Below are 54400 nucleotides of genomic sequence, written 5' to 3'. Positions count from 1 at the left end.
GTGCGGGCCGGGATGTCGTAGAGCATCACCGGCAGCCCGGTGGCGTCCGCGACGGTGGTGAAGTGCGCGAGCAGCCCGGGCTGGGTGGGGCGGTTGTAGTACGGCGTGACGACGAGGAGGGCGTGCGCGCCGGTCGCCGCGGCCTGCTTCGCGAGGTGCACGGTATGCGCGGTGTCGTTCGTGCCGATGCCGGCCACCACGCGACCCCGGTCCCCGACCACCTCGAGGGCGGCCCGCAGGACCTGGTCCTGCTCGTCGTCGGAGGTCGTGGCGGACTCGCCGGTGGTCCCGCTGACGACGACGCCGTCGTGTCCCGTGTCGAAGAGGTGCGAGATCACCTTCTGCAGGCCGGCGAGGTCGAGGCTGCCGTCGTCGTGCATCGGGGTGACCACCGCGGTCAACGCGCGTCCGAACGGCGACGCGGTGCGCGCGGTCCAAGCGGTCATGGCGGCCAATCTATCGCCCGTGAGGGTCCCGGCCCGGCCCGGGCGGCGCGTGGCGGCCACGAGGCGGACCCCAGAGACGTGAATGTCGAAGCGCTACCCGCTCGGGGGTCCGGGTAGCGCTTCGACACCACCTACATCGGGCGATCGCAGGATCCGTTACAGCCGTTTCGGCCCCCGGCGTGTGACGTGAGTCACATCCCGGGCTCGGAGGGTGCGCCGGTGTAGCGTGCGGCCCGTGCGGCAGTACCTCGACCTCCTCGACCGGGTCCTCACGACGGGCGTGGAGAAGTCCGACCGCACCGGCACCGGCACCCTCAGCGTCTTCGGTCATCAGATGCGGTTCGATCTCGCCGAGGGCTTCCCGGCCCTCACGACCAAGAAGCTGCACCTGCGCTCGATCACCGGCGAGCTGCTGTGGTTCCTGCGCGGCGACACCAACGTGCGCTGGCTCCAGGATCGGGGCATCTCGATCTGGGACGAGTGGGCCGACGCCGAAGGCGACCTGGGGCCGGTCTACGGGTACCAGTGGCGGTCGTGGCCGACGCCGAGCGGCGAGCACATCGACCAGATCGCCCGCGTGGTGTCGTCGATCCGCACCAACCCCGACTCGCGTCGCCACATCGTCTCGGCCTGGAACGTCGCCGACGTCGACTCGATGGCGCTGCCCCCCTGTCACGCGCTGTTCCAGTTCTACGTCGCGCCGCCCAAGCGGTCCGGGGACCCGGCCCGGCTGTCGTGTCAGCTCTACCAGCGGTCGGCGGACGTGTTCCTCGGCGTCCCGTTCAACATCGCCTCCTACGCGCTGCTGACGATGATGGTGGCGCAGGTGTGCGACCTGGCTCCCGGCGAGTTCGTCCACACCCTCGGCGACGCGCACCTCTACCTCAACCACCTCGACCAGGCCCGGCTCCAGCTCACCCGCGACCCCCGGCCGCTGCCGCAGATGCGGATCGCTCGGCGGACGGCGCTGGACGAGTTCGAGCTGGAGGACTTCGAGCTGGTGGGCTACGACGCATACCCGTCCATCAAGGCCCCGATCGCGGTCTAGGTCTTTCGCCGATGACCCAGGTCACGCTGATCGCCGCCGTCGCCCGGAACGGTGTCATCGGCAACGGGCCGCAGATCCCCTGGCGCCTGCCCGAGGACTTCGCGTACTTCAAGCGGACCACGATGGGCCACGTCCTCGTCATGGGCCGGCTGACCTTCGAGTCGATCGGGCGGCCGCTGCCGGGGCGACGGACGATCGTGGTCACCCGGAACCGGTACTGGCAACACCCCGACGTGGAGGTGGCGCACTCGTTCGCCGAGGCGCTCGCGCTGGCCGGCCCGGCGGACGAGGTCTTCGTCTGCGGCGGCGGCCAGATCTACGCCGAGGCCATGCCCTGGGCGCACCGGATGCTCATCACCGAGGTGTTCCTCGAGCCCGAGGGGGACGTGGAGTTCCCGCCGATCCCCTTCGACACGTTCGTCGAGACCGCTCGGGACACGCGCGAGCAGCTTGCGTGGGTCACCTACGAGCGTCAGCGCCCCGACTGAGGACGAGCCCGGAGGGTTGGTGCCCCGATGCGGGCCACAACCCTCCGATCCGAGGTTCAGCGGTCGTGACCCAGCAGGTCCGCGAGCGTGTCCACGACCAGCTGGTGGTCCTCGAGCTGCGGCAGGCCCGAGACGGCGACGGTCCCGACGCACCCGGTGCCCCGCAACAGGATCGGGAACGCCCCGCCGTGGGCCGCGAACGACGCGGGGTCGAGCCGGGCGCTCTCGTCGAACGACTTGCCGTCGACCCGGAACTGCTCACCGACCCGCAGAGACGAGTGGCCGTAACGGTCGACCACGGCGCACTTGCGGGCCAGCCACGCCTCGTTGTCGGCGGAGGAACCGGGCAGCGCGGCGAAGAACAGCAGTCGGCCGTTGCGTCGGACCGAGATCGCGATCGGCAGGCCTCCCTCGCTGGCCTTGTCCCGCAGGGCCGATCCCAGCGCCCAGGCCGTGTCGTCGTCGAACCGGTCGAACACCAGCCGTGACTCCTGGGCCTCGAGCTCGTCGAGCAGGTCGCGGCCGGTCATGCTTCGGCGCTCGTTCCTGCGTGGATCCCGGCGGGGGTCGGTGGGCGGGAGGTCATCGCTGGATTCTGCACCACCGCGTCACGACGTGGTCCGGGTCGTGACGGCGGACCGCGGCAACGGTTGGGCCGTCCATCGCTCGAGGCGTTCGAGGAGCATCAGCGCGGGGAAGGCGAGCAACGGGGACAGGATCCCCAGGTACAGCAGCATCGAACGGTTCTCTTCGGTGGAGGTGGCCCCGAGCCGTGGGATGCCCTACCCACGTCGGCGCCGCCCTACACGTCGGTGCTGGTGCCGGCCCTCGACAAACGGGTGCACCGACCACGGCTGGAGCTCACAGGTGACCCACAGCAGCGTGCCAGGACCCGTTGAGTGGGCCGACAGAGTTTGGGGACGCCGAAGTCAACAGGGGGGACGTGTCAGTACAGGGAGAGCGGGTCCTCGCACGGGTGGTGACGGCGCAGGCCGCCGCCGCCGCGTCGGTCCCGTGGCTGGAGGCGGCCAGGAGCGACCGGGTCGTCGACCGGGCGGAGCTGGCGGCGAGCGTCGCGCGTTGGTCGGCTTACGGCGTCGTCGGCCAGCGGGTGGGGCTGTTGACGACGGATCCGGTGGCCTTCGGCACCCTGTTCGTCAGCCTGATCAGCGCGGGAGCGACCGTCGTGCCGCTCGACCCGAACGCGCCGGCCGAGGCCGTGCACGCGATGGTGGCTACCAGTGGCTGCGCGCTCGCGGTGACGACGCTCGACCACCCGCCCGTCGGCGCCCTGCCGGTCCTTCACGTCGACCCGGTCTCATGGGCTCCGGAGGGGGTGCCGGCACACCGGCCACGCCCGAGCGAGACCACGAGCGAGACCACGAGCGAGACCACGACTGAGACCGCGACAACAACGGCGACCGAGGGCGGCTGCGTACTGTTCAGCTCCGGCTCGACCGGACCCCGCAAGGCCATCCGTCTCGGCGAGGCCCAGCTGCTCCACGTCGCGCGGGCCGTGGCCCGCGCGTACGAGCTGGGTCCGGCCGACCGCGGCTTCAACTCCCTGCCCCTGACCCACGTCAACGGCGAGGTCGTCGGCCTCCTCGCCCCGCTCGTCTCGGGCGGCACCGTGGTCCTCGACGACCGCTTCCACCGCACCGGCTTCTGGGATGTCGCCGCGCAGCGGGCGGCCACCTGGATCAACGCCGTGCCGTCGATCATCGCGATCCTCGCCCAGGAGCCCCCCGGGCCGGCCGCCCCGAGCGCCCCCTCGTCGGTCCGGTTCGTCCGCTCGGCCTCGGCGCCGCTCTCGGAGGCGGTGCTGGCCCGGTTCGAGGAGCGCTACGGCGTGCCGGTCATCGAGTCCTACGGCATGACCGAGGCGGGCAGCCAGATCACCGCCAACCCCCTTGCCGACCGTCGGCCCGGCACGGTCGGGATACCGGTCGACGTCGAGCTCCGGGTCGTCGGCGACGGCGAGGCGCCGCTGCCGTTCGGTGAGGTCGGCCGGGTCGAGATCCGGGGGGCCGGCGTGATCCGGCACTACGAGGACGGCGTCGGGGCCGAGCGCTTCCGCGCCGACGGGTGGCTCGACACCGGCGACCTCGGCGCCGTCGACGACGAGGGGTTCCTCACCCTGGCCGGGCGGGAGGGCGACGTCATCAACCGCGGCGGGGAGAAGATCTTCCCGCGTGAGGTGGAGGACCTCCTGCTCGCCCACCGGGCGGTGGCGGACGCCGTCGTGGTCGGGCGCGACGACGAGGTCCTCGGCCAGGTTCCCGTCGCCTACGTCGTACCGGGTCCCAACGCGCCTGACGACCTCGAGGAGCAGCTGACGGTGCGGTGCCTGGCGGCTCTTCCCCGCGCCCACCGCCCGGTCGCCTACGTGGTCCTGGACGCGGTGCCCGTCGGCCCGACGGGGAAGCCCGTTCGCCGCCTGGTCGCCGACCTCGACCGCGACTCGCTGACCGCCGGAGGGGGGCGCCGATGAGCGCGAGCGCCGCCGCGCCCGAACCGGACACGCTCGGGCCGCCACACCCCGTGGCGGAGTCGCGCGGACGTCGGCACCTCTACGAGGTCGACATCGTCCGGCTGCTCACCTTCGTCTGCGTGGTCGGGGTGCACGCCGTCAGCGGGTCGATGGACCCCGAGAACGTCGCGAGCGGCGCATTCGTCTCCCTCCTGCACTTCACCCGCGGCACGTTCTTCCTGCTGAGCGCCTTCGTCCTGACCTACGCCCTCGGGTCGAAACCCGTTGAAGTGCGCCGGTTCTGGCCGCGCCGGTTCCTCTACGTCGGTGTCCCCTACGTGATCTGGACGGTCATCTACTGGTGGATCGCGCTGGGCCGGCTCCCCGGTGTCGACGACCTGGGCCAGCTCGGCCACGAGCTGCTCACCGGTACCGGCAACTACCACCTCTACTTCCTGCTCGTCTCCCTGCAGCTCTACCTCCTGTTCCCCCTGCTGGTATGGCTGGTGCGCCGCACGCGAGGCCACCACCGGGCGCTGTTCCTGGTCAGCGGGTCGCTCGAGCTGGTACTGCTGGCGCTGACCCACTATGCGGCGTGGCCGGGGGCCTGGGCGACGGTGCAGGCCAACGCCCTGGTGCTCGCCCCGACCTACCAGTTCTACTTCGTCGCCGGCGCGCTCGCGGCGGTCCATCACCTCCGCTTCCATGCCTGGGTCGTCGGTCACTCTCGCGTCGTCGTCGGGGCGCTCGTCGTCACCGCGGCCCTCCACGTCGGCGTCTACCTCGTCCAGCTGCCGAGCAGCGGCTCGGTGGCGCGGGCCTACGACCCTCTGCAGCCCTCGGTCGTGCCGTGGACGGTGGCGGTGACCCTGGGCCTCTACGCCGTCGGCATCCTCTACGCCCGTTCGCGTCGGCCGGGAACCCGGCTCGCCACGTTCGTCGACCAGGCGACCGTCGCCTCGTTCGGCGTGTTCCTCGTCCACCCCCTCTTCCTCAACACCCTGTTGGGCCGCTGGCTCAGCTGGGGCTACTCGTCCCTCGACCCGACGCTCTCCGGAGCGCTCGCATGGGCCGGGACCCTCGTGCTGTCGTACGCCTTCGCGGCGGTCGTCATCCGCACCCCGCTGGCCCTCCCGCTGGCCGGGCGGAAGCGACTGCGGGCCCGACCCACCCGGAGCGTGACCCATCACTAGCGTCCAGGACACCCGGACCACCACGACCACCCGCCGTCCCGGACTGCGCCGACGCGTCCGCGGGAAGGTCATGGTCCTGCTCTGCATCTTCTACGCCCTGGCCTACATCGACCGCAGCAACATCTCCACGGCGGCGCCGTTCATCCACATCGACCTGCAGCTGTCCGACGCCCAGATGGGGTTGGTGTTCTCGGCCTTCGCCCTCCCGTACGCGTTCCTCCAGATGCCCGGGGGATGGCTCGGCGACCGCTTCGGCGCGCGACGCACCCTCGCGTGGCTGGGCGGTGTCTGGGCGGCGGCCACGGTGGCGACCGGTGCGGCCGGAGGGCTGGGGACCCTGCTCACGTCCCGCCTGGCACTCGGCGCCGGGGAGAGCGCGGCGTTCCCGACCGCGACGACGGCGATGTCGCGGTGGCTCCCGGCCCAGCTGCGCGGGACGGGCCAAGGCCTGGTCCACGCCGCCTCCCGGCTCGGCAGCGCGGCGGCACCCCTGCTCGTCGGGGCGATCATCGCCGCCACGTCGTGGCGGGTCAGCTTCTACGTCGTCGGGGGACTCTCCCTGATCTGGGCGATCGTGTGGCTCGCCTACTTCCGCGACCGGCCTAAGGACCACGTGGCGGTCACCTCGGTCGAGCTCGAGGAGCTGGACCGGGGCGACGCGGCGACCGACCGGCGCACCGCCACCCCGTGGCGCACCGTCGTCCCCGCCCTGCTCCCGGTCGCCGTCGTCGACTTCTGCTACGGCTGGTTGCTGTGGGTCTACATCACCTGGCTGCCCACGGTGTTCCAGAGCTCGTTCGGACTGGACGTCGGCGCCTACGCCCTCTACACGAGTCTGGTCCTGGCGGCCGGGGCGCTCGGCGACCTGGTCGGTGGTTGGCTCGCCGACTTCCTCATGCGCCGGTGCCGAAGCCGGCGGACGGCTCGGCTGCTCCCCCTCGTCGTCGGTCTCGGCGGCTCGCTCGTCGCGCTGGTGCCCGCACTGCTGGTCCACGAGCTCGTCACCGTCACCGTCAGCCTCGCTGTCGCCTACTTCCTCCTGGAGCTGACCAACTCGACCCTGTGGGCACTGCCGATGGACATGGTGCCGGAGCACGCCGGCGCGGCGAGCGGCTTCATGAACACCGGCTTCGGGCTGGCGGGGACGCTGAGCCCGTTGGTGTTCGGCGTGCTGCTCGGAGCCACCGGCGGCAACTGGCGGGTGCCGCTGGCCGTGTCGCTCGTCCTCCTGGGCGTCGGCATCGCCGTCTCGTTCCTCATCAAGCCGCACCGACGCGCACCGGTGGGCGACCACGCCTCAGCGGCGTAGGAGCAGGGCTCGGCTCACACCGACGGGGTCGACGTATGCGGCGGCCCGGCCCTTCGTCCGCGGGGCAGTGGTCGAGGCGGCCCGCACCACGACGCCGGTGGCGTCGAGGTTGTCCGACGCCCCCACCGGCCACACGTGGCCCATGCCGGTGACGAGGTAGGAGACGACCCCGACCCCGGCCTCACCCGGCGACCACGTCGACACCTCGACGGGGCCCCGGCCGAGGCTCCCCGGCCGCCGTTCGACCATCGGCGCTCCCCCGCGGGCCGCGCCGACCCAGGCCGCGACCGTGGCGGGGACCGGGATGTACGCGGGCATGAGCGGGCCGCGGGCGGCCCGGCCCCCTAGCGGCTGGACCTTGTCGGCCGTCCCGTGCACGAGGAACGTCCGCACCGGCGCGGAGGGCCGCGGTGACCCCGCGCCGTCCATCAGTGAGCCGTCGACCGATACCAGCGCCGCGACGGCCTCAGGGTGCGCGCAGGCCACGGACATGGCCATGCCGGCGCCGTTGGAGAACCCCGTCACGACGACCCGGCTCGGGTCGGCGACGCGGGCCGCCACGAGCTCGTCGACCAGCGCGAGGGTGAACGCGTCGTCCTGCGGGCCGGTGGCCCCGAGCCGACCGTCGTTGAAGGCCGGACCGTCGCTCTCCGGCATCGCCAGCACCACTCCGGCGTTGCGGGTCGCCGGGACCAGCCCGGTCTGGGCGGCGAACACCCGCGCGGTCTGGAACAGCCCGTGGAAGGCGACGACGAGGGGCGCGGGCTGGTCGGAGGGTGGCACCGACAGCAGGTAGGAGCGCTGACGGCCGGCCACGCGGACGGTGCACTCGGCGGTGCCGACGACGTGGGTGTGGTGGCGGCCCACGGCGCAGCTCGGGGTGGCCGACGCCGCCTGTGGGAGCAGGATGGCGGCGACGGCCGCGAGCAGGAGGACTCCTACCGCGAGCCTGACCGTGCGTGGCCGCAGCCTGCGAGTCCGTCGCATACCCCTCCCTCCTCGGATCGTCGGTCCCCAGTCTGCCCGCGCGGCAGCGGCTACGTGTCGTAGTCGAGGGTGACCGCCTCGGTGACCGGGTGCGACTGGCAGGCCAGGACGACGCCGGCCTCGATCTCGTCGGGCTCGAGCGCGTAGTTGCGGTCCATCCGCACCTCACCGGAGACGAGGCGAGCACGGCAGGTGCCGCAGACCCCGTTCGTGCACGAGAACGGCGCATCCGGACGGACCCGCAAGGTCGCGTCGAGGATCGACTCGTCGCGCGACGGCATCGGGACCTCGGTGGTCCGGCCGTCCAGGGTGACCGTGACCGTCGCCGCCGGCGGCGCGGAGGCGTCTACGACCGCCCGCGGACGGCGCGCCGCGTCACCCGGCTCGTCGACGTGGAAGATTTCGTGGTGGATGTGGTGCGGGTCCACTCCGCGGTCCCTGAGCAGGGACTCCGCGCCGGTGACCATCCCGAACGGCCCGCACAGGTACCACTCGTCGACGCTGTCCACCGGGACCAGGACGTCGAGGATGCGCGCCAGCCGCTCCGGGTCGAGCCGCCCGTGGAACAGGTCTACGTCCTGCGGCTCGCGGGACAGCACGTGGACGAGGTGGAACCGGCCGGGGTAGCGGTTCTTCAGGTCCTCGAGCTCCTCGAGGAACATCACCGTGCTGGTCCGCCGGTTGCCGAACAGCAGCGTGACCCGCGACGACGGCTCCTCCTCCAGGGCCGTCGCGATGAGCGACAGCACCGGCGTGATCCCCGAACCGGCGGCGATGGCGACGTGGTGCCGCGCTGCGGTCGGTTGCGTCGGGCAGGTGAACGACCCCATCGGGGTCATCACCTCGATCTCGTCGCCGGGTGCTACCGACGAGTTGAGCCACGTCGACATCCGGCCGCCCTCGACCACCGCAGAGGCGACGCGCAGCAGCCCCGTGCCGTTCCGACCGGAGCGCGGCTGACAGATCGAGTACGACTGCCGCACGTCCTCGCCGTCGATCGTCGCGCGCAGGGTGAGGTGCTGCCCGGGCAGGTTCGCGTACTCGTCCCACAGCTCTCGCGGTACCGCGAACGTGAGCGCCACGGCCTCGTCGGTCAGCCGCTCCACCCGGGTGACTCGCAGCGGGTGGAACCGCGGTCGGCGCACCGGCGCGGTGGCAGTCAACAGGGCCATCAGAGCGTCTTGAACTCGTCGAACGTCTCGCGGCACGCCTCACAGCGCCGGAGCGCCTTGCACGCCGTCGACCCGAACCGCGCCAGCTCCACGGTGTCGTCCGACCCGCAGCGGGGACAGGCGACGGTCCGCCGCCCCAGCGCGACGGGGACCGGACCACCGAGAGGGGTATGCGTGGGCGGTGCGATCCCGAACCGGCGCAGCTTCTCCTTGCCGTCGTCCGACATCCAGTCGGTGGTCCAGGCCGGGCTGAGCCGGGTGGTGACCCGCGGTTCCCAGCCGGCGGCGCGACAGACGAACGACACGTGCGCGGTGATCGCCTCCATCGCCGGGCACCCCGAGTAGGTCGGGGTGATGACGACGTCGACGACGCCGGTCGTCTCGTCGGCGGCCACCGATCGCAGGATGCCGAGGTCGGCGATGGTGACGACCGGAACCTCGGGGTCCGGGATGCTCCCGACGGACGCCTCGACCTCGCTCGGCGCGATGCGCGTCGCCGTCACCACGTAGCCCCCGGGTGCGACCGGGCGACGTGCTGCATCTCGGCGAGGAGGTAGCCCATCGGCGCCGAGTGGACACCCTGACGCCCGCCACGCGCGCGCCAGCGCGAGTCGTTCGGGAGGGTGAGGGTGGCGTCGTCGACGACCGCGGCCACGCGCGCCAGGACCGCGTCGTGGAGCGAGGACGGCAGCACGCCGACACCCGCCTCGGCCGCCGCGGCGGACACCGGGTCGTCGTCGAACAGCTCGGCCAGATAAGGGAGTACGGCCTCGAGGGCCGCCTGCATCCGGCGGTGGGACTCCTCGGTGCCGTCGCCCAGCCGCACCACCCACTGGTGGGCGTGGTCCTGGTGGTAAGCGACCTCCTTGGTCGCCTTCTCCGCCACAGCGCGGAAGGTCTCGTCCGAGGAACCGGCCGCTGCCGCATACAGCTCGACCTGGTAGGCCGAGAACCAGAGCAGCCGGGCCATCTCGAACCCGAAGTCCTGACGCTCCTGCTCGACGAGGTGGACGTTGCGCCACTGCCGCTCGTCCCGCAGCATCGCGAAGTCGTCCTCGGAGCGGCCGCTTCCGTCGAGCTCGCCGACGTGGGCGTAGAGGCCCCGGGCCTGTCCGAGCAGGTCGAGGCTGACGTTGGCCAGCGCCATGTCCTCCTCGATCTGAGGGGCGTTGGTGAGCCACTCCCCCAGGCGCTGCGCGTAGACCATTGCGTCGTCGGCGATGCCGAGCACGTAGGCGGCGGCCAACCGGTCGCCGGTCGGCACCGCGTCGTCGACCGCCCGGCCCGGAGACGGCACCGGCTGCTGGGTCATCGTCGGCCCTCGCTCACCCTCCGACCTTACGACCCGCGCTGGCAGCAGAAGGAATCGACCTGGGAGGCTGACCGGATGACCGAGCGGGCCAGCGTGACGGTGGAGGTCGTCGCCGCGGACGTGATGCCCCGGCGCACCGGCGGGCCGAGCCCACCCGACCGTCGCCCGATGGTGAGCGACGCGACCGAGATCGCGGTCACCGGCCGTCGCGGCGCCGACACGCCGTACGCCGCGCTGGACGCCGTGGCCGAGACCGAGGTCGGCGCGGCGATGCTCTGGGTGACCGCCTTCGGTCTGGTGCACTGACCCTGTGGCAGGTGTTCGAGACCGTCTGGCGTCGGGACCCGCACGAGAACCCGCTGGGGAAGGCGTTCGGACGCTTCGGGACGATCGCGACGGCCCTCGGCTACCTCGCCCTGGCGGTCAGTGCGGTGCGTATCGCGGCCGCCGGGCGCGCGGCCCGCGAGGGACGTACCTCGCCGGCGGGCGTCGTGTCGAGCCTCGAGGAGCTGGCCCTGAGGATCGGCGTGGTCGCCGCGGGTCTCGTCCCGGTGGTGCTCGCCGTCCGGTCGGGCTACCGCGGCGTGCGGCGACGCTTCGTCGAGGACCTGCGAGACGGCTCCCCGAGGATCGTCGTCGCGCTCGGGCAGGCCGGGCTGGTCGGCAAGGGGGTGACGTTCGCCATCATCGGCGGGCTGATGATCTGGACCGCGCTCGAAGGCCGGCTCGGGCCGCCCGGCATCCAGACCGTGTTCCGGCTGGTCAACCTGTCGCCGGCGGCGGAATCCTCCTTGTCCTCAAGGCGATCGGGCTCACGGCGCTGAGGCTCAGAGGTACTCGACGTCGTCGGGCACGTCGTAGAACGTGGGGTGGCGGTAGACCTTGTCGGCCGCGGGATCGAAGAAGGAGTCCTTCTCGTCCGGGCTGCTCGCCGTGATCGACGACGCCTCGACGACCCAGATCGACACGCCCTCCTGCCGGCGGGTGTAGACGTCGCGCGCGTTCCGCAGGGCCATCGTCGCGTCCGGGGCGTGCAACGAGCCCACGTGGGTGTGCGAGAGGCCGCGCTTCGCCCGGACGAAGACCTCCCAGAGGGGCCAGGACCGTTCGGTAGGCCTGTCGCTCACGCGGCCGAGCCCTGGGCGGCCGCCTGTGCGGCCTGCCCTGAGTGTTTCCGGGCATACGCGTTCGCCGCCTCGCGCACCCAGGCACCCTCCTCGTGGGCGGCGCGCCGATGCTCGATGCGCTCGGCGTTGCAGGGCCCGTCGCCGCGCAGCACCCGCCAGAACTCGTCCCAGTCGATCGGGCCGTAGTCCCAGTGGCCGCGCTCCTCGTTCCAGTGCAGGTCGGGGTCGGGCAGCGTGAGGCCGAGCTTGTCGGCCTGCAACACCATCATGTCGACGAACTTCTGGCGCAGGTCGTCGTTGCTGAACCGCTTGATGCCCCAGGCCATCGACTGCTCGGTATGCCCTCCGGGGGCCGCGGCCTCGCCGCTGTCGGGCGGCCCGAACATCATCAGCGCCGGCCACCACCACCGGTTCGCGGCGTCCTGGGCCATGGCCTTCTGTGCTTCGGTCCCACGGACGAGGTTCCAGAGGATCTCGAACCCCTGCCGCTGGTGGAACGACTCCTCCTTGCAGACCCGGATCATGGCGCGCGCATACGGGCCGTAGGAGCACCGGCAGAGCGGGACCTGGTTCATGATCGCGGCACCGTCGACCAGCCAGCCGATCGCGCCGCAGTCGGCCCACGTCAGGGTCGGGTAGTTGAAGATCGAGGAGTACTTCTGCTTGCCGCTGTGCAGCATGTCGAGCAGCTCCGCCCGGTCGATGCCGAGGGTCTCGGCGGCCGAGTAGAGGTACATGCCGTGACCGGCCTCGTCCTGCACCTTCGCGATGAGGATCGCCTTGCGCCGCAACGACGGAGCCCGCGTGATCCAGTTGCCCTCCGGCTGCATGCCGATGATCTCGGAGTGCGCGTGCTGGGCGATCTGCCGGATCAGGGTCTTGCGGTACGCCTCGGGCATCTCGTCGCGCGGCTCGACCCGCAGGTCGGCGGCGATGAGCGCGTCGAAGCCGGACGTGCCGTCGCGGGCCTCGGCCGACGAACCCGCGGCGACCGCCTCGTCGAACTCGGGGGTCTCGGACGCGTTGAGGGCTTCGGTCGGGTCCACGACGTCGTTGCCGTACATGCCCCCAGTATCGCTCAGCCGCGCGCCAGTGCTCAGTGTCACTGCTTGGAGTCGATGTACCAGCGGCCGTTGAGCTTCACCAGGTCGATGTCGTTCTGGTAGCCGTCCGGCACATTGGTGATCTGCGTCTTCGACACCGTGGCCTTGTCACCGTTGACCGTGGCGCCGGTCACCGACGCGGTCTTGAGCTGGGCGATCTCGTTGGGGTCGTCGAGGTCGGCGAGGACCTTCTCCAGGCCCTCCTTGCACTGGTCGAAGCCCGCGTTGGTCAGCGGCTGGCCGCCTGTGGACACCCGCGCGCAGGCCGCGGCGGAGTTCTTCTCCCCTAGGGCATGCATGAAGGCCGCCACGGCCTCGGTCGGGCTGGCACTGCCCGCCGCGGCGTCGGGGGTGCTGCTACACCCCGCCACGGCCACGGCCACGACCATGGCGAGGGCGGCGCTGACCGCCAGAGCTCGGAGACGCACAGAGACCATCACAGCACGCCCGACTGAGACCGTGCCCATCAGCTCGGCTGCCAGTCGTGCCGCTCGGATGCCCGCATACCCCCAGCCGAGCCGCCTGACGGCCAGTCGAGCCGGCCGGAGCTGGCTGCTTGGATGACGACGTGAGCCATCCGCACGAAGGTCCGCACGACCACGACCACGACCACGACCACGACCACGACCGTCCCGTCGCCGACGCCAGCGTCCGGGTCGCCACACCGTGGGACGTCGACGCGGTGGGGGCCGTCCAGGCGGCCCTCTGGCGGGAGGCGTTTGCGTCGCTCCTGCCGGCCGAGGCTCTCGACGCCGCGACCGCCGAGGAGTTCGCGCGGGTCTGGCGGCAGTCCCTCGCGACACCGCCGTCCGGCGCATACCGGCTGCTGGTGGCGTGTGCGGGCGAGGAGGTGGTCGGGTTCGCCGCTGTCGGGCCCAGCGCAGACCCCGACGCGACCGACGTCGACGGCGAGTTGCTCGTCGGCGGGGTGACCCCAGCGGCGCGCCGCACCGGCCACGGGTCGCGGTTGCTCAATGCGACGGTCGACACCGCCGGGCTCACCGGGTTCGCCCGGGTCCGGACGTGGCTGCTCGACACGGACGAGGCGACCCGCGGGTTCCTGCAGGCGGCCGGTTTCGCCCCCGACGGAGCTCGTCGTGAGCGCGTGACGGGCCCCGCCGAGCGGGATGTCGCCGGGGAGGTCCGGCTGACCGTGGACGTGCCGCAATGAGGCTGGTTGGGGCCGCCGAGGCCGCTCAGTCGTCGAACAGCTCGCTGAGGAACGACGACCTCTTCTTCGCGTAGGGCGGCTGCTGATCGCCGCGCTGGTCGTAGCGGTTGTCGTACCGGTTGTCGTAGCGGTTGTCATAGCGGTATCCGAGTGCTGGTCGTAGCCCTGCTGGTAACCCCAGTCCTGCGGGCCGGCGTAGGAGCGGTCCTGGGGCGCGGGCGCCGGGGCGGCACCGGCCGGCGCGCCGGGCCAGTCGTTCTCGGCGGCGACCAGCTTCTCCAGCTCGCCGCGGTCGGGGAACACCCCTCCGCAGCCGGTGCACTGGTCGACGAGCACGCGGTTGCGCTCCCCCGCAGCGGCGGTGCCCCCAGTAGCTGCGCAGGTCGCTCGCGCACTTCGGGCAGGTCAGGGAGGCCGTCATACCGGGCCAACAACCCTTCATGCGGGAGGGTTCCGGCCTCTGGGGGCTACCGGGAGCCGACCACGCATGCCTCGCAGACCGCCTCCGGGATCATCCCGGCCCGCTGGAGCAGGCCGAAGATGGCGCAGCCCAGGCAGAAGGCGAAGACGGACTCGAGCACGGCCGCGACGACGAGCAGGCCGACGAGCAGCCAGCCGGCCGTGGTGTCGCCCACGGCCAGGCAGACCGCGGCGGCGAGCGAGAAGGTGAGGCCGAGACCCTGGGCGAACCGCTTCGGGGGACCGGGGACCAGCTTCGGCCGCCCGAGCCGCGGCGCGACGACCTTCGTGGCCAGGAGGCCGAAGGGACTGAACCGTGGTCCGGAGAGCACCCGCAGCAGGAAGCCGGCCGCCAGCAGCCAGAGCAGCCAGCCGGCCTGGAACACGAGTGCGGTGACGGCCGTGAGGACGACCAGACCGGCGACGACGCGGGCGGCCTTCTCGTTGACCGGGTTCGGGAACCCGACGATTCGGCTGCTTATCACTGACATAACCAGAGGTTATCCCGCGGGGTTCAGTCACCGCGCAGGCGTCCCCTCCGTGGACGGTCGGCGAAGTGGTGGCGCCCTCCTGTGTGACCATGCGGGGATGGACGCGGGGGCCGAGGTCGAACGAGACCCGGACGCCCGCGACGATTCGGAGCGGGCGGCGCTGCGCGCGGTCACCCGTCAGGCCCTCTCGGTCGGCATCGCGACCGGCGCGTACGGCGTCAGCTTCGGTGCCGTCTCGGTCGCTGCCGGTCTCTCGGTCTGGCAGACGGTGGCCATGTCCGCGCTGCTGTTCTCCGGTGGGTCCCAGTTCGCCCTCGCCGGCGTACTCGGCGCCGGTGGCAGCGGGGTCGCGGCCGTCGCGACCTCGACCCTGCTCGGGGTCCGCAACGGCCTGTATGCGTTGCAGGTCTCGCGGATCCTCGAGGTACGGGGGCTGCGTCGACTGGTGGCGGCCCAGCTGACCATCGACGAGTCGACGGCGGTGGCGATCGGCCAGCAGGACCCCCGCGCGATGCGTCGCGGGTTCTGGCTGACCGGGGTGATCGTCTACCTCGGTTGGAACCTCTCGACGCTGGCCGGGGCGCTTCTGGGCAACGCCATCGGGGACCCCACGATCTACGGGTTCGACGCGGCCGCGGCGGCGGCGTTCTGTGCGCTGCTCTGGCCGCGGCTTCGGTCCCTGGAGGCCGGTGCGACCGCGGCGCTCGCCGCACTCCTGACCGTGGTGCTGGTGCCGCTGGCGCCCCCCGGGGTGCCCGTCCTCGTCGCTGCCCTCGCGGCGGTGGTCGTCGGCCTCCTCGACCGGCGGGGTCGCGGCGACGAGACCGGTGTCGGCGACGAGACGGGTGTCGGCGACGGCCGCGAGCATCGACCCGGTGAGCACGCCGGCGAGGAGCCGGCATGAGCGCCTGGGTCACCGTCCTCGTCGCCTGCGCACTCGCCTACCTGCTGAAGCTGGCCGGCTACCTCGTTCCGGCGCACTGGCTCTCCGGGCCGCGGATCTCTCGAGTGACCGCTCTCCTGCCGGTCGCCCTGCTGACCGGGCTGGTCGTCGTACAGACCTTCGCGACGCCAGACCACGGACTGACGCTGGACGCCCGGGCGGCCGGCGTGGGCGTGGCCGTCGTGGCCCTGATCCTGCGGGCGCCGTTCATCGTCGTCGTGGTGCTCGCGGCCGGCACTGCCGCACTGCTGCGGCACTTCGGCTGGGGCTGACCCTCTACGTTCAGAGGATGGAACAGCGAATCAGCCTCGTAACGCTGGGAGTCGCGGATCTCGACGCCGCACGGGAGTTCTATGAACGGTTGGGTTGGCGGCCCACCGGTCCGACGGACGAGGTGGTCTTCTTCCAGACCGGCGGGATGGTCGTGGCCCTGTGGGGGCGCCTTGAGCTGGCCGCCGACACCATGGTGGAGGACTCCGGCGGCTGGGGTGGGATCACCCTGGCCCACAACGTGGAGTCCCCCGAGGCCGTCGACGCGCTGCTCGAGGAGGCCGTGGCGGCGGGCGGGGCCGTGCGACGTCCGGGCGCGCCGACGGAGTGGGGAGGCTACGGCGGCGTCTTCTCGGATCCCGACGGCCACTGCTGGGAGGTCGCCCACAACCCGTTCTGGACGGTCACCGACGACGGTCGCACGCTGGTGGACGAGTCCTAGAAGCAAGTGGCGGTGTCCGGCCGTGACCGGGCACCACCACCGCTGTCCCCTGTCAGTAGTCCGCCAGGGGCTACTGACCGTCCCGCCGCTGGATCGTCAGCACTGCCGTCTCCCGAATCTCTGTCCCCGCGCGATGTGAGGTGCGTGCTGTGTCGGAGGGTTGCCACCGGCGCGGATCCGAGTTCCCCGTCCAAGCGTCCGCGAGAGAGAGCGCTGGTGACGGAGCCGGGGGGTGCTGAATGAGTGGTGATGGTGGACCCCGAGAACGACGGTACTCAGCAAATCGCAGGTACATCCCCATTGGCGAACCTTGGGCAAAATGTCGTAACTGTCGGGGCAACAAAACTCCTCATCGTTGACACCATAGGGAATTCGCCAACCAGAACTCCGCCAGCCGGACCACGACGGACCGCCCGGAAGCGCCGCGGCGTGGGGCCTCTGGCCTCGACGGTTTCGGTGCCTCGAGAACGGGCAGAGTACTCGTAGGGTTTGGCCAGGGTTGTCATCGAGTAGTGCGTCGGAGCTCAAGGAGGAGCCATGACCGATCAGACGGGTGCAGAGCAGCAGGGTGCGGCGGGTAGCCGGACCGGCGACGTGGACGTGGCCGACGCGAGTCGTCCGGACGTCACCACGGACGTGCAGAGCGGTGGCGCGACCGACCTCGACGCGGGCGGGCTGGACGCCGCCACCGCTGCGGACGACTCCGCCCTCCGTGGAGGTCAGGATGCCGACGTGCCGCGCGGCGAGCGCGACCACTCCGACCAGCAGCGTGACGCCACCCGCGACACCGACGGCACCCGCGACACCGACGGCACCCGCGACACCGACGCCAGCCGCGACACCGACGCCAGCGCTCGCAGCAAGCTTCGAGGCGGCGACGAGGACCGTCGAGTCTCGGACGAGAACGATCGCGGGTCCGAAGAGGAGGGTCAGGCGTCCGACGAGGAACGCCAGAAGACGGCCGAGGAGTTCGCCCGCGAGCACGACCCGGAGAAGCATGACGTAGCCGCCGGCGAGGAGTTCCGGCAGGAGGGCGACTGGACGGCCGACGACGCCGGCGGTCCGCAGGTCTGGGACTCCGAGGGTCACCTCGTCGAGGGGTCCACCCCGGGCGGGCCCGAGTCCGGCCAGTCCGGGGCCGGCCGGTCCGAGTCAGGCCGGTCCGCATCGGGCCAGTCCGGGGCTCAGGGCGACCAGGCCGCGGGGAGCTCCGACGGCGGACAGCGGACGTCGGCGCTGGATGAGATCCGCGACGGCGGCTACGGGGTCGGCTCGGCCGCGCCGATCGACGACGGAGCCGTCCCGCTCGGGCATCCCGTCAAGGCGTGGGAGGACACCAAGACGTTCGTAGCGCCCGGCCACGAGAAGTACGACGAGGCCGAGCCGCACGTGTGGTTCGCCGACGAGCACGCGGCCCAGCGAGCCGGCTTCCGTCCCGTCGACTGACTCTGGGTTGACTCTGGGTTGACTGTGGGTTGACTCTGTCGGCCGTTCAGGTCGGAAGCGGCAACGCGAGCGCCGACGCACCCTCGGCAAGATCCACGGCTTGGCGAGTGGGTCGCATCGACGTGCCCTCGGTCCGGCTTCCCGGCATACCGAGGTTGCGCGCGTAGCGGGGGAACGAGCCGCCACCGATGAGCAGGCCGATCCGCGAACCGGCCGCGAACCGGTGGGCGACCGGGTCGAGCTCGAGCACGGTCCGCCCGTCTGCGCCGGGAGCCGGTGAGGCACGGAAGGCCTCGGTGACGTTGTGCGACCGGCCGTCGGCAAGCACCTCGCTGACCCTGACCCAGAGGTCGGCGCCGGCGTGGTCGCTGCGGTGGGCCAGGGTCACCCGAGGCACCCCGACCACGTCGAGCGCCTCGCTCAACGCCGGGCCGGCGAACACCAGGACGTCCGACCGCCGCGCGAGGTCGGAGTCCTCGCGGTACCCGGAGTCCGCGGCGAGCAGCCGGCCGCCGAGCGCGGGCGTGGGATCGCTCGGATCGTAGGTGAAGCCGACGGCGCCCGCCGAGGCGGACGGGGCGCGGTCGGTGAGCACGCCCCCGGGCGCCAGGTAGAGCGTGTGGTGAACCGCCGGCGGAGGCCAGTCCGCGGCCGACCGCCACTCGTCGGCACCGGTGAGGAGGTAGGAGACCGGTTCGCCCTCGGCCGTTTCGGTCGGGCCTCCGAGATACCGGTCGACCCACTCGAGGGTCTCGCTGAACACCCGTGAGCCGCCCTTGGTCAGCAGGTTCGCGTGGGTCCACGGGCCGACGGTGAGGGACACCTCCACGCCGCGGTCGCGCAGCCGCCGGTACTGGCCGATGGTCTCGCCGACGAACAGGTCCTGCCACCCGGTGAGGAACCGCACCGGGACCGACACCCGGTCCAGGGCATCCGAGAGGTCGCGCACCTGCCAGTAGGGGTCGTCCCGGTCGGTGCGAGTGGCCCAGTCGCGGAACCACGCGGACCCCGCCCCGAGGAAGCGCTCCTCCCCCTCCGAGACCGGCAGGCCGAGGTATGCGGCGGTGCGGCGACGCCGGATCCGTCGCCCGTCCACGAGCTGGCGGAGCATGGTCGCGTCCTCCTGGATGGCCAGGGTGTCGCACCAGTCCAGACTGTCGTTGAGGGTGAAGGCCCCGGTGCCGTGGACCACGGCGAAGAAGTCGTGGAAGCTGACGAACGACACCGCCGCGACCATCTCCGGCGGCGGCTCCATGAGCATCGACCACAACGTGTAGCTGAGGTAGGAACCGCCCACACCGACGAACCGGCCCTCGAACCAAGGCTGTTCGCGCAGCCACTCGACCGTGTCGGCCCCATCGCGGATCTCGTCCTCACCCGGCACGAAACGGCCCTCGGACCCGAACGTCCCACGGCAGCTCTGCATCACGACGTGGTACCCACGCGACGCGAACAGGCCGAGGAGGACGTGCGGCACGACCCCCGCCCGTTGGTAGGGGCCGCGCATCACGACGGTGCCGAGAGCCGGGCCGTCCGGCGCGTAGTGGTCGGTGAGCAGGTGCACACCGTCGCGCATCCGGACCCGGATGGCCGGCGTCACCGAGTAGCTCCCGCGCTCCGGCGGCAGGTGGAACAGCCGCGTCGAGGTCGCGTCGACGAGACGCTCGGTCCGGCTCCGAGGGCGGGTTCCCACGTCGGTTCGGACAGGTGCCACTGCTCTGCTCACGGTCTCGACCCCTCTCGCCGGGCCGAGTGTGTCACGAGTGCCGGTCAGCGCCCGAGCGGCGGGGGGTTCGTGACGTCAGGGACGTCAGGGTCCAGGTGCACGCGCAGGTCGACCGATGAGTCGTCGGGGCGAACCGTGACCTCGGCGCGGGCCGGTACGAAGCCGTCGGCGTGCACCGCGACGACGTACCGGCCCGGACCGTTGGTGCCGAGCGTGAACGTCCCGTCCTCGCCCGAGAGCCCGGCGAGGTCGGGCATGGGCGCCGGCGATGCGGCGATCATGATGCGGGCGAACGCGACCGGCCCGTCCGGGCCGGTCGCGATCCCCGAGATGACCGGTCGCATACCGGCGTCCACGTGTCCTGCTCTCCACTGAAAGGTTGTGAAAGGCCGTGACCGGCCCGTGGCTCAGGCCTTCCAGGCCACCATGTTCCTCAGGCCTTCCAGGCCACCATGTTGTTGTACACCGGCGTCACGATCCGGGTGCCGGAGTTCGTCGTCGCTCCGCCGTACGCGTGGACCGCGAACGCATACCGCTTGCCGTCGACGATCCGGTAGACGGCACTGCCGCTCTGGCCACCGAAGGTGTCGATGTCGTAGTACACCTTGCGGGCCGCGACCGACGCGATGCGGCGCGCGGCGTACCACTGGGTGCCGTCCGGCTTGTCGCCCGGGTACCCCGAGATGTTGCCGACCGACGCGGTCAGGGTGGCGTCGTTGTAGACCCCGAACCCGAACCAGCCGGTGGTGAGGCCGAGGTCGGTACCGAGGATGATCGCGCCGTAGTCGTGCTCCTCGTCGCCGTTGGTGGCCCAGCCCTGGACGGTCCGCAGGTTGCTGCTCGTGACCGAGCCGTAGGGCAGCGTCGCGCCGTTCCGGCCGGGCATCACCTTGATGGACCGGACGAAGCCGTCACGGCCGGGGACGCCACTGTTCTTGATGTAGACGACGTGACCGGCGGTCATCAGGGTGTGCGGCCCGATGAACCAGCCGGTCCCGATCCACATCGACCCGTCGCGGGCCGTGATGAGCAGTGACGCGTGGGCGCGCCACGGGTAGACGTTGGTGCTCGTGATCTTGACGCGGTCGTCCGGGCCGTGGACGGTCTCGAGGACCGACTTCGGGACCTGGCGGGCGCCCGCCCCGAACGACGCCTCGGCGATGTCCGGGAGGTCGAGAGCGCCGGAGAGCACCTCTTTGGCTGAGCGGGACGCGGCGACCTTCGGCAGGCTGAAGCCCTGCACCTTCTCGACCCCCGAGGCGAGGCCGGCTGCGGCCTTGCCCTTGCCGGGGGCCGCGTCCTGTTGCGCGACCCTCGCGGCCACCTCGGCGGCGCCCTCGGTCCGGTTCGAGACCGGGGCGTCCAGGCCGGTGCCGACGTTGAGACTGGCCATGTGTGTCTCCTGACATGCAGTGCCGTGCCGTGGGTGGAACGGCTGGTACTGCTGGGAGTCCTCAGGTCGTCCAGCAGATACCCAGGGACCGTCAGACTGCGGGTGCGGCCCTAGGCCAGGCCGAGGTAGTGCTCGAGCCCGACGGTCAGGCCGGGGTGGTCGCCGACCCGGCGCACGCCCTCGAGGACGCCGGGCATGAACGAGTCGCGGTCGAAGGAGTCGTGCCGGATGGTCAGCTGCTCCCCCGGGTTGCCGAACAGGACCTCCTGATGGGCGACCAGCCCCCGGAGCCGCACCGAGTGGACCGGGATCCCGTCGACCCGGCCCCCGCGGGACCCGAGCTCGTCGGACTGCGTCGCGTCCGGTACGGGTCCGACGCCGGCGGCCTCACGGGCGGCGGCCAGCAGGCGGGCCGTCCGCGCCGCCGTGCCCGACGGGGCGTCCACCTTGTCGGGATGGTGCAGCTCGATGACCTCGACAGACTCGTAGAACCGGGCCGCCTGGGTGGCGAACCCCATCATGAGGATCGCGCCGAGCGCGAAGTTCGGCGCCACCAGCACGCCCACGCCGGTGCCCGACCTCGACGGCGGCGCGTCGGCGATCTGCGCCTCGACGACGGCCAGTCGGCTCTCGTCCCAGCCGGTGGTCCCGATGACGCAGTGCACTCCCTGCGACACGCAGTGGGCGACGTTGCGGGGTGACGCGTCGGGCACGGAGAACTCCACGACGACGTCGGCTCCCCCGAGGTCCCCGAGGTCGTCGTCGAGGTCGTAGGTACCGACCAAGCGGAGGTCCGCAGCGGCCCCGACCGCTGCACAGACGTGGGAGCCCATCCGGCCCGACGCGCCGATGACCGACACGGCAACAGAGCGTGGCGTCTCGGTCACAGGCGGAGCCTAGCCAACGTCGACGACCGCCGGCCGTGGGGGCGGGCGACCCGGCCACCCCGTTCGCCGACGGCGTAGCACGCCGGCTCCGCGCCCTGCCGACCGCTTGGGGCGGTCGTGCACCGGTGGCAGGCTGGGGTGATGACCACGGCAACGGTGCGAGCCGTCAACGTCGTGCACGAGCTGCGCGACGGGTACTTCCATGGCACGGCGATCGACAAGCGACCGGTGCGCGGGGCGGTCCACGTCGGACCGCTCGGACTGGCCGGCGACGAGCAGGTCGACCGCAGCCACGGCGGACCCGACCGCGCGGTCTACGTGTATGCGGACGAGGACGCCGCCTGGTGGTCCGAGCGGCTGGACCGTCAGATCCCGGCCGGCCTGTTCGGCGAGAACCTGCGTACGGCAGGGCTGCCCGTCACCGCCGCTCGGGTCGGCGAGCAGTGGCGGGTCGGCGAGGACGTCGTCCTCGAGGTCCGCCGCTTCCGCACGCCCTGCGAGAACCTCGCGCTGCGGATGGGGATCGAGGGTTTCCATCTGGAGTTCCTCAAGTCCGGGCGCGTCGGCGCGATGTGCCGCGTCCTGTCCGAGGGCGAGGTGCGGGCCGGCGACCCGGTACGCCGGTTGGTCCGGCCGTCCCACCAGGTGACGATCGGCCGGCTCGCCCGCGGCTCGGCCACGCCGGAGCAGATGCGCGAGCTGCTCGACAGCGGTGTGCCGCTCGCGTCGAGCGTGCGGGCCAAGGCGACCCGGGTCGCGTCCGCCGGCTGATGTCGGCGGTGCCGGTCCCGCCGCTCCCGCCGGTCCGGCCGTCCAGCCGGTCCCGTCGTCTGACGCCGGACCGGCATACGGTGACGTCGTGGACCTGGACGGACTGGACCTCGACAGCGCGGTCGGCGAGCTGTACGGGTTGCACCCGGACGAGTTCCTGCCCGCCCGGAAGGGGCTCGCGGCCAAAGCCAAGGCCGACAAGGAGACCGGGCTGGCCAAGGCCATCGAGTCGATCCGCAAGCCGACCGCGGCGGCGTGGGCGATCAACCAGCTGGTCCGCGCGCGCCCCGACGACATGGAGCGGCTCGTCGAGCTGGCGTCCGGGCTCCACGAGGCTCAGGAGAAGATGGACGGCGCGGCCATGAAGACGCTGGGGCGGGAGCGGACCAAGCTCATCGACGAGCTGGTCCGTGCGACCGCGGAGGTGGCGAAGGCGGGCGGCGGCTCCCTGTCCATGCCGGTGGCGAACCAGGTGCGCGAGACCTTCGTCGCGGCGCTGGCGACGACGGCGGCCGCGGAGGCGGTGGGGTCGGGGCAGCTGACCCGGGCGCTGTCCTACGCGGGGTTCGGCGACGTCGACCTGTCCGAGGCGACGGCGGCGCCCTCACCCGCCCGGCGGCCGGCGCTGCGGGTCATCAAGGGCGAGGGCCAGGGGTTCGGGCGCGGCAGGGGACGGCCGACCGAACCCGAGCCCGAGCCGGAGGAGCCGGCCGAGCCGGACCCGGCGCTGCTCAAGCGGCTGGCCGAGGCCGAGAAGCGTTCGCGCGAGACGATGTCGGCGGCAGCCAAGGCCGGGGACGCGCTGAGCGAGGCGTCCGACGCGCTGGAGACACTGGACGCCCGGATCGCCGAGCTGGACACCGAGCTCAAGGCGGCCCGCGGCGAACGCGACGGCCTGGTCAAGGCCCAGCGCGAGGCGGCCGCGGCCAACAAAGTCGCCGACCGCACCCTGCGCGCCGCGCTGGCCGAGGTCGACCAGATCCGCGCCGCGCTGCCCGACACCGACGACGACTGAGTGGTCGACCGGTTCCGGGTGAAAGCGGCCGGAGTTCCGACCGCTCTCACCCGGAGCCGCGGGCGGACGAGAACCGGAACGGCCCGGCATACCTCGTGGGTATGCCGGGCCGTCACCAGACCTGGAGGCGAACCTCAGACGTTGGCCGGTTCGGCCGCCGGGCTGTCCGAACCCTCCGAGCCGTTGGCGTCGGCCATCACCGCGGCGAGCGAGAGCTTGCCGCGCGGGTCGATCTCCTTGAGCTCGACCTGGACCTTCTGGCCGACCTTGAGGACGTCGTCGACGCTGTCGATCCGCTTGCCACCGACGAGCTTGCGCACCTCGGAGATGTGCAGCAGGCCGTCCTTGCCGGGGGTGAGCGAGATGAACGCACCGAAGGTGGTCGTCTTGACGACGGTCCCGATGAAGCGCTCTCCGACCTCGGGCATCTGCGGGTTCGCGATCGCGTTGATCGCGGCCCGAGCGGCCTCGGCCGACGGACCGTCGACCGCGCCGATGTACACGGTGCCGTCGTCCTCGATGGAGATGTCGGCGCCCGTGTCGTCCTGGATCTGGTTGATCATCTTGCCCTTCGGGCCGATGACCTCGCCGATCTTGTCAACCGGGACCTTCACCGTGATGATCCGCGGGGCGAACTCCGACATCTCGTCCGGGACGTCGATGGCCTCGGCCATGACGTCGAGGATGTGCAGCCGGGCCTCGCGGGCCTGGGTCAGCGCACCGCCGAGGACCGACGCCGGGATGCCGTCGAGCTTCGTGTCCAGCTGGATGGCCGTGACGAAGTTCTTGGTACCCGCGACCTTGAAGTCCATGTCGCCGAAGGCGTCTTCGGCTCCGAGGATGTCGGTGAGCGCCGCGTAGCGGGTCTCACCGTCGACCTCGTCGGAGACCAGGCCCATGGCGATGCCGGCGACCGGGGCGCGCAGCGGCACACCGGCGTTGAGCAGCGACAGGGTCGAGGCGCAGACGGAGCCCATCGAGGTGGAACCGTTGGAGCTCAACGCCTCCGACACCTGACGGATCGCGTAGGGGAAGTCCTCCCGCGTCGGCAGCACCGGCAGGAGAGCCCGCTCCGCGAGCGCCCCGTGGCCGATCTCGCGGCGCTTGGGCGACCCGACGCGACCGGTCTCACCGGTGCTGTAGGGCGGGAAGTTGTAGTTGTGCATGTAGCGCTTGCGCGTCACCGGCGACAACGTGTCGATCTGCTGCTCCATCTTGAGCATGTTCAGCGTGGTAACACCCATGATCTGGGTCTCGCCGCGCTCGAAGATCGCCGAACCGTGCACCCGCGGGAGCACCTCGACCTCGGCCGACAGCGCGCGGATGTCCCGCAGGCCACGGCCGTCGATGCGGACACCGTCGGTGAGGATCCGCTTGCGGATGAGCTTCTTCTGCACCGCACGGTATGCGGCCGACAGCTCCTTCTCGCGGCCCGCGAACTCCTGCTCGAGCGAGCCCTTCATCTGGGCCTTGATCTCGTCGAGGCGGTCCTCGCGTTCCTGCTTGCCGGCGATCTGCAGCGCCTGCTCCAGGTCGCCCGTCACGGCGTGCTCGACGGCGTCGTAGGCGTCGTCGTTGTAGTCGAGGAAGTACGGGAACTCCTCGACCGGCTTCGCGGCGGCGGCGGCCACCTCGTTCTGCGCCTGGCACAGCTGGGCGATGAACTTCTTGCTGGCCTCGAGACCCTCGGCGACGATCTCCTCGGTGGGAGCGCCGACGCCCTGGTTGGTGACCAGGTCCCAGGTGACGTGGGTGGCTTCCGCCTCGACCATCATGATCGCGACGTCCTCCGCACCGTCCTTGTTCGTCACCACGCGACCGGCGACGACCATGTCGAAGACGGAGCGCTCGATGTCGGAGAAGTTCGGGAAGGCGACCCACTGACCCTCGATGAGGGAGACGCGGACACCGCCGACCGGGCCGGAGAACGGCAGGCCGGAGATCTGCGTCGACAGGCTCGCCGCGTTGATCGCGAGCACGTCGTACTGGTGGTCGGGGTTCAGCGCGAAGACGCTGATGACGACCTGGACCTCGTTGCGCAGGCCCTTCTTGAAGGTCGGGCGCAGCGGGCGGTCGATGAGCCGGCAGGTGAGCACGGCCTCGGTCGAGGGGCGACCCTCGCGACGGAAGAACGAGCCGGGGATCTTGCCGATCGCATACATGCGCTCTTCGACGTCCACGGTCAGGGGGAAGAAGTCGAACTGGTCCTTGGGCTGCTTGCCCGCGGCGGTGGTGCTCAGCAGCATCGTGTCGTCATCGAGGTATGCGGTGACGGAACCGGCTGCCTGCTTGGCGAGCCGCCCGGTCTCGAACCGGACGGTGCGGGTGCCGAAGCGGCCGTTGTCGATGACGGCTTCGGCGAAGGTGATCTCTGGACCCTCCATGGGTCCTCCAATCTGTTCTGTGCATCCCGGGGCATCGTCGTTGTGCCCGGGTTCTTACTCATGCGACAGGGCGGCCTCCGCGTAGGTAGCGGTGGCCGCCAGTCACAAGTACGTCACAGGCTTATCGGCGCAGGCCGAGGCGCTTGATCAACGAGCGGTAGCGCTCGATGTCGGTGGCCTCCAGGTAGCGCAGCAGCCGGCGGCGCCGGCCGACCATCAGGAGCAGGCCCCGACGGCTGTGGTGGTCGTGCTTGTGCTGCCGCGAGTGCTCGGTGAGGTCCTTGATGCGCTGCGTGAGCATCGCGATCTGCACCTCAGGAGAACCGGTGTCACCTTCGGTGGTGGCGTACTCGGTCATGATCTGCTTCTTGACGTCCAGGTCCAACGGCATGGGCTACCGATCCTCTTCTGTATCTCGCTGCGCGGTGCACCAGGGCATGTCCACCTGGGCTCTCTGAATCCGCGGCCGTGTCACGGCAACGTCCAGGATATCAGCGGTGTGGTTTGCCGCCCTAATCGCGGACGGGGAAGTACCGCCGCCACTCGTCGCTACGCACTCTCCAGGACACGCCCTGCGCGCACGCTGCGGACACGACGCGCTCCAGGGTACGGGCTGGGCTGCGGTATAGGTCGCCGCTGAGGACTACGACCAACCGCCAGCCGTCCGCGTCCAGGTCCTCACGGCGCTGGACGGCCCATCGCCACTGCGCCGTGTTCTGGGCGTGTTGCCGTCCGTCGTACTCCACGGCGATCCGCCACTGCGGATAGCTCAGGTGGAGCCGGTAGCGCACGCGACCGGTCGACTCGTCGCGGAGCGGGTGGTTGACCACCGGCTCGGGCAGGCCGGCCAGGACGAGGAGCGTCCGCAGGCGTGACTCCATGGGTGAGTCGACACCGGCCCGCACGTATACGGCAGCCCGCCGCACAGTGGTGGTCGGAGTGACTCCGGCCGGCGCGTAAACGCCGTGCAGCAGGCGCTGGTAGGCCGGTCCACGCAGGACGCGCTCGGTCAGTCCCGCGTCGAGACCCCGCCGGAGCGTGAACGGGCGGTGAGCGACATACCGCTACCGTCGCGCGCGCCGCCCTCCCGGGAGCGTCGTCCTCCACAGGCCCCGCGCGCGTTCGTGGCCCAGATGCCGAAACCCGACCCAGGACCGCGACCCCCGGCGTCGGTTCGTGGCCGAGATGCCACTTCCCGACGGGGGCGCCCGTGGCATTGACATGAAACGGTGTTTCAGCAACGTTGGCGGGGTGCGCATCGTCGACGTCCGGACCGTGCTGCTGACCGGCCCGTGCACCCACGACCCCTGGCTGTCGGTCTTCAAGCAGTCCCGCAGCGCCGCGCTCGTCGAGATCGAGACCGACGCCGGGGTGGTCGGGCTCGGCGAGACCTACGCCGGCTACTTCTTCCCCGAGTCGGTGCCGCTCGTCGTGGACTACCTGCGCCCCGTCCTGCTCGCCGTCGACGGCCTGGACCGGGACGACTTCGACCTGCGCGAGGTCGTCGCCCGGATGCGTACCTGCTTCCAGTACTGGGGCCGGGTCGGGCTCGGCGCCGCGGTGCTCGCCGGCATCGAGGGCGCGCTCTGGGACCTGGTCGGCAAGGTGCGCGGCCTCCCGGTCCACCGGCTGCTCGCCGACGAGTCGCCGACCAGCCTTCCCGCGTATGCGACGGGCGGGCCCTCCCCGTGGCCGACGGACGACCTGCTCCGCAAGGTCGAGTTCTACCTCGGGCTGGGGTTCCGCGCGGTCAAGCTGAGCTCCGGGTACCTCGACTCCGCCAGCCGCGACGAGGTGCCCACTACCGGCGTCCAAGCGGCCGTCGATACCGAGGTCGGCAAGGCCACGTTGCTCCGCGACACCTTCGGCGCCGAGGCGGGACTCCTCCTCGACGGGCACATGGGCCATCGCGAAGGGCCGCAACGGTGGGACGTCGAGACGGCGGGCGCCGTCCTGCACGCCCTCGAGCCGTTCGGCCTCACGTTCTTCGAGGAGCCACTGCGCTACGACGACGTCGCCGGCTACGCGGAGCTGACCCGGAGCACCGCGATCCCCGTCGCGGGCGGCGAACAGCTCTCGACGGTCGGCGAGTTCGCCGCTTTCGCGGACCGGGACGCCTTCGCCGTGGCCCAGCCGGACGCCGCGTGGCTCGGCATCGACGGGTTCGTCCACGTGGCAACGCAATTCAGCCGGAACGGGTGCCAGGTCGCCCCGCACGCCTGGTGCGGCGGTGTCGGCGTCATGCAGAACGTGCACGCCGCCTTCGCGTGCCCGAACACGCTGATCGTCGAGATCCCTCCGGCCGCCGGGCCGCTGCACACCGAGCTCTGGGGCGACTCGCTGCGGCTGCAGGACGGCCGGGTACTGCGACCCGACGTCCCCGGGCTCGGCGTCGAGCTGACCGAGGAGACGCGCGCCGCGTACCCCTTCCGCCCCGGGGCCGAGGAGTTCTCCAGCGTCCCCGGCAAGGTGATGAGGAGCTGACGTGCCCGACCACGTCGTCATCGGCCAACCGGGCGCCGACGAGCACCTGCCACGGATCGGCGAAGTGCTGCCCGACGCGACGCTCACCGTGGTCGACGCGGACCAGGGTTGGGTCGCCGACCCGGAGACGACGGTGCTGTTCGCCGACCAGCCACCGGCCAATGCGGCGGACCTCGAGCGGCTCGGGTGGGTGCAGCTCGGGTCGCACGGCTACGCGCAGCTCAGCGGGCTGCCGCTGCCCGCAGACACCGTCGTCACCAACGCCAGCGGCGTCCAGGACCGGCCCATTGCGGAGTGGGTGGTCATGATGCTGCTGGCCCTCGGGCGCCGGTTCCCCGACATGCTCGCGTCGCAGCGCGCGCACCGGTGGGACCGGTCGGTCGTCTACCAGGCCGAGCTACGAGGTATGCAGGTCGGCCTGCTCGGCTACGGGAACATCGGTCGGGAGGTCGCGCGCGTCCTCCAGCCGCTCGGCATGCGGGTCCAGGTGATGACCCGGACCCGCAACCGCGACCGTGGCGAGCGGTTCGACCCGTTCGGCCGTGCACCCGACGCCGTCCTGGAACCCGACCGCTGGTTCACCTTCGAGGACCGCGCCGACTTCTACTCGCGGCTCGACGCCCTGGTCGTGGCTGTCCCCGACAGTGCGGGCACTCGGGGTCTCGTCGACGCCGACGCCCTGGCCCGGATGCCGCAGGGAGCGTTGCTGCTCAACCCCGCTCGGGCGCGCGTCGTCGACGAGGCCGCCCTGCTGGATGCCCTGCGGTCGGGACACCTCGGCGGGGCCGCACTGGACGACCACTACCGTCAGCCGATGCCGCCCGACGACCCCTTCTGGGACGCCCCGAACACCATCGTCAGCGCGCACGTCTCGGGGTCGAACGGCAGCCCCTGGTACCAGCAGCGCATCTGGGACCTGTTTCTCGAGAACGCCCGTCGCCGCGCGGCCGGTCGGCCGATGCTCAACGTCATCGACCGGAAGGACCTCGAGGGATGATGGACCTCCTCGTCCGCGGCGGCCTTCTGGTCGACGGGACCGGCGCACCCCTCCGTACCGCCGACGTCGCCGTCGCCGGTGACCGCATCGTCGCGGTCGGACCCGACCTCGACCACGACGCCCACACGGTCATCGACGCCGACGGACTGGTCGTCACCCCTGGATTCGTCGACATCCACACCCACAGTGATCTCACCCTGCTGTCGTCCCCTCAGGCGCCGAGCGCGCTCACCCAGGGCACGACCACCCAGGTCGTCGGCAACTGCGGCCTCGGCGTCGCCCCACGAACCCCGGACGCCGACCTCGACGAGATCCGGGCCTCCGCCGCATACCTCGACCTCGACCCCGACGTCCGCGTCGACTGGACCACCGTCGCCGGCTACCTCGACGCTGTCCGCGCCGCTCGGCCCGCCCTCAACGTCCTCACCCTGGTGCCGCACGGCCCCCTCCGCGCCTCGGCCGTCGGCTTCGACGCGCGCCCGGCCTCGGGGCCCGAGATCGAGGCGATGGTCGGCTTCCTGGCCGAAGGCCTCCAGGACGGCGCCGTCGGCCTGTCCACCGGGCTCGTCTACGCGCCGGTCTGCTTCGCCGAGGAGGACGAGCTGGTCGCGCTGGGTCGCACCGTCGCCGCGTACGACCGACTGTTCGCCTGGCACGTGCGGGACTACACCGACCACCTGCTGGAGTCGGTCGCCCAGTGCCTGCGGGTCGCGCGGGAGACCGGCTGCCGCACCCAGGTCTCGCACCTCGCCGCGGTTGGCCGGCGCAACTGGGGTCGGGTCGCCGAGGCCCTGGACATGGTCGACGCAGCGCGCGAGGCGGGCCTGGACGTCGGGGTCGACATCTACCCGTACCTCGCCGGTAACGCGCCGCTCGCGCAAGCGGTCCCGGCCGAGCTCCAGGCCGGCGGCGACGAGGCGCTACGGGAGCGGTTGGACGACCCGGCCACGGTCCGCGCGCTCTTCGCCGAGTGGGCCGACCGCGCCGTGGGCTGGGACGAGACGGTGGTCAGCTGGCTGCCGGACCCGGCCGACTCCGGCCTGCTGGGCCGCCACGTCACCGAGATCGCCGCGGACCGGGGCGTGTCCGCCGACGCGGTCGCGCTCGACCTGTTGCGCCGCTACGGCTCCTCGGTCCTCGCGGTCTACTTCGGCCGCGACGCCCACGACCTCGAGCGCGTCCTGCGCCACCCCGCCACCGTCGTCGCCTCCGACGGGCTGGCCCTGGACCCGACCGGTCCCACCGGCCGTGGCACCCCGCACCCGCGGTGCTACGGCTGCTTCCCCCGCTACCTCTCCGAGTACGGCCGGGACGACCTCGCCGACGCGGTACGCCGGTGCACCTCCGCTCCTGCCCGCCGGGTCGGTCTCACCGACCGCGGCACGGTCCAGTCGGGCGCCGTCGCCGACCTCGTGGTCCTCGACCTGGCCACCCTGAAGGACGTGGCCACCTTCGAGAACCCGCACCAGCTGAGCACCGGGATCCGCGACGTGGTCGTGTCGGGTCGCCTCGCGGTGCGGGACGGGCGCCTGACCGGCATACGGGCCGGCCAGGTCGTCGCCCTCTCGAACTAGGCCACGGGGTACGCCTCGCGGAGGTTCACCTGGGAGTACGCGACGTGCCGGGTCAGCGGGTCGGCCTCCATCGCGGCCCGCGTCACCGGGAACCGGTCGTGGGTCTCGTTGCGGTACCGGACGTACGCCTCGGCGAAGTTCACGCCGGCGAGCCGGCCGAACTCGCCGTTGTTGCTCTCCACGGCCTTGCGCGCGAACGGCCCGTCGTAGCCCTGGCTGGCGAAGCAGTCCATCCCCGCGATCTTCCGGCCGACGACCGGCGTGATGTCGATGAGCAGGTCGTTGCGGACCCCGTAGTTGCTCAGCGCGTCGGACGCGATCGACGGCAGACCGGTGAAGAACACCTGCCGGATGTTGACCTCGTCGCGCCCGTCGAGGTTCTTCAGGTAGGTGGCGGCGCGGTCGATCGCCGCGAGCGCGGTCATCGTCGCGATGGTGTGGGACGACTGCGACATCACGGCGTTCGCGGGGTAGTCGGCGATGACGACGTCCGGCGCGTGCAGGGCGATCTGTTCCGCGACCTCCCCGACGACGTCCTCGTGGACGGTGCTCATCGTGTCGTCGTGGTCCAGCAGGACGAGGTCGCGGATGCCGATGATCTCGGCCGCCCGCTCGAGCTCACGGCGCTTGTTGCCGGCGATCTCGGCCAGGCCGGACGCGACGACCTGCTCGTCGGGGTGCTCCTTGCGCCACTCCTCGGCGTAGGCGTTCGGGTGGATCCGGCCGCCGTGGGTGAGGATCACGGCGACGATCTCGTCGCCGGCGTCGGCGTGCCGGGCCAGCGCCCCGCCGCAGTTGGTGATCGTGTCGGCCGGATGGGCGTAGATCGTCATCAGCTTCATCGAGCGGTCCTCACGGGTCGGTCCGGTCAGTTCATGAAACAGCGTTCCACATTTGTTGACCGACCGACAGGGCCGACCTAGCATGGCGCCGTGCCGCCGAGCCGCATCCCGTTCCCGACCGCGCGGGAGCACCCGCTGGACCCGCCCGCCGTCCAGACCGAGCTGCGGGAGAGCTGCCCGGTGGTCTCGGTCGAGCTGCACGACGGTCAGCCCGCGTGGCTGGTGACGCGGTACGACGACATCCGCACCGTGCTCTCCGACGACCGGTTCAGCTCGGCGGGGCTGTGGCGGTTCGCCGGGTCGGCGAACCGGGCGGCGGCCGAGCGCGCCGAGACGTCGTTCACGGTCATGGACCCGCCGGACCACACCCACTATCGCCGGCTGTTCACCCGGTACTTCACGATCCGTAGGGTCGAGACGCTGCGGCCGCGGATCCAGCAGATCATCGACGCGACCATCGACGCCCTGCTGGCCAGGCCCGGTGACGCCGACCTCGTGCGCGACCTCGCCCTCCCAGTCGCCTCGCAGACCATGTGCTCCCTCGTCGGTGTGCCCTACGCGGACCACGACTGGTACGAGGCCCGAGCCGAGGTCCGCAGCCGCATGGACGGCGACCCGGCCGAGTCGGAGCAGGCGTTCCAGGACCTGCTCGCATACATGTCCGGGCTCGTCGACACCGCGCACGGCGGGACCGGCGACGACGTCATCAGCGCCTCGGTGCGCGACCTGCTCGAACCCGGCCTCATCGAGCAGACCGACCTGGTCGCCGCGCTGCGGCTGCTCCTCACCGCCGGCCACGAGACGACGGCGACGATGATCGCGACGGGCACCTACGTCCTGCTCACGCACCCCGACCAGCTCGCCGAGATCCGCCGCGACCCGACCCTGCTGCCCGGGGCGATCGAGGAGCTGCTGCGCTACATCAGCATGCTGTTCATCCTCGTGCGGACCGCCAAGGAGGACACCGAGGTCGCGGGCCAGCCGGTATGCGCCGGTGAGGGGCTCATCGTCGGGCCGGCCCTGGCCAACAAGGACCCGCGAGCGTTCCCGGACCCGGACCGGTTCGACATCCACCGCGACAACCGGCACCACGTGGCGTTCGGGTTCGGGCCGCACCAGTGCCTGGGCCAGCCGGTGGCCCGGCTGGAGCTGGGGATCGTCCTCGAGACCCTGCTGCGGCGCATACCGACCCTGCGGCTGGCCGTGGACCCGGACGAGGTGCCGTTCAAGCGGACCAACCTCGTCGGCGTCGCCTCGCTGCCGGTCACCTGGTGAACCCGTGAGCAGACGATGAGCACCGTGGAGATCGACGCCGACCGCTGCGTGGGCGGCGGGCAGTGCGTCCTGGCGGCGCCGGACCTGTTCGACCAGGACGAGACGGACGGCACCGTGATCCTGCTGCGCCAGCCGGAGGCGGGCGAGGACGCCGACGCCGTCCAGGCGGAGCGGGTCTGTCCCGCGCGGGCCATCCACGTCGTCCCGTGAAGCCGCCCGGCCGGGTGCTCGTCGTCGGTGCCGGGGTGGCCGGGTTCACCGTGGCTGACGAGCTGCGGCACGCCGGGTTCCAGGGCTCGGTCACGTTGGTAGGCGCGGAGACCCACCTGCCCTACGACCGGCCGCCGCTGTCGAAGCAGGTCCTGCTCGGCACGTGGTCGCACGAGCGCGCGGCCCTGACCACCGCGCAGCAGCTCGACGAGCTCGATCTGGACCTGCGGCTCGGCGGGACCGCGCGCACCCTCGACATCCCGCGCCGGACGGTCATCCTCGAGGACGGCACCGAGCTCGTTGCCGACGAGATCGTCGTCGCCACCGGCAGCCACGCCATCGTGCCGTCCTGGACCACCCTCGGGGCGCGGGTCGTCGCGCTGCGCACCCTCGGCGACGCGCAGCACCTCGGGACCCTGCTGCGGACCAGCCACCGGCTCGCCGTGGTCGGGACCGGGTTCCTCGGGCTGGAGGTGGCCGCTGCCGCCCGAGTCGTCGGCGTCGGCGACGTGGTCGTCTCCGGGCCGCTCGAACCCATGGTCGCCGCCGTCGGCGAGACGGTGAGCGGGCGGATCCGCGAGCTGCACGAGGAGCACGGCGTCGCGCTCGACGTCGGCGCCCAGGTCGTGGGGGTGGCGGGGGACGAGACCGGCGCGACGGTCCGGTTCGCCGACCGGTCCGCGCGGGCCGACGCCGCCGTGGTGGCACTGGGTGCCCGCCCCAACGTCGCCTGGCTCGCCGGCAGCGGGCTGACCATCGTCCCGGGCGTCGTCGTGGACGCCCGGGGCCGCGCCGCCCCGGGCATTCACGCGGTCGGCGAGGTCTGCGCGTGGCCGGATCGGGAGGGTCGGTGCCGCCGGGTGGACCATCGCCAGACGGCGGGTGAGCAGGCCCGGACCGTCGCCGCCGACCTCCTCGGCGATGCGGATCCCCTGGCGATGGTGCCCTACTGGTGGTCCGACCAGTACGACGTCCGGGTCCAGGCGTACGGCGTGACGGGGAGCGGCCGGGAGGAGCGGTGGCTCACGGGCGACCGCAACGCCCCGACGTTCGCGCTCGCGCAACGCGACGGTGACCTCGTGGGCGGGGTGGTCGGGTGGAACGCCGCGCGGGCGACCCGTGAGGGTCGCGCCCTTGTCGCCACACCGACGCCCTGGCCGCACGAGGCCGCCTGACGGCCCCTCAGTCGAGGAGCTGGACCTGACCGGACGCCGCCGACCGTTCGGCGGCGTCGATGACCCGGCTGACCGCGGCGAGGTCCGCCATGGTCGTCCCGCCCAAGCCTCGCGCCAGGGTCTCCAGCTCGAGCTGCACCGGGCTCGGACCGTAGCCGACCGGCGTCCCCTCCCCCACGAGCGCCAGCGCCGGCGCCGCGAGGTCCACGAGGACCTGGCCCTCGCTGCCCATCAGCCGGTACCGGTGCAGCATCCCGCCGACGCCCGGCTGGCCTCGCGAGACGAGCAGCGTGACGACGACCCCGGGGTGCCAGCGGACCGCGAGGGTCCACGTCTCGGTCTCGGGATCCCCGGTCGCGGTGCGCACGGCGTGGACGTCCCCCGAGGGTGGCCCGAGCACGGCGGCCACGGCGTCCAGCGCGAGAACGCCGACGTGCCGCAGGTCGCCCTCGGCCGTCGGTCCGTCCCCGAACGGCACCAACAGCTCGCCGTGCAGCGCGTGCGGCAGGCCGAGCTCCCCGGTGCGAACGCTGGCGGTCAGCGAGGCGACGCCGGGGTGGAAGCGCGCGTGGTATGCGGCGACGAGCCGTGCGGCGCGCGGGTCCTGACCCAGCGCGGCCAGCCGTGCGGTGCCGAGGAGCGCGGCCTTGTCGAGGAGCACAGGGACGGTGGGGTGCGCGTCGAGCAGCACGTCCAGCGCGTTCGGGTCGAGGCACGCCACCACGGCGTCGGCCCTGACGAGCGCCCCGACGAGGTCAGCCACCACGGGCACGGCCAGCGAGGCGGCCAGTTCTCCGGCCCGGCCGTACCCGTCCGCCCCGACCGGTCCCGGCCACACGCCGGCCACGTCGAGGAGCTCGCTCGCGGCAATCGCGGGCGCGAACATGTCACGTTGGTGGTGCCGTCCCGCAGCCTCGCCCCCCGCGCCGGCCAACAGGACCCGGGTCGTCATCGCACTACCGCCACGCTCTGGCCGCTGCGGGCGGAGCGCTCGACCGCCTCGGCCACGGCGGTCGCGTGCACCGCGTCCTCAGGACCCGGGTCGACCGGAGCGGTCCCGGCGACGGCGGCGGCGAACACGCGGAGCTGGCGCCGGAACGGGTCCGTCCCCGGCACCGCTCGCGGACCCGACCCGCCCGTCGTGTAGGCCACCAGCCCCTCGCCGCCGTTGGACCGGACCAGGGTCCCGCGGTCCCCGTGGACGACGATCTCGAACAGCGACGTCGTCCGTGGCCGCTCCCCGCGGCTGATCTCGCACACCGCGGTGGCCCCGGACTCCGCAACCAGCGTGCTGCAAAGGTAGTCGTCGATGGCGAGGGCGGCCGACGTCAGCGGCTGCCCCACCGCATACACCGAGGCGATCGGCGAACCGAGCCACCACCGGGCGAGGTCGTAGAGGTGAACGCCGTTGTGGAACGCGTGCCCGCCCGACCGCGCCGGGTCGAGCACCCAGGCCGACCACCCGCCCCAGATCCAGCCCCCGATGATGGCGATCCGCACCGAGCGCACGGTGCCCAGCCGACCAGACGAGACGACGTCGTGGACCGCTCGCGCGTAGTCGGTGTGCCGATGGGTGTGCCCGACGAGCAGCACCCGGTCCGCCACCTGGAAAGCGTCGGCGACCGACCGCGCGTCCGCCGCCGACAGAGCCATCGGTTTCTCCAGCAGCAGGTGCTTCCCCGCGTTCGCCGCCGCACGGGCCAGCGTCGCGTGGGTGTCGTTGGGCGTGCAGACCACCAGGGCGTCGACGCCGTCGTCGGCGAGCAGGTCGGCGACGTCCGGCACCGCGCGAGCGCCCCACGCCCTCGCGAACCGGTCGGCGGCTCCGCCGTCTCTGTCCGTGACCGCCACGATCTCGACGTCCGGGACACCGGCTGCGGCCGCCGCATGAGCCCCCGCGATGAACCCGGTCCCGACGAGGGCGACCCGCACGCGACAGTCCTCCTCGGACGCTCTGACCTGCTCCTCGGCTATTGTGGAACACCATTCCAGGTTGGTGCGAGCCGACGCAAGCACCGGACGCGTGACGAGAGGCGCCCATGCCCGACGAGCAGCGGGGCAAAAGCAACTACCACACCCACGCGCTGGCCCGCGGGCTGCTGGTCCTCGAGACCGTGGCCGGCCGGCGCGACCCCGCCACGCTCACCGAGATCCACGAGACGAGCGGGCTGCCCAAGAGCACCATCGTGCGGCTGCTCAGTGCGCTCGTGGAGGAGGACTACCTCGTGCGGGTGGACGAGCGCCCGTCCTACCGTCTCGGGCACAAGGTCATGGCGCTGGCCAACTCGTTCATGGAGACCCTGAGCGTCCCCGAGCTGGCCCGTCAGCACCTGGTCTCGTTGGCTGCCGAGACCCGGCAGACCGCCAACCTCGCCGTCCTCGACGGCACACACGTCCTCCACGTCGCGGTCGAGCACCCCGCGCGACCGTTGCGCCTCGACGCCAGCGTGGGTGACCGGGCCGTGCCGTACGCCACCGGCCTCGGGAAGGTTCTGCTCGCCGGCCTGTCGGTCGACGAGGTCGGCGCCCACCTGCCGCCGATCCCCTGGATCCCGGCCACCCAGACGACCATCACCAACCCGCAGCAGCTCGAGCCCGTCATCGCCGGGGTCCGCCGGCAGGGGTATGCGTACGACGACGAGGAGTGGGACGAGGGGCTGCGCTGCATGGCCGTCCCGGTGGCGGCGAACGGCACCACGCTCGCCGCGCTGAGCATCTCCGGGGCGGCCGGCGAGTTCTCCGACGACGTGCGCCCGCGGTTCCTCGAGCTGCTGCAGACCACCGCCGACTCGCTCGCCCACGACGCGACGATCGTCGCTGCGCTGACCTCCGCCCCGCGGCCGCGCGGCTGACGCCGGGACGAACCACCGAGGCCAACCCGCAACATGGAACGTCTTGCCATGTCGGGCCCGACGCTCCTACGATGACTCCACCGCGGGCCGGTCGCCCCCACTGTCGTGGTGTCCGACGCCCCTGTCCTTTGTCGTCCCTCACCGTGGGCGCGACGGGCGATGGTTCGCGTCCTCTCACCCCGTCTCGACCACGAAGGAGCCGACGATGACTCGAGGCACACGGACGGCGACGGGAGCGCTCAGCGTTGCCGTGGCCGGGGTCCTGGCGCTCGCGGCCTGTTCACCCCCGCCGGCCGCCGACGGCAGCGGGAGCGCCACCGCCACGGGCGGCGGTAGCACCACCAACGCGCTGACCATCTGGCTGCAGCAGAAGCCTGACACCGGCAGCCCACTGCTCGGCGGCACCGCCGGCAACGGGCAGATCATCACGCCGGTGCTCGACCAGCTCGTCAACATCGCCGCCGACGGCACCCTGGAGCCCCGCACCGCGGCGAAGTGGGAGCTCTCCTCCGACGCCAAGACCCTCACGCTGACCCTGGCCGACCAGAAATGGTCGGACGGCAAGCCCTTCACCGCCGACGACGTCCTGTTCACCCTGAACCTCTACGTGAACCCCGCCGTCAAGTCGCCGATCGCCACCGTCCTCAAGCCGATCGCCGGCTACGAGGAGGTCCAGTCGGGCGCGGCCAAGGAGATGTCCGGCGTCAAGAAGGTCGACGACAAGACCGTCCAGATCAGCCTGAAGACCCCCGACGTCGGGTTCATGTACACCCTCTTCGGCGCGACCATCTACATCCTCCAGAAGGACACGATCGGCAAGGAGGACCCCGCGACGGTCGCCTCCTCCCCGATCTGGGTGACGCCCGGCAAGGTGCCCGGCCTCGGCCCCTTCACGCTGACCGCATACTCCGCCGGACAGCGCGCGGAGTTCACCCGCAACCCGAACTTCCGCAAGCCGGTGAAGTTCGAGAAGCTCAACGAGGTTCTGGTCACCCAGGACGTCGCGACTCAGCAGATGTCTTCGGGCGAGATGGACCTCACCCTCGTCGCCGCGACCGACGTCAAGACCGTGCAGGGAATGCAGGGCGTCAAGACGGTCAGCAACGAGGTCCCGGGCTTCGACCGCTACACGATCAACCAGCGCAAGCCGTACCTCAAGAACCCCAAGGTCCGGCAGGGCATCCTCACCGCCATCGACCGCGCGGGCATCATCTCGTCGATCTACGCCGGTGCCGCCAAGCCGATCAACACCTCGTTCACCTCGCCGAAGGTGACCAGGGACGGCTTCAACGCGTATGCCTACGACCCGACCAAGGCCAAGCAGCTGCTGACCGAGGGAGGCTGGGACTTCAACCAGGAGTTCGTCATCCGCGAGGTCAACAACAACGCGCAACGCGCCGCCGTCGACCAGGTGGTCCTCAAGAACCTCCAGGACATCGGCGTCAAGGCGACGATCAAGCCGGTCGACCAGGCCCAGCTGACCGACATGCTGACCAAGGGCGACTACGACGCCCTGCTCTACGGCGGCGGCATCTACGTCGCCGACCCGGAGACCAACATCCCGATGATCACCTGCGCCAACGCCTACCCCAAGGGTGCGAACCTGCCGAACTACTGCAACCCCCAGGTGGACTCGTTGCTCGCGCAGGCGTCGACCACCATCGACGAGGCGAAGCGCAACCAGATCCTCACCGAGGCCGGCAAGCTCGAGAACGCCGACGTCTCCCACCTGTGGATCGCGCAGCCGACGCGGGTCTACGCCTTCAGCCCGAAGATCACCGGCGGCATCCGTGGTGGCGACGGCATGGCCGCCGCGCTGATGTCCGTACAGGACTGGACGGTGAAGTGACGAGAATGTCCTGACCCGCCAACGCCCGTCCCGGTCGGCTCCGTCCCTGCGCCGCCCGGGACGGGCACGGTATGCCGCGAGGAGGCCCAGACCGCATGCTGCGTTACGTCGTGACCCGGTTCATCACGATGCTGCTGGTGCTGTTCGTGGTCTCGGCGGCCCTGTTCTCGCTCAGCCATGCGGCTCCGGGCGGTCCGCTGGCCTCGCTGGTCCCACCGGACATGGTCGGCGACTCCGGTCCGCTCATCGAGGCCAAGACCAAGGAGTTCGGGCTCGACCAGCCGCTGCCGGTCCAGTACCTGCGGTGGGTGAGCCACATCGCCGTCGGCGACCTCGGGACGTCGTTCCAGTTCAACCGGTCGGTCGCGTCACTGATGCTCGAACGCATCGCCCCGACGCTCGAGCTGATGGGCCTCGGTCTGGTCATCGGCACCCTGCTGGCGCTGTTCCTGGGGGTGGTCCAGGCGTCGCGCAAGGGCTCGGTGGTCGACTACGGCATCGGCACCGTCTCATTGGTCCTCATGTCCACGCCGGCGTTCTTCCTCGGGATGGTCGCGATCTACATCCTGTCGGCCCGGTTCGGCCTCCTCCCCTCGTCGCAGATGAGCTCGCCGGGTGACGGGAGCACCGCCGACCTGCTGCGCCACCTTGTCCTGCCGGTGAGCGTGCTCGCCATCGTCCACTGCGCGGTGATGACCCGGTACGTGCGGGTCGGCCTGCTCGAGGAGCTGTCCAGCGACTACGTCCGGACGGCACTGGCCCAGGGCGCGACGCGGCGGCAGGCCCGGCGCAAGGGACTGCGCAACACGCTCGGACCGCTGGTCACCGTCGTCATGATCTCGGTACCGGCGCTGCTCGGCGGGGCCGTCGTGCTGGAGGCGGTGTTCTCCTGGCCAGGAATGGGTTCGCTGGTCCTGGCCGCCATCGAGTTCCGGGACTACCCGATCATCCTGGCCTTCGGCATGATCGTCGCCCTGCTCGTGGTGCTGAGCAACTTCGCCGCCGACATCCTGGTCTCGGTGCTCGACCCGAGGGTGAGGCTGCAGTGAGCGAACCCGCGTTCTCCGGCGCGGACAGCGCCGACATCGCGGCCCGCGCCGCCCGGGCCGAGGTCTCGGCCGACAGCACGGCCGAACGGTCTACCGCCGCGGGCGAGACGATGCGCACGCCGCGCAGCCCGTCCCAGCTGGCGCTGCGCCGGTTCTGGTCCAACCTCGGCGCACGGGTCTCCGTCGTCGCCCTCGTCCTGATCATCCTGGCCGTCGTCGTGGGCCCGTACCTCCTCGGCATCGACCCGGACGCCCAGAACCTCACCGCCAGCCGGCAGCCGCCGGGGAACGGACACGCCCTCGGCACCGACCTGCTCGGCCGCGACGTGCTGGCCCGGCTGCTCTCGGGTGGTCGGGTATCGATCCTCGTCGGCCTCGCGACGGCGGCATCGGCCCTGGCCCTCGGGACCGTCGTCGGGGTCGTCGCCGGCAGCGCCGGAGGTCGCGTCGACTCCGCGCTGATGCGGATCACCGACATCTTCATGGCCGTGCCGTCGCTGCTCGTCGTCATCGTCTGCGGAGGCATCCTCGGCCCGTCGATCGCGCTGCTCGTCGGGCTGATCGCGGCGTTCGCGTGGCCCACCTCGGCCCGGATCGCCCGCTCGGTCGTGCTCAGCGTGCGCGAGCTGGACTTCGTCAAGGCCGCTACGGCGGCCGGGACGCGCAGACCCACGATCATGCGCCGCCACCTGCTGCCCGCAGTGATCCCGCAGGTCACCGTCAGCGGCGCCCTGCTCGTCGCGACCGCCATCCTCTCCGAGGCGGCGCTGTCCTTCCTCGGCCTCGGCGTCGTCCCGCCGCAGGCGTCCTGGGGCAACATGCTCCAGAGCGCGCAGTCGTTCACCGTCATCTCGTCGATGCCCTGGCTGTGGCTCCCCCCGGGCCTCGCGATCATCCTCACCTCGGTCTCGGTCATCTTCATCGGGGACGGGATGCGCGACGCCCTCGACCCGAAGGCCAGCCGATGAGCCTGCTCGAGGTCCGCGACCTCAGCGTCGAGTTCGACACCCTCGACGGGCCGGTGCACGCCGTCCGTGATCTGTCGTTCTCGCTCGACGCGGGCGAGTCGCTGGGGATCGTCGGCGAGTCCGGCTCCGGCAAGACCGTCTCGGTGCTCACCCTGATGCGGTTGCTGCCCAGCAACGCTCGCGTCACCAGCGGACAGGTCCTCCTCGACGGCACCGACATCCTGCGGCTGTCGGAGAAGCAGATGAGGGCGGTTCGCGGCAAGCGGGTCAGCATGGTCTTCCAGGACCCGATGACCGCCCTCAACCCCGTGGAGCGGATCAGCAAGCAGGTCGGCAACACCGTCGAGTACCACGACCACAAGGCCACCCGGCAGCAGGTCCGGCGCCGGGTCGTCGAGACACTCGAGTCGGTCGGGGTTCCCGACGCCGAGCGCCGCGCCGACCAGTACCCCCACCAGTGGTCCGGCGGGATGCGCCAGCGCGCGGTCATCGCCATGGCCCTCATCAACGAGCCAGAGCTCATCGTCGCCGACGAGCCGACGACCGCTCTCGACGCGACGGTGCAGGCGCAGGTCCTCGACGTCCTGCGGCAGGCGCGGGCCGACCGCGGCTGCTCGCTCGTGCTCATCTCGCACGACCTCGGTGTCGTCCGCGAGGTCGCCGACGACGTCCTGGTCATGTATGCGGGGACCAAGGCCGAGTACTGCGACCGGGAGACGATCTTCGCCGACGCCCGGCACCCCTACACCCGCGCGCTGATCCGGGCCCGTCCCGGCTGGGGACCGCGCACCGAGCGGCTGTTCACCATCGCCGGGCGCCCTCCGGACCTGCTCGATGTCCCCGAGGGCTGCCCGTTCGTGCCGCGCTGCACCGAGTCCGAGGGCCTGCAGGCCTGCCGGACCACGGTCCCGCCGTTGCTGGAGGTCGGCCCGCAGCACGTCGCGGCATGTCACCGTGCCCGGGAGCTGGACAACCTCGGGGACCTCACCCCCGTCGGCGCGGACGGAGGCGCGGGATGACCGCCGACACGACGCGTACCCCGCAGGACGTCACCCCGTCCGACGGGGCGAGCGACCGCGTCCTCGAGGTGACCGACCTCAAGGTGCACATCCCGGTGCGGATGGGGATGCGAAAGGTGACGGTCAAGGCCGTCGACGGCGTCAGCTTCACCCTCGAGCGCGGCCGGACCCTCGGGGTCGTCGGCGAGTCGGGGTGCGGCAAGTCGACGACGGCCCGGGCGGTGATGCGTCTCGAAGAGCCGACCAACGGCTCGGTCCGACTGCTGGGCAAGGACATCACCCATCTGTCCGGCGAGGCGCTGCGGAGCATGCGCCGGCACTGCCAGATGGTCTTCCAGGACCCGTACTCCGCGCTGAACCCCCGGCTCACGGTCGGCCAGATCGTCGCCGAACCGATGCAGGCCCAGGGGATGAACCGCGCGGACATCACCGCTCGGGTCGAGGAGCTGCTCGACCTGGTGGGGCTGCAGCCGCGGCACCGGAATGCGTTCCCCCACCAGTTCTCCGGTGGGCAGCGGCAGCGCATCGGGACGGCACGGGCCCTGTCGACGCATCCCGAGGTGCTCATCCTCGACGAGCCGGTCTCGGCCCTCGACGTCTCGGTGCAAGCCCAGGTCGTCAACCTGTTCCGCGACCTGCAGGAACAGTTCGAGATGGGGATGATCTTCATCTCCCACGACCTGTCCGTCGTCCGCCACGTGTCCGACGACGTCGTCGTCATGTACCTCGGGCAGATCGTCGAGCGGGGGCCGGCCGAGGCGGTGCTCAGCACGCCGCACCACCCCTACACGGAGGCGCTGATCTCGGCGGCGCCCGGTCACGACGACGGCGGCGAGCGCCGCCAGCGGATCGTGCTCACCGGCGAGGTGCCCTCGCCCGTGGACCCACCGGCCGGATGCCGGTTCCGGTCGCGCTGCTGGAAGGCGACGCCGGAGTGCGAGCAGCCGCCGCCGCTGGCCGTGCCCGAGGGCGGCACCCACGAGGTGGCCTGCTTCCACCCCGCCCTCTGAGCTCGGCCCGACGCGAGGTGGGCGTCGTGATCTGCCGTGCCATGACCGGTCGCGCAGTGGCGGTCGCGCAGGATCGTGGACGGTTCCTTCCCTCCCGAGGTGGGGGATCGTCCACGACCGGCGCAGGCGGCCGGGTCAGACCTCCGTCGAGCGACCGCTGACGAACGTCGTCAGTCGGCCGACCGGACCGAGGTCGGCGACCATGACGTCGCCGTCGGTGAGGTAGGTCCCGGTCGTCGCGCCGACCCCCGCCGGCGTGCCGGTGAGGATGACGTCGCCAGGTTGCAACGTGAACAGCCGTGACGCGAACGCGACCAGCTGGCGGCAGTCGTGGATCATGTCCGCGGTCGTGCCGTCCTGCTTCAGCTCACCGTTGACGCTGAGCCGCACGGGCAGGTCCTGCGGGTCGGGCACCTCGTCGGCCGTGAGGATCCACGGGCCGATCGGCGCGGCGCCGTCGGACCACTTGCCCTCCAGCCAGTCGAAGAAGCCCGCCCACGCATTGACGTCGCGGTCGTACCCCACGGCCAGCTTGCGCAGCGAGATGTCGTTGCTCGCCGCATACCCGAACACGTGGTCCAGGGCCCGCTCCTCGGAAATCGCCCGGCCGCCGGACCCGATGACGACGCAGAGCTCGGCCTCCCAGTCGGCCGCCGCGGAGATCTCGGGGATCTCGTAGGTCGCGCCGTCGCCGATGACCGACGCCGGCGGCTTCATGAACAGCTTCGGCGAGACCCGGGTCGGATCGACGCGGTCGCCGCCGCCCTCGACGATGTGCTCCTGGTAGTTCGTCGCGACGCAGAGAACCGTCGGCGGCGCGAGCACCGGCGCGAGGATCGTCAGCTCGTCCCACGCGTACGACGCCCGGGCCGGACCGTCCGCGGGCTCCTCCCCCGCCACCACCCCGAGCAGGTCGCCGTCACCGAGGTCTTCGACCCGGGCGCCGTCGTCGACGACCCGACCGTGTCCCACCGACCCGTCGGGTCGCCGGTAGGTGCTCAGACGCATGGATCTCCTTCAGTGCCAAGGCTTACGAGGGGTATGCGCGTCAACGCCGGGGCAGCGCACCCTGCGCGACCAGCTCTGCCACCGCATTGGCGGCTGCGTCGACGGTGCGGTCGACGTCCGCCTCGGTGAACGCGCCCGACACGTGCATGCGCTTCATCGGGATGGGCAGCATGAGGAAGCCGCGGTCGATCATCGCGCGGTGGAAGGCCCGGCTCGCCGCGGAGTCGTTGGCCAGCAGGTCGCGGTAGCCGTGCGCCTCGCCGGGGATGAAGTACGTCGTGAAGGTGCCGCCGAAGCCCTGGATCCGCGCGGCCACCCCGGCGTCGTCGAAGACGCCCTGGAGCCCCGTGCGGACCCGCGCGCCGAGGGCGTGGGTGCGCTCGTAGAACTCCGGGTGCGACGAGAGGTAGCCGAGGGTGGCGAGGCCCGCCGCGCAGGCCACCGAGTTGCCGTTGAAGGTGCCCATGATGGCGACCTGGCCGCCCTGCGCCGGCTCGGCCTCACGCATGACCTCGGCCGACCCACCGACCCCGCTCACCGCATACCCGTTGCCCATGGCCTTGCCGAAGGTCGTGAGGTCGGGACTCACACCGGCGATCTGCTGGAACCCGCCGAGCGCGTGCCGGAAGCCGGTGATGACCTCGTCGAAGATCAGCACGCTCCCTCGGGCGGCGGTCAGCTCGCGCAGCCCCTCGAGGTAGCCCTGGGCCGGCAGCAGCGCCCCGACGTTGTGCGGGATCGGCTCGACGATGACACCGGCGATCTGGTCGGGGTGCTCGTCGAAGAGGGTGCGCAGCGACTCGAGGTCGTTGTACTCGGCGATGAGGGTCGCCTCGAGCGCCTCGGGCAGGATCCCCGCCGACAGCGGGTCCATCCCGTAGGCCCGGTCGGGCGGGGAGATGACGTTGCGCGCGACCGCGTCGGACCAGCCGTGGAAGCCGCCCTGGACCTTGACCAGCAGCGTCCGGCCGGTGTGCGCGCGGGCGATGCGGACCGCGTACGCGACGGCCTCGCTGCCGGTGGTGACGGTGACCATCCGGTCGATGCTGGGGACGACGTCGACGACCGCCTCGGCCAGGCGTACCTCGAGGGTGCTCGTCCCCCACCCCGTGAGGTCGGGCTCGGTCCGGATGGCCTCGATCACGGCCTCGTCGACGACCGGGTCGTGGTGGCCGAGGAGGATCGCGCCGAACGCGGCGTGGTAGTCGAGGTAGCGCTTGCCGTCGAGGTCGGTGACGTAGGCGCCCTCGGCGGCGGCGATGGTGAGCGGGTCCCCGTTGGCGCGGGTGGCGGAGTTGACCACCCCGGCGACGACCTGCTCCGCGCGGGTGGCCAGGTCGGTGATCTCGGCGGTCATGCGCCGGCCCCCTGCGGCAGGTAGGCGATCGCGTCGACCTCGACGCGCACGTCGGGGTGCCCGAACCCGACGACGACCGTCGTCCGGGCCGGCCGGTGCGTGCCGAACCGCTCGGCGTAGAGCTCGTTGAACCGGCCGAACCTCTCGGCCTCCGACAGCCACGCGCCGACCTTGACGACGTCGCTGACCGACGCCCCACCGGCGGTGAGGACGGCCTCGACGTTGTCCAGCGTCAGCGTCACCTCCCGGTCGAAGTCGCCGCGGTAGACGGTGCCGTCCGGCGTCGTCGCGACCTGGCCGGACACGAAGAGGAAGTCCCCGGCCCGCATGCCCGGGCTGAGCGGCACCGTGGGCGGTGGGACGGCTTCGGGAAACACCGCGGTCATGGATGGCTCCGGACGGTCGCAGTAGGCAGGATGGTCCGGACACATCTCCGGGCCGGGACGGCAAGACGGAACGCCGTTTCAGGTGTCACCCTAACCGGTCCGTCAGCGGGGCGGAAGGTTGACGTGAAATCGTGTTCCGTGTAGGGATGGGCGCGTGCTGATCGACGTCCACACCCACGCCATGAACAGCTGTCACTGGGGCTCGGAGTGGGAGGACCACTGGCAGCCCGTCTACGGCTACGGCTGGACCGACATCACGCCCGAGGCCTACGACGCGGCGATGACCGAGGGCGGCGTCGACCTCTCGTTCGTCTTCGGGATCACCGCCCGGTATGCGGGGATGGACACCCCCAACGAGTACATCGCCGAGTTCGTGCGCCGCTGCACGACCAACGTGGTCGGGTTCATGGCGGTCGACCCGACCGACCCGGGCGCGGTCGAGCAGCTGCGCGACGGCGCCGCTCGCGGGCTGCGCGGCATCAAGTGCTACCCGGTGCTCGGGCTCTACGACATCCGCGACGAGGCTCTCGACCCGTTCTACGAGGCGGCGACGGCGGCGGGACTCATCCTGCTGTGGCACATGGGGGCATCCCCGTCGCCGATCGGCAAGCTCGAGCTGTCGAACCCGATCTACGTCGACGAGGTCGCGCGGCGCCATCCCGACCTGGTCCAGATCATCGCCCACCTCGGCCACCCCTGGCAGCGCGAGACGATGGTCGTGATCCGCAAGAACCGGCGGGTCTTCTCCGACGTGTCGGCCTCGTGGGCGCGGCCGGCCGACGGCTACCGCGCTCTCGTCCGGGCGCAGGAGTGGGGCGTCGTGGACCAGCTGCTGTTCGGCTCGGACTACCCGATCTGGACGCCGCAGCAGGCGATCGAAGGGCTCCGCGGGATCGCGGCCAACCGGGTCGAGGGGATGCCGGTGATCAGCCAGGAGCTCGTCGACCACCTGCTGCACGGCGACCACCGCGAACGGCTCGGCCTGTGACCGCCGCGTCTCTCGCGGAGCTGCCGACGCCGTCGCTCGTCGTCGACGTCGAGCGGTGCGAGGCGAACATCCGCCGGGCCGCGGAGACGTTCTCGTCGCACGGGATCGGGCTGCGGCCGCACGTCAAGACCTCCAAGTGCCTCGAGGTGGTGTCGCGCCAGCGGGCCGCGGGCACCCTCGGGTTCACCTGCTCGACTCCGGCCGAGGTGGAGGCCTTCGGGTCGGCCGGGTTCACCGGACTGCTCTGGGCGCACCAGCCGGTCGGGTCGCAGAAGGTCGCCTTCGCGGTCGACGCCGCGCTGCGCTGGGACGTCACCCTGATCGCCGACTCGCAGGACGTGGCCGGCCCGCTCTCGCAGGAGGCCGTCCGGCGGGGCACCGTCGTCGACCTGATGCTCGACGTCGACACCGGTCAGCACCGCACGGGTGTCGACCCCGGGCGCGCGGTGGAGGTCGGCCGAGCGATCGCCGGCCTGCCGGGCGTGCGGCTGGCCGGCGTGCTCACCCATGAGGGGCACCTCGGCGCATACCTGGCCGATCGGGCGGGCCTCGAGGCGGCGGGCCGTGGTGTCGGTGCTCGGCTGGCGGGCGTCGCTGCCGGACTGCGCGAGGCCGGCCTCCCGTGCGACATCGTCTCGGTCGGCTCCACGCCCGGGATGACGTCGTCACCGTATGCGGACGGCGTCACCGAGGGTCGACCGGGCACCTATGTCTACTTCGACGCGAACCAGGTTCGGCTGGGCAGCGCGCCGTTCGACCAGTGCGCCCTCAGCGTCCTGGCTCGCGTGGTCTCCCGCCAGGGCGACGGCCACGCGATCCTCGACGCCGGGCTCAAGGCGATGAGCTCGGACTCGATCTCGGCCGAGGTCGGCGCCGGCGTGGTGTGCGACCTCGACGCGGTCCCGCTGCCCGACGTCACCTTCCCGACGGCCAACGAGGAGCACGGGTTCCTCGCCGGGGCCGGTGTGAACCGGCTGAGCGTGGGCGACCTGGTCCGGGTGATCCCGAACCACGCCTGCGGCACCACCAACATGTGGAGCCGCCTCCACGCCGTGTCACCCGACGGCGTGGAGGTCTGGCCGATCGTGGCCCGCCACTGACCGTCGCCGACGCCGCGTGGCCGAGACGTCACGAACCCACCCGTCTTCGCGGGGGTCGGCGTCGTTTCGTGGCCGAGATGCCAGAAACCGGCGCCGCCACCGCGTCAGGCCTTCCAGCCCTCGAGGAACGCTACGACCTTGGCCGCCGGCATCTCGCACGGCCGCAGCTGCGCTCCCCCGCTGAGCCGGAACACGTTGGCGCTGACCACGTCGGGCCCGCCCAGCTCCTCCGCGAACAGGCTGACGCTCCGGCCGTCGGTATGCGTCGTCCGGGTGAGCCCGTAGCGGCGGCCGGCGTACGAGACGGCCGACCAGCCCTCGGGCACCCGGTCGAGCAGGTCCTCCAACAAGGGGGTCAGAGTCCGTAGGCCAGCCGGTGCTTCGGCTGGTAGAGCATGATCGGGTCCGCGCCGGGCACCTCGACCATGACGCACAGGCCGAACGGCCGGTCGGCCGGCTGGCCCTCGATGACCGCCCCGCGGCCCCGCAGCTCGACGACGGTCGCCTCGAGGTCGTCGCACAGCAGCGAGATGGTGTGCTGTCGGGACGCTGACCAGCCGTCCCCCGAGGTCGGGTGGACGCCCACCTCACTGCGCCCGGACCGGAAGATCAGCCAGTCCGACGCCTCGGTTCCCTCGTCGTCGGACACGAACGGCCAGCGCAGCACGTCGCGGAAGAACGCCCGCGTCGCCGTGGCGTCGTCGGAGTAGACCAGTGCATGCATCGCCGTGATCATGACCGCACCCTTCCACGCGCCGCCCACGCGGTCGCGTCCAGCGTGAACTCCCCGTCGGGCACCCGCGTCCGGCACGCCGCGATGACCCGGTCGCGAGTCGCGTCGTCGACCGACCGCACGTAGTCCCCGGCCGGACCGACGCCCAGCGTGTAGGGCTCCCACCAGTCCTCGAACGAGGTGTAGGCCCGGGTCGCCGTGAGCTCGCCTCCGACGACATCGTCGAGACCGCACGAGCCCAGCAACGTCACGAGCTGCCCCTCGGTCGACCCCATCAGCGACCCTTCGTCGCGCGCGTCCGGGTCGACCTCGGCGACCGCGGACCAGAAGATCGACAGCGGACCGCGGCCCCCGGCGTGGTCCCAGACGCATACCGCCACGACCCCACCCGGACGGGTGACTCGAGCCATCTGCCCCACGCCCGCGGCCGGGTCCTTCATGAAGTGGACGACGAGCTGCGCGAGGGCCGCGTCGAACGCGTTGTCCGCGAACGGCAGCGACTCGGCCGGCGCGAGCCGGATGTCGACGTCGGGCAACCGCGACCGCACCGCCGCCACGAACGGCTCCGACGGATCCGCCCCGGTCACCGCCGACGCACCCAGCCGGTCGACCAGCACCGCCGTCAGCGCACCAGGCCCGCAGCCCACGTCGACCACCCGCATACCCGAGCCGGCGTCGACCGCCGCGAAGTCCGCGAACGGAGCCGACAGCTTCTCCGAGAAGCGCCCCATGAACCGCTGGTAGGCGTTACCCGCAACGTCGAAGGCCATGGCCCTCAGTGTGGCCCAGTCAGAGGTTGATCATGTGGCCCGCGATGCCCTCGACCGCTTCCTTCATGGCCTCGCTGAGCGTCGGGTGGGCGAAGACGTTGCGGGCGACCTCGTCGGCGGTCAGGTCCCACTGCTGGGCCAGGGTCAGCGCTGGGAGCAGCTCGGTGACCTCGGGACCGATCATGTGCGCGCCGAGGATCTCGTTGTGCTCGGAGTCCGCGACGATCTTGACGAAGCCCACCCCTTCGGCCATTCCCCGCGCCTTGCCGTTGGCGGAGAACGGGAACTGGGCGGTCTTCACGTCGTAGCCCCGCTCGCGCGCCTGCTCCTCGGTGTAGCCGAACGACGCGATCTGCGGCTGGCAGAACGTCGCCCGCGGGATCATGTCGAAGTTGATCTCGATGGTCTCCGCGCCGGCGATCGTCTCGGCCGCCACCACGCCCATGGCCTCGGCCGTATGCGCGAGCATCAGCTTCCCGGTGACGTCACCGATCGCGTAGATCCCGTCCACGTTGGTGCGGCCGCGCTCGTCGACGGCGATCGCCCCCCGGTCGGTCAGGGCGACACCCACCGACTCCAGCCCGTAGCCCTCGATCCGCGGCGCGAACCCGATCGCCTGGAGCACCTTGTCGGCCTCGAGCACCTGCTGGTCGCCGCCCTTGGCCGGGCTGACCGTGACCTTGACCTTGCTGTTGGGGTCATCGGGATCCTCGATCGACTCGACCTTGGTCGAGAGCAGCACCTTGACGCCGAGCTTCTTGTACTGCTTGAGCAGCTCCTTGGACACGTCCGGGTCCTCGGTCGGGACCATCCGGTCGAGGAACTCGACGATGGTCACGTCGACGCCGAAGTTCTTCATGACGTAGGCGAACTCGACACCGATGGCGCCCGACCCGGCGATGATGACCGACCCCGGCAGCTGGTCGGTGAGGATCTGCTCCTCGTAGGTCACGACCCGCTCGGACAGCGACGTTCCCGGCACCAGCCGGGTGACCGCCCCCGTCCCGATGATGAGGTTGTCGAAGGTCACGGTCCGGCGGGTCGTGTCGGCCAGCGTGACGTCGAGCGAGGTCGGCGAGGTGATGACGCCCCAGCCGTCGATCTCGTCGATCTTGTTCTTCTTCATGAGGTAGTGGACGCCCTTGGCGCTGGCGTCGGCGACCGCGCGGCTGCGGGCGTGGGTCGGCCCGAACGCCATCGTCGCGTCGCCCTCGATGCCGAAGACCTTCTTCTCGGCGGTGATGATGTGGGCGATCTCCGCGTTGCGCAGCAACGCCTTGCTGGGGATGCAGCCGACGTTGAGGCATACCCCGCCCCAGTACTTCAGCTCGACGACGGCGACCTTCTTGCCGAGCTGTGCCGCCCGGATCGCCGCGACGTACCCACCCGGACCGGCACCAAGGACCACGACGTCGTATTCAGCCATGAGTCCAGCCTAGGGGGCGACCGTTCACATCACAGGACGGCCTACTCGGCGCTCCGAACGCGCCGGATCGCGGCCACCGGAGTACCTTCCCGTGCGGAGGTCGCACGGGAGCGGCCCGAGAACGCGGAGGTGCCTCATGGCCAACGACTCCCCACCCGATACGCGACGCCATTTCCCGGCGCCACCGGCCAACAAGGGCCTGATGGTGCTGGCCGGGGTGCTGGTAGCCATCCCGATCGTCGCCCTCATGCTGGTGAACACCTACGCGAAGAAGGAGCCGGTCGTCGGGGGCTTCCCCTTCTTCTTCTGGTACCAGTTCCTCTGGGTCTTCCTCTGCTCGGGCTTCACGTATGCGGCGTACGTCGTCGTCCGCAAGGCCCGCCCGCACCGCCCGATGAACGCCGAGGGTGACGAGTACCTCGTCGACCCGACCGAGGACGGCACCCGATGACCGGGGTCAACTGGGTCGCGCTGACCGTCCTCGTCGTCCTGTTCGTCATGGTCGCCGTGATGGGGTTCTGGGCCTCACGCTGGCGCCGTCCGCAGAGCATGGAGAGCCTGGACGAGTGGGGCCTCGGCGGGCGCAGCTTCGGCACCTGGATCACCTGGTTCCTGCTCGGCGGCGACCTCTACACCGCCTACACGTTCGTCGCGGTCCCCGCCGCGATGTTCGGTGCCGGCGCCGTCAGCGGCTTCTTCGCGGTGCCCTACACGATCATCCTCTACCCGATCATCTTCATCTTCATGTCTCGGCTGTGGTCGGTGAGCCACCGGCACGGCTACGTCACCCCGGCCGACTTCGTCGCCGGGCGGCACGGCTCACGCGGGCTCTCGCTCGCCGTCTCGATCACCGGGTTCGTCGCGACGATGCCGTACATCGCGCTGCAGCTGGTCGGCATCCAGGCGGTGCTCGAGGTCTCCGGCGTCGGTGGGTCCGGCAACGCCTTCGCCGCCGACCTGCCCTTGTTCATCGCGTTCCTCGTGCTCGCGCTCTACACCTACACCTCGGGGCTGCGCGCGCCGGCGCTCATCGCCTTCGTCAAGGACATTCTCATCTACCTCGTCATCATCGTGGCGATCATCTACCTGCCGTCGCGGTTCGGCGGCTGGGAGGCGATCTTCGGTGCGGCCGAGAAGAAGATGGCGACGCCCAACCCGACCACAGGTGCGCCGACCGGGGTGTTCATCCCCTCGTCGGCGCAGTACTGGGCCTACGCCTCACTGGCCCTCGGGTCGGCGATGGCCCTGTTCATGTACCCGCACTCGATCACCGGCGCACTCGCGTCCAGGAGCCGCAACACGATCCGCCGCAACGCCGCGATCCTGCCGGCGTACAGCCTTGTGCTCGGCCTCCTCGCCCTGCTCGGGTGGGTCGCGATCGCCGCCGGCACCAAGCCGATCGGTCTCGACGGGAAGCCCAACGCCCAGCTGGTCGTCCCGCAGCTGTTCGAGGACTCCTTCCCGGCGTGGTTCGCGGGGGTCGCCTTCGCGGCCATCGCGATCGGCGCGCTCGTGCCGGCCGCCATCATGTCGATCGCGGCGGCCAACACGTTCACGCGGAACATCTACAAGGAGTGGATCAACAAGGACGCGACCATCCAGCAGGAGGCCAAGGTCTCCAAGATCGCGTCCCTGGTGGTCAAGGCGTTCGCGCTGATCTTCGTCCTCACCATGGACAAGCAGAACGCCATCAACCTTCAGCTGCTCGGCGGGATCTGGATCCTCCAGACGCTGCCCTCCATCGTGTTCAGCCTCTACACGCGGTGGTTCCACCGGTGGGCGCTGCTCGCCGGTTGGGCGGTCGGCATGACCTACGGCACGGTCGCGGCGTGGAACGTCGCCAGCGCGGCGACGCCGCACTTCGGTGGCTCGCTCGCCGCCGTCCCCGTGTGGGGCCAGATGGGCTACATCGCGGTGACGGCGTTCGTCCTCAACGTCGTGGTCGCGGCCATCCTCACGCTGATCCTGCGGGCGGCCAAGGCACCGGCCGGGGTCGACTCAACCCAGCCGGCGGACTACTTCGCCGACGAGGGTGACCCCCGGGTCACGCCGATGCCGAAGAGCGTCGAACAGCTCGCCGCCGAGGGCCAGACCCAGGGCTAGCGGCACACCACCCGGCCGAGGAGGTCCGGGCGTGGCGCCACGGCGTCAGGCCCGGACCTCCCTAGCGTTGCCGGTATGCGAGGACGTGCGGCGGGGCTGGTCGCCGGCCTGGGCGTGTGCGTGTCGCTGGCCGCCTGTTCCGGTGAGCCGAAGCCGGAGCCGGAGGCCGCCCGCACGCATACTCCGGTCACCATCGCCTTCGCGGGCGACGTCCACTTCGCCGGCGTCCTGGCCGATCGGTTGTCGAACCCGGCCACGGCGATGGGTCCCCTGACCAGCGTCCTGGCCTCGGCGGACATCGGCGTCCTCAACCTCGAGACCGCCGTCACGACGCGCGGAGCGCCGCAGGCCAAGCAGTTCACGTTCCGATCGCCACCGGTCGTCTTCGACGCGTTGAAGGACGCGGGCGTCGACGTCGTGACGATGGCCAACAACCACGCCCTGGACTACGGTCCGAGCAGCGTCTCGGACGCCCTCGCAGCGGCACAGACGGCCGGTGTGCCCGTGGTCGGGCTCGGCAGTGACGACCAGCAGGCGTTCGCGCCGTGGGTGACGACGGTCCGCGGCGAGCGCGTGGCATTCCTGGGCGCCACCGCCGTGGTCGACGACAGCCTGGTGAAGACATGGTCCGCGGGTCCGGGACAGCCGGGGGTCGCGACGGCGATCGACGGCCAGAACCAGCGGCTGGTCGACGCGGTCCGCGCCGCCCGGGCGACGGCCGACACGGTGGTGGTCGAGCTGCACTACGGCAAGGACCTCACCACCTGCCCGACCGCCGTGCAGCGCCAGCTGGTCACCGACCTCGTGGCCGCGGGCGCCGACATCGTCGTCGGCCAGCACGCGCACGTCCTCCTCGGCGGCGGGTACCTCGGGTCGGCCTACGTCCACTACGGGATGGGCAACTTCCAGTTCTACGCGTCCAACGGCGGGACGAAGACCGAGACCGGCGTCCTTGTCCTCACCGCGGCCGGCCGGACCGTGAGCGCCCCCGAGTGGCACCCGGGAAGGATCGTCGACGGCCTGCCCACCCCGTTGACCGGAGCGGCGGCCACCACGGCCACCGACCGGTGGGAGGGCCTACGCGGCTGTTCCGGCCTGACAGCGGAACCGACGCCCCAGGCCGGCTGAGCCATCGGGGTCAGACGGGGCCACCCACGCCGATCGGGACATCC

59 protein-coding genes and 1 pseudogene (1 of these 60 cut by a window edge) are annotated in these 54400 nt (G+C 71.5%); 31 read left to right on the top strand and 29 right to left on the bottom strand.

Annotated elements, in window-relative coordinates; genetic code table 11:
• Nucleotides 1-446: the 5' end (the start) of a 4-hydroxy-tetrahydrodipicolinate synthase gene (dapA, locus tag VIG79_RS03880; RefSeq protein WP_331882380.1), read on the bottom strand. 469 nt of this gene lie to the left of the window's left edge; the window shows 446 of its 915 coding nt (coding positions 1-446); it begins with the start codon at nt 444-446; its stop codon lies beyond the left edge, outside the window.
• A 235-nt stretch (nt 447-681) separates the two neighbouring features.
• Here dapA and VIG79_RS03875 point away from each other — a divergent pair, with 235 nt between their 5' ends.
• Together VIG79_RS03875 and VIG79_RS03870 are read left to right on the top strand one after the other, a co-directional pair.
• Nucleotides 682-1494 carry a thymidylate synthase gene (locus VIG79_RS03875; protein ID WP_331882378.1) on the top strand — a complete coding sequence of 271 codons (813 nt, stop codon included), beginning with the start codon at nt 682-684 and terminating at the stop codon, nt 1492-1494.
• Between the two features lie 11 nt (nt 1495-1505).
• Nucleotides 1506-1982, top strand: a complete 477-nt coding sequence (locus VIG79_RS03870) for a dihydrofolate reductase (RefSeq protein WP_331882376.1) — start codon at nt 1506-1508, stop codon at nt 1980-1982.
• Nucleotides 1983-2038: 56 nt separating this feature from the next.
• Here VIG79_RS03870 and VIG79_RS03865 read toward each other — a convergent pair whose 3' ends face one another.
• Together VIG79_RS03865 and VIG79_RS03860 are read right to left on the bottom strand one after the other, a co-directional pair.
• Nucleotides 2039-2512: a heme-degrading domain-containing protein gene (locus VIG79_RS03865; RefSeq protein WP_331882374.1), complete on the bottom strand. Its 474-nt coding sequence runs from the start codon at nt 2510-2512 to the stop codon at nt 2039-2041.
• 78 nt (nt 2513-2590) lie between these two features.
• Nucleotides 2591-2719 (bottom strand): hypothetical protein, encoded by a 129-nt coding sequence (locus VIG79_RS03860; protein WP_331882372.1) that lies wholly within the window; start codon nt 2717-2719, stop codon nt 2591-2593.
• A 206-nt stretch (nt 2720-2925) separates the two neighbouring features.
• On the opposite strand from VIG79_RS03860, the gene VIG79_RS03855 reads away from it, so the two are divergent.
• From VIG79_RS03855 to VIG79_RS03845, 3 genes are all read left to right on the top strand, one after another.
• Nucleotides 2926-4473 (top strand): AMP-binding protein, encoded by a 1548-nt coding sequence (locus VIG79_RS03855; protein ID WP_331882370.1) that lies wholly within the window; start codon nt 2926-2928, stop codon nt 4471-4473.
• Nucleotides 4470-5645 (top strand): acyltransferase, encoded by a 1176-nt coding sequence (locus VIG79_RS03850; protein WP_331882368.1) that lies wholly within the window; start codon nt 4470-4472, stop codon nt 5643-5645. Before VIG79_RS03855 ends, VIG79_RS03850 begins: the two co-directional genes overlap by 4 nt.
• Before the next feature lie 70 nt (nt 5646-5715).
• A complete protein-coding gene (locus VIG79_RS03845) occupies nt 5716-6954 on the top strand; it encodes an MFS transporter (protein WP_331882366.1) in 1239 nt (412 codons plus the stop codon).
• On the opposite strand, the gene VIG79_RS03840 is transcribed toward VIG79_RS03845, so the two are convergent.
• Genes VIG79_RS03840 through paaC form a run of 4 tightly spaced genes read right to left on the bottom strand, consistent with a single transcriptional unit; the run spans nt 6943 to nt 10425 of the window.
• A complete protein-coding gene (locus VIG79_RS03840) occupies nt 6943-7941 on the bottom strand; it encodes an alpha/beta hydrolase family esterase (RefSeq protein WP_331882364.1) in 999 nt (332 codons plus the stop codon). The genes VIG79_RS03845 and VIG79_RS03840 overlap by 12 nt on opposite strands.
• Before the next feature lie 50 nt (nt 7942-7991).
• Complete coding sequence (gene paaE / locus VIG79_RS03835) at nt 7992-9113, bottom strand: 1,2-phenylacetyl-CoA epoxidase subunit PaaE (protein ID WP_331882362.1); 1122 nt, start codon at nt 9111-9113, stop codon at nt 7992-7994.
• Complete coding sequence (gene paaD / locus VIG79_RS03830) at nt 9113-9619, bottom strand: 1,2-phenylacetyl-CoA epoxidase subunit PaaD (RefSeq protein WP_414672575.1); 507 nt, start codon at nt 9617-9619, stop codon at nt 9113-9115. Before paaD ends, paaE begins: the two co-directional genes overlap by 1 nt.
• Nucleotides 9613-10425, bottom strand: coding sequence for a 1,2-phenylacetyl-CoA epoxidase subunit PaaC (paaC, locus tag VIG79_RS03825; RefSeq protein WP_331882357.1), 813 nt, complete (start codon nt 10423-10425; stop codon nt 9613-9615). The genes paaD and paaC overlap by 7 nt, the downstream gene beginning before the upstream one ends.
• 75 nt (nt 10426-10500) lie before the next feature.
• On the opposite strand from paaC, the gene VIG79_RS03820 reads away from it, so the two are divergent.
• On the top strand, nt 10501-10731 hold the full coding sequence (locus VIG79_RS03820) for a hypothetical protein (protein WP_331882355.1): 231 nt from the start codon (nt 10501-10503) through the stop codon (nt 10729-10731).
• 11 nt (nt 10732-10742) lie between these two features.
• Entirely contained in the window at nt 10743-11249 is a 507-nt protein-coding gene (locus tag VIG79_RS03815) for a hypothetical protein (RefSeq protein WP_331882353.1), read from the top strand.
• 3 nt (nt 11250-11252) lie between these two features.
• Here the strand turns inward: VIG79_RS03815 and paaB are convergent, their stop codons facing one another.
• Genes paaB through VIG79_RS03800 form a run of 3 tightly spaced genes read right to left on the bottom strand, consistent with a single transcriptional unit; the run spans nt 11253 to nt 13083 of the window.
• Complete coding sequence (gene paaB, locus VIG79_RS03810) at nt 11253-11552, bottom strand: 1,2-phenylacetyl-CoA epoxidase subunit PaaB (protein ID WP_331882351.1); 300 nt, start codon at nt 11550-11552, stop codon at nt 11253-11255.
• The gene (paaA, locus tag VIG79_RS03805; RefSeq protein ID WP_331882349.1) at nt 11549-12616 is read right to left on the bottom strand and encodes a 1,2-phenylacetyl-CoA epoxidase subunit PaaA; all 1068 of its coding nucleotides are present in this window, start codon (nt 12614-12616) and stop codon (nt 11549-11551) included. The genes paaB and paaA overlap by 4 nt, the downstream gene beginning before the upstream one ends.
• A gap of 38 nt (nt 12617-12654) precedes the next feature.
• Nucleotides 12655-13083 (bottom strand): hypothetical protein, encoded by a 429-nt coding sequence (locus VIG79_RS03800; RefSeq protein ID WP_331882347.1) that lies wholly within the window; start codon nt 13081-13083, stop codon nt 12655-12657.
• A 140-nt stretch (nt 13084-13223) separates the two neighbouring features.
• On the opposite strand from VIG79_RS03800, the gene VIG79_RS03795 reads away from it, so the two are divergent.
• Nucleotides 13224-13826: a GNAT family N-acetyltransferase gene (locus VIG79_RS03795; RefSeq protein ID WP_331882345.1), complete on the top strand. Its 603-nt coding sequence runs from the start codon at nt 13224-13226 to the stop codon at nt 13824-13826.
• 276 nt (nt 13827-14102) lie between these two features.
• Here the strand turns inward: VIG79_RS03795 and VIG79_RS19710 are convergent.
• A pseudogene (locus VIG79_RS19710) lies at nt 14103-14177 on the bottom strand (zf-TFIIB domain-containing protein); the annotation flags it as partial.
• Between the two features lie 116 nt (nt 14178-14293).
• On the bottom strand, nt 14294-14776 hold the full coding sequence (locus VIG79_RS03790) for a DUF4395 domain-containing protein (RefSeq protein WP_331882343.1): 483 nt from the start codon (nt 14774-14776) through the stop codon (nt 14294-14296).
• A 97-nt stretch (nt 14777-14873) separates the two neighbouring features.
• Between VIG79_RS03790 and VIG79_RS03785 the strand changes: the two genes are divergently transcribed.
• The 4 genes from VIG79_RS03785 to VIG79_RS03770 all read left to right on the top strand — a co-directional run bounded on the left by VIG79_RS03785 (nt 14874) and on the right by VIG79_RS03770 (nt 17877).
• Nucleotides 14874-15680 carry an AzlC family ABC transporter permease gene (locus VIG79_RS03785; RefSeq protein WP_331882341.1) on the top strand — a complete coding sequence of 269 codons (807 nt, stop codon included), beginning with the start codon at nt 14874-14876 and terminating at the stop codon, nt 15678-15680.
• Nucleotides 15677-15991 (top strand): AzlD domain-containing protein, encoded by a 315-nt coding sequence (locus tag VIG79_RS03780; RefSeq protein ID WP_331882339.1) that lies wholly within the window; start codon nt 15677-15679, stop codon nt 15989-15991. Before VIG79_RS03785 ends, VIG79_RS03780 begins: the two co-directional genes overlap by 4 nt.
• A gap of 17 nt (nt 15992-16008) precedes the next feature.
• Entirely contained in the window at nt 16009-16431 is a 423-nt protein-coding gene (locus VIG79_RS03775; RefSeq protein ID WP_331882337.1) for a VOC family protein, read from the top strand.
• Nucleotides 16432-16968: 537 nt separating this feature from the next.
• Nucleotides 16969-17877 carry a hypothetical protein gene (locus VIG79_RS03770; RefSeq protein WP_331882335.1) on the top strand — a complete coding sequence of 303 codons (909 nt, stop codon included), beginning with the start codon at nt 16969-16971 and terminating at the stop codon, nt 17875-17877.
• A 46-nt stretch (nt 17878-17923) separates the two neighbouring features.
• Here the strand turns inward: VIG79_RS03770 and VIG79_RS03765 are convergent, their stop codons facing one another.
• The 4 genes from VIG79_RS03765 to dapB all read right to left on the bottom strand — a co-directional run bounded on the left by VIG79_RS03765 (nt 17924) and on the right by dapB (nt 21883).
• Complete coding sequence (locus VIG79_RS03765; RefSeq protein ID WP_331882333.1) at nt 17924-19570, bottom strand: CocE/NonD family hydrolase; 1647 nt, start codon at nt 19568-19570, stop codon at nt 17924-17926.
• Between the two features lie 77 nt (nt 19571-19647).
• Nucleotides 19648-19947, bottom strand: coding sequence for a carboxypeptidase-like regulatory domain-containing protein (locus VIG79_RS03760; RefSeq protein ID WP_331882331.1), 300 nt, complete (start codon nt 19945-19947; stop codon nt 19648-19650).
• 89 nt (nt 19948-20036) lie between these two features.
• Nucleotides 20037-20996, bottom strand: a complete 960-nt coding sequence (locus tag VIG79_RS03755) for a serine protease (protein ID WP_331882329.1) — start codon at nt 20994-20996, stop codon at nt 20037-20039.
• Nucleotides 20997-21106: 110 nt separating this feature from the next.
• Entirely contained in the window at nt 21107-21883 is a 777-nt protein-coding gene (gene dapB / locus VIG79_RS03750) for a 4-hydroxy-tetrahydrodipicolinate reductase (RefSeq protein WP_331882327.1), read from the bottom strand.
• A 141-nt stretch (nt 21884-22024) separates the two neighbouring features.
• Here dapB and VIG79_RS03745 point away from each other — a divergent pair, with 141 nt between their 5' ends.
• Entirely contained in the window at nt 22025-22654 is a 630-nt protein-coding gene (locus VIG79_RS03745) for an MOSC domain-containing protein (protein ID WP_331882325.1), read from the top strand.
• A gap of 88 nt (nt 22655-22742) precedes the next feature.
• A complete protein-coding gene (locus tag VIG79_RS03740) occupies nt 22743-23669 on the top strand; it encodes a hypothetical protein (protein ID WP_331882323.1) in 927 nt (308 codons plus the stop codon).
• A 134-nt stretch (nt 23670-23803) separates the two neighbouring features.
• Here VIG79_RS03740 and VIG79_RS03735 read toward each other — a convergent pair whose 3' ends face one another.
• From VIG79_RS03735 to VIG79_RS03725, 3 genes are all read right to left on the bottom strand, one after another.
• Nucleotides 23804-26053: a polyribonucleotide nucleotidyltransferase gene (locus tag VIG79_RS03735; protein WP_331882321.1), complete on the bottom strand. Its 2250-nt coding sequence runs from the start codon at nt 26051-26053 to the stop codon at nt 23804-23806.
• 121 nt (nt 26054-26174) lie between these two features.
• Nucleotides 26175-26444, bottom strand: a complete 270-nt coding sequence (rpsO, locus tag VIG79_RS03730) for a 30S ribosomal protein S15 (protein ID WP_331882319.1) — start codon at nt 26442-26444, stop codon at nt 26175-26177.
• 121 nt (nt 26445-26565) lie between these two features.
• A complete protein-coding gene (locus VIG79_RS03725; RefSeq protein ID WP_331882316.1) occupies nt 26566-26934 on the bottom strand; it encodes a hypothetical protein in 369 nt (122 codons plus the stop codon).
• A 370-nt stretch (nt 26935-27304) separates the two neighbouring features.
• Here VIG79_RS03725 and VIG79_RS03720 point away from each other — a divergent pair, with 370 nt between their 5' ends.
• Genes VIG79_RS03720 through VIG79_RS03710 form a run of 3 tightly spaced genes read left to right on the top strand, consistent with a single transcriptional unit; the run spans nt 27305 to nt 31108 of the window.
• On the top strand, nt 27305-28537 hold the full coding sequence (locus VIG79_RS03720; RefSeq protein WP_331882314.1) for a mandelate racemase/muconate lactonizing enzyme family protein: 1233 nt from the start codon (nt 27305-27307) through the stop codon (nt 28535-28537).
• A gap of 1 nt (nt 28538) precedes the next feature.
• Nucleotides 28539-29534 carry a D-2-hydroxyacid dehydrogenase gene (locus VIG79_RS03715; protein ID WP_331882312.1) on the top strand — a complete coding sequence of 332 codons (996 nt, stop codon included), beginning with the start codon at nt 28539-28541 and terminating at the stop codon, nt 29532-29534.
• The gene (locus VIG79_RS03710) at nt 29531-31108 is read left to right on the top strand and encodes a D-aminoacylase (RefSeq protein ID WP_331882310.1); all 1578 of its coding nucleotides are present in this window, start codon (nt 29531-29533) and stop codon (nt 31106-31108) included. The genes VIG79_RS03715 and VIG79_RS03710 overlap by 4 nt, the downstream gene beginning before the upstream one ends.
• On the opposite strand, the gene VIG79_RS03705 is transcribed toward VIG79_RS03710, so the two are convergent.
• Entirely contained in the window at nt 31105-31950 is an 846-nt protein-coding gene (locus VIG79_RS03705) for a PIG-L deacetylase family protein (RefSeq protein ID WP_331882308.1), read from the bottom strand. The two genes, VIG79_RS03710 and VIG79_RS03705, sit on opposite strands and share 4 nt — an antisense overlap.
• Before the next feature lie 90 nt (nt 31951-32040).
• Here VIG79_RS03705 and VIG79_RS03700 point away from each other — a divergent pair, with 90 nt between their 5' ends.
• The 3 genes from VIG79_RS03700 to VIG79_RS03690 are packed head-to-tail and all read left to right on the top strand — an operon-like array spanning nt 32041 to nt 34610.
• Nucleotides 32041-33225, top strand: coding sequence for a cytochrome P450 (locus VIG79_RS03700; protein WP_331882306.1), 1185 nt, complete (start codon nt 32041-32043; stop codon nt 33223-33225).
• Between the two features lie 15 nt (nt 33226-33240).
• Nucleotides 33241-33435 (top strand): ferredoxin, encoded by a 195-nt coding sequence (locus tag VIG79_RS03695; RefSeq protein ID WP_331882303.1) that lies wholly within the window; start codon nt 33241-33243, stop codon nt 33433-33435.
• Complete coding sequence (locus VIG79_RS03690) at nt 33432-34610, top strand: NAD(P)/FAD-dependent oxidoreductase (protein WP_331882300.1); 1179 nt, start codon at nt 33432-33434, stop codon at nt 34608-34610. The genes VIG79_RS03695 and VIG79_RS03690 overlap by 4 nt, the downstream gene beginning before the upstream one ends.
• A 7-nt stretch (nt 34611-34617) precedes the next feature.
• On the opposite strand, the gene VIG79_RS03685 is transcribed toward VIG79_RS03690, so the two are convergent.
• Both VIG79_RS03685 and VIG79_RS03680 read right to left on the bottom strand, forming a co-directional pair.
• The gene (locus VIG79_RS03685) at nt 34618-35496 is read right to left on the bottom strand and encodes a hypothetical protein (protein ID WP_331882298.1); all 879 of its coding nucleotides are present in this window, start codon (nt 35494-35496) and stop codon (nt 34618-34620) included.
• A gap of 62 nt (nt 35497-35558) precedes the next feature.
• Nucleotides 35559-36542, bottom strand: coding sequence for a Gfo/Idh/MocA family oxidoreductase (locus tag VIG79_RS03680; RefSeq protein ID WP_331882296.1), 984 nt, complete (start codon nt 36540-36542; stop codon nt 35559-35561).
• A 107-nt stretch (nt 36543-36649) separates the two neighbouring features.
• Here VIG79_RS03680 and VIG79_RS03675 point away from each other — a divergent pair, with 107 nt between their 5' ends.
• From VIG79_RS03675 to VIG79_RS03650, 6 genes are all read left to right on the top strand, one after another.
• Nucleotides 36650-37462, top strand: coding sequence for an IclR family transcriptional regulator (locus VIG79_RS03675; RefSeq protein WP_331882294.1), 813 nt, complete (start codon nt 36650-36652; stop codon nt 37460-37462).
• A 205-nt stretch (nt 37463-37667) separates the two neighbouring features.
• Nucleotides 37668-39311, top strand: a complete 1644-nt coding sequence (locus VIG79_RS03670) for an ABC transporter substrate-binding protein (protein WP_331882293.1) — start codon at nt 37668-37670, stop codon at nt 39309-39311.
• Between the two features lie 95 nt (nt 39312-39406).
• Nucleotides 39407-40360: an ABC transporter permease gene (locus tag VIG79_RS03665; RefSeq protein ID WP_331882292.1), complete on the top strand. Its 954-nt coding sequence runs from the start codon at nt 39407-39409 to the stop codon at nt 40358-40360.
• The gene (locus tag VIG79_RS03660; RefSeq protein WP_331882289.1) at nt 40357-41328 is read left to right on the top strand and encodes an ABC transporter permease; all 972 of its coding nucleotides are present in this window, start codon (nt 40357-40359) and stop codon (nt 41326-41328) included. The genes VIG79_RS03665 and VIG79_RS03660 overlap by 4 nt, the downstream gene beginning before the upstream one ends.
• Entirely contained in the window at nt 41325-42347 is a 1023-nt protein-coding gene (locus VIG79_RS03655; RefSeq protein WP_331882287.1) for an ABC transporter ATP-binding protein, read from the top strand. The genes VIG79_RS03660 and VIG79_RS03655 overlap by 4 nt, the downstream gene beginning before the upstream one ends.
• Nucleotides 42344-43357 carry a dipeptide ABC transporter ATP-binding protein gene (locus VIG79_RS03650; RefSeq protein WP_331882284.1) on the top strand — a complete coding sequence of 338 codons (1014 nt, stop codon included), beginning with the start codon at nt 42344-42346 and terminating at the stop codon, nt 43355-43357. The genes VIG79_RS03655 and VIG79_RS03650 overlap by 4 nt, the downstream gene beginning before the upstream one ends.
• 135 nt (nt 43358-43492) lie before the next feature.
• Here the strand turns inward: VIG79_RS03650 and VIG79_RS03645 are convergent, their stop codons facing one another.
• From VIG79_RS03645 to VIG79_RS03635, 3 genes are read right to left on the bottom strand one after another with little or no spacing between them, the layout of a single operon-like run.
• Nucleotides 43493-44365 carry a fumarylacetoacetate hydrolase family protein gene (locus tag VIG79_RS03645; RefSeq protein ID WP_331882282.1) on the bottom strand — a complete coding sequence of 291 codons (873 nt, stop codon included), beginning with the start codon at nt 44363-44365 and terminating at the stop codon, nt 43493-43495.
• Between the two features lie 40 nt (nt 44366-44405).
• Nucleotides 44406-45722, bottom strand: coding sequence for an aspartate aminotransferase family protein (locus VIG79_RS03640; protein WP_331882279.1), 1317 nt, complete (start codon nt 45720-45722; stop codon nt 44406-44408).
• Entirely contained in the window at nt 45719-46108 is a 390-nt protein-coding gene (locus VIG79_RS03635; protein ID WP_331882276.1) for a RidA family protein, read from the bottom strand. The genes VIG79_RS03640 and VIG79_RS03635 overlap by 4 nt, the downstream gene beginning before the upstream one ends.
• Before the next feature lie 154 nt (nt 46109-46262).
• Here VIG79_RS03635 and VIG79_RS03630 point away from each other — a divergent pair, with 154 nt between their 5' ends.
• Nucleotides 46263-47096, top strand: coding sequence for an amidohydrolase family protein (locus VIG79_RS03630; RefSeq protein WP_331882274.1), 834 nt, complete (start codon nt 46263-46265; stop codon nt 47094-47096).
• Nucleotides 47093-48196, top strand: coding sequence for an alanine racemase (locus tag VIG79_RS03625; protein ID WP_331882271.1), 1104 nt, complete (start codon nt 47093-47095; stop codon nt 48194-48196). The genes VIG79_RS03630 and VIG79_RS03625 overlap by 4 nt, the downstream gene beginning before the upstream one ends.
• A 104-nt stretch (nt 48197-48300) precedes the next feature.
• Here the strand turns inward: VIG79_RS03625 and VIG79_RS03620 are convergent, their stop codons facing one another.
• From VIG79_RS03620 to lpdA, 4 genes are read right to left on the bottom strand one after another with little or no spacing between them, the layout of a single operon-like run.
• The gene (locus VIG79_RS03620; protein ID WP_331882269.1) at nt 48301-48546 is read right to left on the bottom strand and encodes a peptide methionine sulfoxide reductase; all 246 of its coding nucleotides are present in this window, start codon (nt 48544-48546) and stop codon (nt 48301-48303) included.
• Between the two features lie 5 nt (nt 48547-48551).
• Nucleotides 48552-48932, bottom strand: coding sequence for a VOC family protein (locus tag VIG79_RS03615; protein ID WP_331882267.1), 381 nt, complete (start codon nt 48930-48932; stop codon nt 48552-48554).
• Nucleotides 48929-49699 carry a class I SAM-dependent methyltransferase gene (locus tag VIG79_RS03610; RefSeq protein ID WP_331882265.1) on the bottom strand — a complete coding sequence of 257 codons (771 nt, stop codon included), beginning with the start codon at nt 49697-49699 and terminating at the stop codon, nt 48929-48931. The genes VIG79_RS03615 and VIG79_RS03610 overlap by 4 nt, the downstream gene beginning before the upstream one ends.
• A 19-nt stretch (nt 49700-49718) precedes the next feature.
• Nucleotides 49719-51125 carry a dihydrolipoyl dehydrogenase gene (gene lpdA / locus VIG79_RS03605; protein ID WP_331882263.1) on the bottom strand — a complete coding sequence of 469 codons (1407 nt, stop codon included), beginning with the start codon at nt 51123-51125 and terminating at the stop codon, nt 49719-49721.
• 136 nt (nt 51126-51261) lie between these two features.
• Here lpdA and VIG79_RS03600 point away from each other — a divergent pair, with 136 nt between their 5' ends.
• The 3 genes from VIG79_RS03600 to VIG79_RS03590 all read left to right on the top strand — a co-directional run bounded on the left by VIG79_RS03600 (nt 51262) and on the right by VIG79_RS03590 (nt 54356).
• On the top strand, nt 51262-51576 hold the full coding sequence (locus VIG79_RS03600) for a DUF3311 domain-containing protein (RefSeq protein WP_331882261.1): 315 nt from the start codon (nt 51262-51264) through the stop codon (nt 51574-51576).
• On the top strand, nt 51573-53228 hold the full coding sequence (mctP, locus tag VIG79_RS03595; RefSeq protein ID WP_331882258.1) for a monocarboxylate uptake permease MctP: 1656 nt from the start codon (nt 51573-51575) through the stop codon (nt 53226-53228). The genes VIG79_RS03600 and mctP overlap by 4 nt, the downstream gene beginning before the upstream one ends.
• 75 nt (nt 53229-53303) lie before the next feature.
• Entirely contained in the window at nt 53304-54356 is a 1053-nt protein-coding gene (locus tag VIG79_RS03590) for a CapA family protein (protein WP_331882256.1), read from the top strand.
• Nucleotides 54357-54400: the final 44 nt, after the last annotated feature.

The organism is Lapillicoccus sp., from assembly GCF_036559105.1.
GTDB lineage: Bacteria > Actinomycetota > Actinomycetes > Actinomycetales > Dermatophilaceae > Lapillicoccus.
Note: the sequence above shows the minus strand (reverse complement) of the source record. Positions and strands in the feature narration are given on the sequence as shown.

Coding starts and splice junctions, on each gene's coding strand:
- VIG79_RS03870 (WP_331882376.1), top strand. CDS start 1,506: ATGACCCAGGTCACGCTGATCGCCGCCGTCGCCCGGAACGGTGTCATC.
- VIG79_RS03865 (WP_331882374.1), bottom strand. CDS start 2,512: ATGACCGGCCGCGACCTGCTCGACGAGCTCGAGGCCCAGGAGTCACGG.
- VIG79_RS03860 (WP_331882372.1), bottom strand. CDS start 2,719: ATGCTGCTGTACCTGGGGATCCTGTCCCCGTTGCTCGCCTTCCCCGCG.
- VIG79_RS03850 (WP_331882368.1), top strand. CDS start 4,470: ATGAGCGCGAGCGCCGCCGCGCCCGAACCGGACACGCTCGGGCCGCCA.
- VIG79_RS03845 (WP_331882366.1), top strand. CDS start 5,716: ATGGTCCTGCTCTGCATCTTCTACGCCCTGGCCTACATCGACCGCAGC.
- VIG79_RS03840 (WP_331882364.1), bottom strand. CDS start 7,941: ATGCGACGGACTCGCAGGCTGCGGCCACGCACGGTCAGGCTCGCGGTA.
- paaE (WP_331882362.1), bottom strand. CDS start 9,113: ATGGCCCTGTTGACTGCCACCGCGCCGGTGCGCCGACCGCGGTTCCAC.
- paaC (WP_331882357.1), bottom strand. CDS start 10,425: ATGACCCAGCAGCCGGTGCCGTCTCCGGGCCGGGCGGTCGACGACGCG.
- VIG79_RS03820 (WP_331882355.1), top strand. CDS start 10,501: ATGACCGAGCGGGCCAGCGTGACGGTGGAGGTCGTCGCCGCGGACGTG.
- paaA (WP_331882349.1), bottom strand. CDS start 12,616: ATGTACGGCAACGACGTCGTGGACCCGACCGAAGCCCTCAACGCGTCC.
- VIG79_RS03790 (WP_331882343.1), bottom strand. CDS start 14,776: ATGTCAGTGATAAGCAGCCGAATCGTCGGGTTCCCGAACCCGGTCAAC.
- VIG79_RS03785 (WP_331882341.1), top strand. CDS start 14,874: ATGGACGCGGGGGCCGAGGTCGAACGAGACCCGGACGCCCGCGACGAT.
- VIG79_RS03780 (WP_331882339.1), top strand. CDS start 15,677: ATGAGCGCCTGGGTCACCGTCCTCGTCGCCTGCGCACTCGCCTACCTG.
- VIG79_RS03775 (WP_331882337.1), top strand. CDS start 16,009: ATGGAACAGCGAATCAGCCTCGTAACGCTGGGAGTCGCGGATCTCGAC.
- VIG79_RS03770 (WP_331882335.1), top strand. CDS start 16,969: ATGACCGATCAGACGGGTGCAGAGCAGCAGGGTGCGGCGGGTAGCCGG.
- VIG79_RS03760 (WP_331882331.1), bottom strand. CDS start 19,947: ATGCGACCGGTCATCTCGGGGATCGCGACCGGCCCGGACGGGCCGGTC.
- VIG79_RS03755 (WP_331882329.1), bottom strand. CDS start 20,996: ATGGCCAGTCTCAACGTCGGCACCGGCCTGGACGCCCCGGTCTCGAAC.
- VIG79_RS03745 (WP_331882325.1), top strand. CDS start 22,025: ATGACCACGGCAACGGTGCGAGCCGTCAACGTCGTGCACGAGCTGCGC.
- VIG79_RS03735 (WP_331882321.1), bottom strand. CDS start 26,053: ATGGAGGGTCCAGAGATCACCTTCGCCGAAGCCGTCATCGACAACGGC.
- rpsO (WP_331882319.1), bottom strand. CDS start 26,444: ATGCCGTTGGACCTGGACGTCAAGAAGCAGATCATGACCGAGTACGCC.
- VIG79_RS03725 (WP_331882316.1), bottom strand. CDS start 26,934: ATGGAGTCACGCCTGCGGACGCTCCTCGTCCTGGCCGGCCTGCCCGAG.
- VIG79_RS03710 (WP_331882310.1), top strand. CDS start 29,531: ATGATGGACCTCCTCGTCCGCGGCGGCCTTCTGGTCGACGGGACCGGC.
- VIG79_RS03705 (WP_331882308.1), bottom strand. CDS start 31,950: ATGAAGCTGATGACGATCTACGCCCATCCGGCCGACACGATCACCAAC.
- VIG79_RS03695 (WP_331882303.1), top strand. CDS start 33,241: ATGAGCACCGTGGAGATCGACGCCGACCGCTGCGTGGGCGGCGGGCAG.
- VIG79_RS03685 (WP_331882298.1), bottom strand. CDS start 35,496: ATGTTCGCGCCCGCGATTGCCGCGAGCGAGCTCCTCGACGTGGCCGGC.
- VIG79_RS03675 (WP_331882294.1), top strand. CDS start 36,650: ATGCCCGACGAGCAGCGGGGCAAAAGCAACTACCACACCCACGCGCTG.
- VIG79_RS03670 (WP_331882293.1), top strand. CDS start 37,668: ATGACTCGAGGCACACGGACGGCGACGGGAGCGCTCAGCGTTGCCGTG.
- VIG79_RS03665 (WP_331882292.1), top strand. CDS start 39,407: ATGCTGCGTTACGTCGTGACCCGGTTCATCACGATGCTGCTGGTGCTG.
- VIG79_RS03655 (WP_331882287.1), top strand. CDS start 41,325: ATGAGCCTGCTCGAGGTCCGCGACCTCAGCGTCGAGTTCGACACCCTC.
- VIG79_RS03650 (WP_331882284.1), top strand. CDS start 42,344: ATGACCGCCGACACGACGCGTACCCCGCAGGACGTCACCCCGTCCGAC.
- VIG79_RS03645 (WP_331882282.1), bottom strand. CDS start 44,365: ATGCGTCTGAGCACCTACCGGCGACCCGACGGGTCGGTGGGACACGGT.
- VIG79_RS03640 (WP_331882279.1), bottom strand. CDS start 45,722: ATGACCGCCGAGATCACCGACCTGGCCACCCGCGCGGAGCAGGTCGTC.
- VIG79_RS03635 (WP_331882276.1), bottom strand. CDS start 46,108: ATGACCGCGGTGTTTCCCGAAGCCGTCCCACCGCCCACGGTGCCGCTC.
- VIG79_RS03615 (WP_331882267.1), bottom strand. CDS start 48,932: ATGATCACGGCGATGCATGCACTGGTCTACTCCGACGACGCCACGGCG.
- VIG79_RS03610 (WP_331882265.1), bottom strand. CDS start 49,699: ATGGCCTTCGACGTTGCGGGTAACGCCTACCAGCGGTTCATGGGGCGC.
- lpdA (WP_331882263.1), bottom strand. CDS start 51,125: ATGGCTGAATACGACGTCGTGGTCCTTGGTGCCGGTCCGGGTGGGTAC.
- VIG79_RS03600 (WP_331882261.1), top strand. CDS start 51,262: ATGGCCAACGACTCCCCACCCGATACGCGACGCCATTTCCCGGCGCCA.
- mctP (WP_331882258.1), top strand. CDS start 51,573: ATGACCGGGGTCAACTGGGTCGCGCTGACCGTCCTCGTCGTCCTGTTC.
- VIG79_RS03590 (WP_331882256.1), top strand. CDS start 53,304: ATGCGAGGACGTGCGGCGGGGCTGGTCGCCGGCCTGGGCGTGTGCGTG.